The sequence below is a fragment of the Rhizobium sp. NFR12 genome (genome assembly GCF_900108545.1).
In the GTDB taxonomy this organism is placed as follows: Bacteria; Pseudomonadota; Alphaproteobacteria; order Rhizobiales; family Rhizobiaceae; genus Neorhizobium; species Neorhizobium soli.
This window is the reverse complement of record NZ_FNWM01000002.1, coordinates 115344-173014: the sequence shown is the minus strand read 5'-3', so window position 1 is coordinate 173014 and position 57671 is coordinate 115344. Positions and strand designations below refer to the sequence as shown.

48 protein-coding genes, 2 tRNA genes and 1 pseudogene (2 of these 51 cut by a window edge) are annotated in these 57671 nt (G+C 58.3%); 22 read left to right on the top strand and 29 right to left on the bottom strand.

What is annotated here, in order from left to right; all coding sequences use genetic code 11:
- Positions 1-245 carry the 5' end (the start) of a restriction endonuclease subunit S gene (locus BLW69_RS08110; RefSeq protein ID WP_092661305.1) on the bottom strand. Its footprint begins 997 nt before the window's first position, so only the first 245 of its 1242 coding nucleotides appear in the window; the start codon lies at positions 243-245; its stop codon lies beyond the left edge, outside the window.
- Positions 235-1725, bottom strand: coding sequence for a type I restriction-modification system subunit M (locus tag BLW69_RS08105; RefSeq protein ID WP_092661303.1), 1491 nt, complete (start codon positions 1723-1725; stop codon positions 235-237). Before BLW69_RS08105 ends, BLW69_RS08110 begins: the two co-directional genes overlap by 11 nt.
- Before the next feature lie 131 nt (positions 1726-1856).
- Here BLW69_RS08105 and BLW69_RS08100 point away from each other — a divergent pair, with 131 nt between their 5' ends.
- The 3 genes from BLW69_RS08100 to BLW69_RS08090 all read left to right on the top strand — a co-directional run bounded on the left by BLW69_RS08100 (position 1857) and on the right by BLW69_RS08090 (position 3832).
- Positions 1857-2816, top strand: a complete 960-nt coding sequence (locus BLW69_RS08100) for a DUF5655 domain-containing protein (RefSeq protein ID WP_092661301.1) — start codon at positions 1857-1859, stop codon at positions 2814-2816.
- Positions 2813-3637, top strand: coding sequence for a DUF429 domain-containing protein (locus BLW69_RS08095; RefSeq protein WP_092661299.1), 825 nt, complete (start codon positions 2813-2815; stop codon positions 3635-3637). Before BLW69_RS08100 ends, BLW69_RS08095 begins: the two co-directional genes overlap by 4 nt.
- A 105-nt stretch (positions 3638-3742) precedes the next feature.
- Positions 3743-3832, top strand: a tRNA-Ser gene (locus BLW69_RS08090).
- Between the two features lie 16 nt (positions 3833-3848).
- On the opposite strand, the gene BLW69_RS08085 is transcribed toward BLW69_RS08090, so the two are convergent.
- The 8 genes from BLW69_RS08085 to BLW69_RS08045 form a co-directional block, all read right to left on the bottom strand.
- Positions 3849-4505, bottom strand: a complete 657-nt coding sequence (locus BLW69_RS08085; protein WP_092661297.1) for a hypothetical protein — start codon at positions 4503-4505, stop codon at positions 3849-3851.
- Positions 4506-4581: 76 nt separating this feature from the next.
- Positions 4582-5100 (bottom strand): hypothetical protein, encoded by a 519-nt coding sequence (locus BLW69_RS08080; RefSeq protein WP_092661295.1) that lies wholly within the window; start codon positions 5098-5100, stop codon positions 4582-4584.
- The gene (locus BLW69_RS08075) at positions 5087-5521 is read right to left on the bottom strand and encodes a hypothetical protein (protein ID WP_092661293.1); all 435 of its coding nucleotides are present in this window, start codon (positions 5519-5521) and stop codon (positions 5087-5089) included. Before BLW69_RS08075 ends, BLW69_RS08080 begins: the two co-directional genes overlap by 14 nt.
- A 550-nt stretch (positions 5522-6071) precedes the next feature.
- Positions 6072-6587 (bottom strand): hypothetical protein, encoded by a 516-nt coding sequence (locus tag BLW69_RS08065; RefSeq protein WP_092661290.1) that lies wholly within the window; start codon positions 6585-6587, stop codon positions 6072-6074.
- Positions 6588-6876: 289 nt separating this feature from the next.
- Positions 6877-7161: a hypothetical protein gene (locus tag BLW69_RS22915; RefSeq protein WP_210184909.1), complete on the bottom strand. Its 285-nt coding sequence runs from the start codon at positions 7159-7161 to the stop codon at positions 6877-6879.
- 166 nt (positions 7162-7327) lie between these two features.
- Positions 7328-8098 (bottom strand): LEM-3-like GIY-YIG domain-containing protein, encoded by a 771-nt coding sequence (locus tag BLW69_RS08055; RefSeq protein ID WP_175487256.1) that lies wholly within the window; start codon positions 8096-8098, stop codon positions 7328-7330.
- A gap of 94 nt (positions 8099-8192) precedes the next feature.
- Complete coding sequence (locus tag BLW69_RS08050) at positions 8193-10073, bottom strand: NERD domain-containing protein (protein WP_092661288.1); 1881 nt, start codon at positions 10071-10073, stop codon at positions 8193-8195.
- Positions 10074-10191: 118 nt separating this feature from the next.
- Complete coding sequence (locus tag BLW69_RS08045; RefSeq protein ID WP_244508780.1) at positions 10192-11448, bottom strand: PAN domain-containing protein; 1257 nt, start codon at positions 11446-11448, stop codon at positions 10192-10194.
- A gap of 180 nt (positions 11449-11628) precedes the next feature.
- On the opposite strand from BLW69_RS08045, the gene BLW69_RS08040 reads away from it, so the two are divergent.
- The 8 genes and pseudogenes from BLW69_RS08040 to BLW69_RS08010 all read left to right on the top strand — a co-directional run bounded on the left by BLW69_RS08040 (position 11629) and on the right by BLW69_RS08010 (position 22821).
- Entirely contained in the window at positions 11629-12621 is a 993-nt protein-coding gene (locus BLW69_RS08040; protein ID WP_092661286.1) for a site-specific integrase, read from the top strand.
- Between the two features lie 851 nt (positions 12622-13472).
- A pseudogene (locus tag BLW69_RS22965) lies at positions 13473-13807 on the top strand (site-specific integrase); the annotation flags it as partial.
- A gap of 298 nt (positions 13808-14105) precedes the next feature.
- Positions 14106-14363 (top strand): hypothetical protein, encoded by a 258-nt coding sequence (locus BLW69_RS22520; protein WP_139283823.1) that lies wholly within the window; start codon positions 14106-14108, stop codon positions 14361-14363.
- 48 nt (positions 14364-14411) lie between these two features.
- Positions 14412-16571 (top strand): anti-phage ZorAB system protein ZorA, encoded by a 2160-nt coding sequence (gene zorA / locus BLW69_RS08030; RefSeq protein ID WP_139283822.1) that lies wholly within the window; start codon positions 14412-14414, stop codon positions 16569-16571.
- A gap of 7 nt (positions 16572-16578) precedes the next feature.
- The gene (locus tag BLW69_RS08025) at positions 16579-17523 is read left to right on the top strand and encodes an OmpA family protein (protein ID WP_092661282.1); all 945 of its coding nucleotides are present in this window, start codon (positions 16579-16581) and stop codon (positions 17521-17523) included.
- Positions 17520-18932 (top strand): EH signature domain-containing protein, encoded by a 1413-nt coding sequence (locus BLW69_RS08020; protein ID WP_092661280.1) that lies wholly within the window; start codon positions 17520-17522, stop codon positions 18930-18932. The genes BLW69_RS08025 and BLW69_RS08020 overlap by 4 nt, the downstream gene beginning before the upstream one ends.
- Positions 18933-19001: 69 nt before the next feature.
- The gene (locus BLW69_RS08015) at positions 19002-21902 is read left to right on the top strand and encodes a DEAD/DEAH box helicase (RefSeq protein WP_175487255.1); all 2901 of its coding nucleotides are present in this window, start codon (positions 19002-19004) and stop codon (positions 21900-21902) included.
- Between the two features lie 19 nt (positions 21903-21921).
- Positions 21922-22821 (top strand): protein NO VEIN domain-containing protein, encoded by a 900-nt coding sequence (locus tag BLW69_RS08010; RefSeq protein WP_244508779.1) that lies wholly within the window; start codon positions 21922-21924, stop codon positions 22819-22821.
- A gap of 278 nt (positions 22822-23099) precedes the next feature.
- On the opposite strand, the gene BLW69_RS22515 is transcribed toward BLW69_RS08010, so the two are convergent.
- Entirely contained in the window at positions 23100-23279 is a 180-nt protein-coding gene (locus tag BLW69_RS22515; protein WP_139283820.1) for a hypothetical protein, read from the bottom strand.
- Positions 23280-23636: 357 nt separating this feature from the next.
- Complete coding sequence (locus BLW69_RS08000) at positions 23637-23939, bottom strand: hypothetical protein (protein WP_244508778.1); 303 nt, start codon at positions 23937-23939, stop codon at positions 23637-23639.
- Positions 23940-24133: 194 nt separating this feature from the next.
- Between BLW69_RS08000 and BLW69_RS07995 the strand changes: the two genes are divergently transcribed.
- Positions 24134-24508 (top strand): helix-turn-helix domain-containing protein, encoded by a 375-nt coding sequence (locus BLW69_RS07995; RefSeq protein WP_092661272.1) that lies wholly within the window; start codon positions 24134-24136, stop codon positions 24506-24508.
- A gap of 41 nt (positions 24509-24549) precedes the next feature.
- Positions 24550-24933 (top strand): hypothetical protein, encoded by a 384-nt coding sequence (locus BLW69_RS07990; RefSeq protein ID WP_139283818.1) that lies wholly within the window; start codon positions 24550-24552, stop codon positions 24931-24933.
- 2 nt (positions 24934-24935) lie between these two features.
- Here the strand turns inward: BLW69_RS07990 and BLW69_RS07985 are convergent, their stop codons facing one another.
- Positions 24936-26750, bottom strand: coding sequence for a site-specific integrase (locus tag BLW69_RS07985; protein ID WP_092661268.1), 1815 nt, complete (start codon positions 26748-26750; stop codon positions 24936-24938).
- A gap of 634 nt (positions 26751-27384) precedes the next feature.
- Between BLW69_RS07985 and BLW69_RS07980 the strand changes: the two genes are divergently transcribed.
- The gene (locus BLW69_RS07980) at positions 27385-28014 is read left to right on the top strand and encodes a GGDEF domain-containing protein (protein WP_244476072.1); all 630 of its coding nucleotides are present in this window, start codon (positions 27385-27387) and stop codon (positions 28012-28014) included.
- A 48-nt stretch (positions 28015-28062) separates the two neighbouring features.
- A complete protein-coding gene (locus tag BLW69_RS07975) occupies positions 28063-29829 on the top strand; it encodes a putative bifunctional diguanylate cyclase/phosphodiesterase (RefSeq protein ID WP_092661266.1) in 1767 nt (588 codons plus the stop codon).
- Between the two features lie 84 nt (positions 29830-29913).
- Here the strand turns inward: BLW69_RS07975 and BLW69_RS07970 are convergent, their stop codons facing one another.
- From BLW69_RS07970 to BLW69_RS07945, 6 genes are all read right to left on the bottom strand, one after another.
- Entirely contained in the window at positions 29914-30219 is a 306-nt protein-coding gene (locus BLW69_RS07970) for a hypothetical protein (RefSeq protein WP_062453746.1), read from the bottom strand.
- A 246-nt stretch (positions 30220-30465) separates the two neighbouring features.
- Complete coding sequence (locus tag BLW69_RS07965; RefSeq protein ID WP_092661264.1) at positions 30466-33726, bottom strand: error-prone DNA polymerase; 3261 nt, start codon at positions 33724-33726, stop codon at positions 30466-30468.
- Between the two features lie 10 nt (positions 33727-33736).
- The gene (locus tag BLW69_RS07960; RefSeq protein ID WP_175487254.1) at positions 33737-35251 is read right to left on the bottom strand and encodes a Y-family DNA polymerase; all 1515 of its coding nucleotides are present in this window, start codon (positions 35249-35251) and stop codon (positions 33737-33739) included.
- On the bottom strand, positions 35169-35927 hold the full coding sequence (locus tag BLW69_RS07955) for an ImuA family protein (RefSeq protein ID WP_062579172.1): 759 nt from the start codon (positions 35925-35927) through the stop codon (positions 35169-35171). Before BLW69_RS07955 ends, BLW69_RS07960 begins: the two co-directional genes overlap by 83 nt.
- A 608-nt stretch (positions 35928-36535) precedes the next feature.
- A complete protein-coding gene (locus BLW69_RS07950) occupies positions 36536-36826 on the bottom strand; it encodes a hypothetical protein (protein ID WP_062579170.1) in 291 nt (96 codons plus the stop codon).
- 94 nt (positions 36827-36920) lie between these two features.
- Positions 36921-38387 (bottom strand): MDR family MFS transporter, encoded by a 1467-nt coding sequence (locus BLW69_RS07945; RefSeq protein WP_092661261.1) that lies wholly within the window; start codon positions 38385-38387, stop codon positions 36921-36923.
- 287 nt (positions 38388-38674) lie between these two features.
- Between BLW69_RS07945 and BLW69_RS07940 the strand changes: the two genes are divergently transcribed.
- Genes BLW69_RS07940 through BLW69_RS07930 form a run of 3 tightly spaced genes read left to right on the top strand, consistent with a single transcriptional unit; the run spans position 38675 to position 42636 of the window.
- The gene (locus BLW69_RS07940) at positions 38675-39922 is read left to right on the top strand and encodes an NAD(P)/FAD-dependent oxidoreductase (RefSeq protein ID WP_092661259.1); all 1248 of its coding nucleotides are present in this window, start codon (positions 38675-38677) and stop codon (positions 39920-39922) included.
- A 55-nt stretch (positions 39923-39977) separates the two neighbouring features.
- On the top strand, positions 39978-41336 hold the full coding sequence (locus BLW69_RS07935; RefSeq protein WP_092661257.1) for a glutamine synthetase family protein: 1359 nt from the start codon (positions 39978-39980) through the stop codon (positions 41334-41336).
- 1 nt (position 41337) lies between these two features.
- Positions 41338-42636 carry an NAD(P)/FAD-dependent oxidoreductase gene (locus BLW69_RS07930; RefSeq protein ID WP_062453754.1) on the top strand — a complete coding sequence of 433 codons (1299 nt, stop codon included), beginning with the start codon at positions 41338-41340 and terminating at the stop codon, positions 42634-42636.
- 1 nt (position 42637) lies between these two features.
- On the opposite strand, the gene BLW69_RS07925 is transcribed toward BLW69_RS07930, so the two are convergent.
- The 6 genes from BLW69_RS07925 to BLW69_RS07905 form a co-directional block, all read right to left on the bottom strand.
- Positions 42638-43294 carry a TetR/AcrR family transcriptional regulator gene (locus BLW69_RS07925; protein ID WP_062453755.1) on the bottom strand — a complete coding sequence of 219 codons (657 nt, stop codon included), beginning with the start codon at positions 43292-43294 and terminating at the stop codon, positions 42638-42640.
- Positions 43295-43478: 184 nt separating this feature from the next.
- Complete coding sequence (locus BLW69_RS07920) at positions 43479-44000, bottom strand: gluconokinase (protein ID WP_062453756.1); 522 nt, start codon at positions 43998-44000, stop codon at positions 43479-43481.
- A 57-nt stretch (positions 44001-44057) separates the two neighbouring features.
- Positions 44058-45128 carry an AbrB family transcriptional regulator gene (locus BLW69_RS07915; protein WP_092661255.1) on the bottom strand — a complete coding sequence of 357 codons (1071 nt, stop codon included), beginning with the start codon at positions 45126-45128 and terminating at the stop codon, positions 44058-44060.
- A gap of 143 nt (positions 45129-45271) precedes the next feature.
- Positions 45272-45748, bottom strand: coding sequence for an iron-responsive transcriptional regulator RirA (gene rirA, locus BLW69_RS07910; RefSeq protein WP_062453758.1), 477 nt, complete (start codon positions 45746-45748; stop codon positions 45272-45274).
- 122 nt (positions 45749-45870) lie between these two features.
- Positions 45871-46002, bottom strand: a complete 132-nt coding sequence (locus BLW69_RS23120) for a hypothetical protein (RefSeq protein ID WP_256413688.1) — start codon at positions 46000-46002, stop codon at positions 45871-45873.
- A 108-nt stretch (positions 46003-46110) separates the two neighbouring features.
- Positions 46111-47607, bottom strand: coding sequence for a CoA-acylating methylmalonate-semialdehyde dehydrogenase (locus tag BLW69_RS07905; RefSeq protein WP_092661253.1), 1497 nt, complete (start codon positions 47605-47607; stop codon positions 46111-46113).
- A 122-nt stretch (positions 47608-47729) separates the two neighbouring features.
- Here BLW69_RS07905 and BLW69_RS07900 point away from each other — a divergent pair, with 122 nt between their 5' ends.
- Positions 47730-48635, top strand: coding sequence for a LysR family transcriptional regulator (locus tag BLW69_RS07900; RefSeq protein ID WP_092661251.1), 906 nt, complete (start codon positions 47730-47732; stop codon positions 48633-48635).
- Between the two features lie 63 nt (positions 48636-48698).
- Here BLW69_RS07900 and BLW69_RS07895 read toward each other — a convergent pair whose 3' ends face one another.
- On the bottom strand, positions 48699-48944 hold the full coding sequence (locus BLW69_RS07895; RefSeq protein WP_062579161.1) for a helix-turn-helix domain-containing protein: 246 nt from the start codon (positions 48942-48944) through the stop codon (positions 48699-48701).
- A 244-nt stretch (positions 48945-49188) separates the two neighbouring features.
- Here BLW69_RS07895 and BLW69_RS07890 point away from each other — a divergent pair, with 244 nt between their 5' ends.
- A complete protein-coding gene (locus BLW69_RS07890) occupies positions 49189-49653 on the top strand; it encodes a hypothetical protein (RefSeq protein WP_092661249.1) in 465 nt (154 codons plus the stop codon).
- A gap of 22 nt (positions 49654-49675) precedes the next feature.
- Here BLW69_RS07890 and BLW69_RS07885 read toward each other — a convergent pair.
- Positions 49676-49752, bottom strand: a tRNA-His gene (locus tag BLW69_RS07885).
- A 141-nt stretch (positions 49753-49893) separates the two neighbouring features.
- Entirely contained in the window at positions 49894-50340 is a 447-nt protein-coding gene (locus BLW69_RS07880; protein WP_092661247.1) for a phasin, read from the bottom strand.
- Between the two features lie 238 nt (positions 50341-50578).
- On the opposite strand from BLW69_RS07880, the gene BLW69_RS07875 reads away from it, so the two are divergent.
- Complete coding sequence (locus BLW69_RS07875) at positions 50579-54610, top strand: PAS domain S-box protein (protein WP_092661245.1); 4032 nt, start codon at positions 50579-50581, stop codon at positions 54608-54610.
- Positions 54611-54840: 230 nt separating this feature from the next.
- On the opposite strand, the gene BLW69_RS07870 is transcribed toward BLW69_RS07875, so the two are convergent.
- A complete protein-coding gene (locus tag BLW69_RS07870) occupies positions 54841-56817 on the bottom strand; it encodes an acetoacetate--CoA ligase (protein WP_092661243.1) in 1977 nt (658 codons plus the stop codon).
- Positions 56818-56951: 134 nt separating this feature from the next.
- Here BLW69_RS07870 and BLW69_RS07865 point away from each other — a divergent pair, with 134 nt between their 5' ends.
- Positions 56952-57671, top strand: partial view of an AsmA family protein gene (locus BLW69_RS07865; protein ID WP_092661241.1) — the start only. It continues 1164 nt past the right edge of the window; only the first 720 of its 1884 coding nucleotides appear in the window; its start codon is at positions 56952-56954; the stop codon falls past the right edge of the window.

Sequence of the window (57671 nt, the reverse complement as noted above, 5' to 3'; positions counted from 1 at the left end):
TCGATTGAGCCCTCATCGAGGTGAATCGTCGCGTAAGCAAATTGACCTTTCCGGACGATTTTGTAGTTCTCGGTGTCTGCGCTAAACACCTTCTTCTGGAAATATTCCTCAGAAGGGACGAAGCCATTGTATTTGGTGACGCTCAGAACCGGGATCTGATCACGACCGCGATTTCTTATCGACACGTCAGATGCGATATTATTGAAGTCGGTAAAATCCCACCCCGCCGACACCTCACGCGACATAGCCAAGCTCCCGCAGAAAGCCCATCATCCGCGCTTCTGCCGCATCCCGCTCAGTCTGAAGCTCGAACAGCTTTCCCACCTCGACAGCGACATCCACTTCAGCCGTCTCTTCACCCAGATGCACATAGCGGCTGATATTGAGGTTGAAGTCATTTCCCTCGATCTCGCTTGCCGGCACCACCCGCGCCAGCCGGTCCACATCGGCAAAATCGCCATAGGCCTTTGCCAGCGTGGCGACATTGCCCTCCGACAGATGGTTCTGGTTCTTGCCATCCACCAACTGTTGGGCGCCGTTGACGATCAGGATCTGGCCCTTGCGCGCGAGCGGCTTCTGTTTGCGCAGGATGAGGATACAGGCCGGAATGCCCGCGCCATAAAACAGGTTGGGCGCAAGGCCGATGACGGCCTCCACCAGATCATCCTTGATCAGACCCTCGCGGATCTTGCCCTCCGCGCCGCCGCGAAACAGCACGCCATGCGGCAGCACCACGCCGCAGATGCCATCTGCCTTCAGGCTCGCCACCATATGCTGCACGAAGGCAAGGTCGCCATAGGACTTCGGCGGGCAGCCATATCGGTCGCGGCCATAGGCATCGCCTTTCCACCAAACATCATGGCCCCAGCTTTTCAGCGAAAACGGCGGGTTGGCCAGCACCCGGTCAAACGTGCGGATGGCTTTGACGCTATCGCCCGTCAGGTGTTTTGGCTCCAGCAGTGTATCGCCACGCGCCACCTGCGCATCGTCGATATCATGCAGAAACAGGTTCATCTGGCAGATGGCCCAGGTGTTGAGGTTGCGCTCCTGGCCAAACAGCGACAGGCTTTTGGGGTTTTTGCCTTGCCGCTCCAAGTGATGCACCGCCTCCAGCAGCATGCCGCCCGAGCCGCAGGTGGGGTCATAGATCGACATACCTTCTTCCGGCTTCAGGCACTCGACAATCAGCCGCACGACCATCTTTGGCGTGTAGAACTCGCCACCCTTCTTGCCGGCATCATCAGCAAACTTCGCGATCAGGTATTCATAGGCCTGGCCCAGCACATCCGGCTCGACATCGGAGTTGCGCAGGCGATAGGTCTCGAAATGCTGCAGCAGCTTTTCCAGCATGGCATCCGGAAAGCGCTCCTTGTTGTTGAAATCGACATCCTGGAAGACGCCGCGCAGCTTCATGTTGGCGTCTTCAATGGCGCGGAAGGCGGCGTTCAGATGCGTGCCGATATCGGTCGTGTGCTTGCGCACATCCTTCCAGAAATGGCCCTTGGGGATGTCGAAGCGATGTTCTTCCGGATCGGCTGCGATCTCACTGTTGCCATAGCGCGCCAGCCGCTCCTCATACTCCTCCTCCCAGACATCCGAGAGGCGTTTGAAGAACAGAAGACCGAAAATGTAGTGCTTGTAATCGCCGGAATCGATCGATCCCCGAAGGATATCCGCCGCCCGCCAGAGATGGTTTTCCAGCTGCGCCAGGCTCAACGTCGTCATCTATGCTTATCCCTCACCACAGCCGCGGGCCGATACATAGCAATCACCGCGCGTCGCCAAATTATCTGGACAAGAGCAACAAAGCGAATAGAAATTTGAAACGCAATCTGCGGTCACACCCGAGGTGAATCTTGAGCGATATCAAACTGTTTCATTTCGGAGATGCTCAGCTGACCGAGCTTCCCGGCAGCGCCATGCAGGTAGAGAAATCTCTCCAAGTCTTGTTCGAGGCCAATCTCGACGCGCTGCTCGGCATCCGTTTCCTGGCGACCGAGCACTCCACCGGTCCCGTGCATGGCGGCCGCATAGACACGCTTGGTCTGGATGAGGACAATTCGCCGGTTATCATCGAATACAAGCGGTCGGTGAATGAGAACGTCATCAACCAGGGCCTGTTCTATCTCGACTGGCTGCTCGACCATCGCAAGGAATTCCAGTGGATGGTGATGGAGAAGCTGGGACCCGAGGCGGCCAATGCCGTCGAGTGGACGGCGCCGCGGCTGATCTGCATTGCCGGTGACTTTACCCGCTATGACGAACATGCGGTGAAGCAGATTGCTCGCAACATCGAACTGATACGCTATCGGCGCTTCGGCGAAGATCTGTTGATGCTGGAGCTGGTGCATGCGCCGAAGACTGCCAGATCGGCGTCAACGAAGACGGTGCCGGAAACGAAAGCCAGCGGGCAGCCCGAGCGAACAGCTGAGTTGGGTCGGGAAGCCGATCCTTATCTAAGTCAGCGGATGAGCTACCGGCTTTCCCAGTCGTCATCAGAGCTGCGCGATATCTACGATGCGGTCTATCAATTCCTCCTCGGCCTGGGGGACGATGTCCAAGTCAAAGAGCTAAAGCTATATACGGCTTTCAAGCGATTGAAGAACTTCGTCTGCATGGAAATTTACCCTCAAGCCCGAACAGTGACGTTATTCCTCAAGTTGAGCCCATTGGGCCTTGATCTGGAGGAGGGCTTTACTCGCGATGTGCGAGGTGTTGGGCACTTCGGAACCGGCGATCTTCAGGTGACGCTTAAATCAATGGCGGATTTCGAAAGAGCGCAGTCGCTCCTGCGCCAAGCCTACGAGGCGGGATGAGCTTGCGGGCAGACTTCGACTCAATTGTCGGCTTCGACTCAGCCTGGACCGACAATCCGAAGGCCCCAGGTGCAATCTGTGTCATTCGCGTAGGCGTCGACGGTCCGCATTTACATCTCGCCCCTCGGCTCGCCTCCTTCGCGGAGGCTCTGAAAGTCATCGAGAACGAGCGCAAGGATGCTCGTAAGTGCCTCGTGGCACTGGATCAGCCGACCATAGTCCCAAACCTCACCGGCTCGCGTCCCGTTGATAAAGTGGCAGGATCGCTGATCTCGTGGATTGGAGGCGGCGTCCAGCCTGCAAGTCGGGCGAAAATAGGTATGTTCGATGACGCTGCGCCAATCTGGACCTTCAAGCAGGCTTTGGGTGCGGCAGAGGATCCCGAGTTGGCACGAGCAGCATCAAGCGGCGTCTTTCTGCTGGAAGTCTTCCCAGCGCTGGCACTTGCAGCGATCGAACGCGTTTTCTGTTCACGGCTTGCGGCCCCAAAATACAATCCCGCCAACCTAAAGCGCTTCAAGCTCAGTGACTGGCAGGCAGTTGTAGAAGCTGCGATGCGCTTTGGCTTGTCGAACTCGCTGCGGCATATGGAAGAATGGTGTTCGGTGTTGGCGAGCCACGAGACTCCAAGGAAGGCGGATCAAGACAGACTTGACGCATTGATCTGCGGGCTGATCGGACTGCATTGGCTGGTGGCTCCGCGAGATCAATCAGTGATGATCGGCGATCTACAAACTGGCTATATGATTTCGCCGGCAATCGGTGGCATTCATGAGCGACTGATTGCTGCTGCAAAGCTTCGAGGTGTTCCTCTCTCTTGAGCAGGCACGCCTCGGCCACACTGCCGTTGTTGGATAGACAAATTGCCAGCCCGATTTTTCGCCGCTATGAGACAGCCGCGCATCAAATGCGCCGACCAGCAAAGCGGAGAGGTGGCTGAGTGGTCGAAAGCACCGCACTCGAAATGCGGCATACGGGCAACCGTATCGTGGGTTCGAATCCCACCCTCTCCGCCATCGTGATCCTTCGGCCCTAAGGCTTTGCCGGCAGCCGCGAGTAATTTCCGATTCCGTCGTCAGTCTCTAGATTGGCTCGGGCCACAACCGCGGCACTGAGGCTTGGCATCAGCCAATATTGCTCGATGGTCCACAAGGCGCCGGACGTCACATAGCGGATGTTGTCGATGGTCCTTTGATAGTCTTCGGAATTGAAATTGGACCATCCTATTCGCAATTGTTTTCGCCAGAACCCTGCCCGCCCGCCGACGTCTCGGACCGCGAGGTTGCCAAGCAAAAAGCGATCTATCGGCGGATGAAGAGCATTCGCCTTCTCCTGCATGCTGGCGTCAGACCAAGCCTCTGGACCGGTTAGGAAGAGACACTTCAAGTATACGTTTATGAGTTTAGCTGCGACGCCATGTGTAAAGCCTTCGCGCGAGGAGCCTAAAACATCCCTCGATGTCTCTAGAACTGCCATCCTTAGTTCGCTGTGAGCGTCGTCAAAATCTTTAGCCAATGGAAGGTCTTGCCAACCGGTGAGCTTCGAAAGTCCCGAGCGCTCAATGATGAAGATACCTTGCTGTCTGGTGAAGCGACAATTCTTAGACGACCGCGCAGCCGTGGCCGCAGTCCAAGCTGCGAAGCGGCGTCTATGCTCATCAACACCATAGTGACGCAATTCAACTTCCATAATCGGCCTTTCGTCTCAGTGGATCGGACTATATGCATGGCGACCTAGCCCCAAAGGAATCCATCAGTAGCCGTAGCTAGCGAAGACCTAGTTGTGCGAAGGCCGCAGCAACCTCTGGCTTCATGGTGAACGTGTTTCCGGGTTCCTGCAGATCCGCTAGAATTCCTGAATAAAATTTGCCATCACGATGCTCAGCGTCAGGTGCCGGCCACAGGTAAGGAGCTCGTTTGGCGCACATCATCCCGAAGTGCAGATGCCAGCTTTGGGCTTTCCAACCAAGCAGCCGCGTTAGCTCGGAGGAGGTTGAGCCTGGGTGATCGAGCAAAACTTTGATCAGGTCCCTCTCGTTCGCCGTCATCGGCTGCACAGCGAAGGCCCTGACAACCCGTTCATCAAGATGAAGGCTGCTCAACTCCACCCTCAAAGCCTCCGTTTCGAGCGTTTCCCGAGCGTCTAAGGCTTCCAAAAGGTGCCGAGCTGCCTTCTGCTGCGAAGGATCGCCCGTTTTTAGCCTCGTGTGCGCGTTCTCCCGCATCTGATCTCGCTTTGCCTTAGTTGCTAAAGGGATCGCGTCCAGCAGCCTATCGATGTTCATGAGCGCCTTTCGTCGGCGAGATCAGCTTAGAAACAGCTGCCTCGTGATAAGCTTCGCCAGCTCCGGTCAACGAGAAGACTAGCTGTGATCCAAGCATGTGGTCGGCTATGAGCTTTTCCTCTAGGAATACCTTGATTATCGCTTTGTCGGGCCTGAGCGATTTACCGCCTTCACAATCAAAACGAGCAGGGAAGGTGGCTGGCGGTAACGATGGCTTCGAGCGCTGCCCAACCTCGCAGTAAAGGATCATTGCCGCAATCTGCCGGTTTGAGTTTGAGCCTTCAGGCTGCGGGTGGCTCTTCCACCAGGCGATGTTAGAAGGATCATCGGTGCTTGCCTCGTCTGCAACAGGTGGGCTTATCCCCTCGTAAAGGATTTGCGCACGCTTCCTAATGTCTTGGGCGCGCATCTCAATCTTCAAGCTCTTCTCCATCTTAAAGCGCTGTCAGCCATATAGGCTTGGTAACTCGCAGGCGAAAAGACAGCAACAAAGTATCGCGTCCACGAGCCTCTTCGCCGGCCGTCTTCACCTCTGCGGCGATAGCGGCCAAGCTGGTCAGGCATTAGAACCGCCCGCACCTTGTTCTCGACGAGTAGGCCTGTTCTGTCGGCGCCAGCATCGAGAATGACCTCAACGTCAGTCTCTCCTAGAGATGTCTCGTGGACGCTTCTCCGGATGCTCGAGACACTTTTGTATTGTTGTAAGTTCAGGTGACGACATAGATCAGCAACGAACTGCGGCTTCGTCCCCAGTAACTCGCAAAGAAGCAAGTCCGTCATCACCTCTTCAACCCGACGGAGCGTCTGGCTTGCTTCAAAAATATTCATGCTCGACTCAACGCCCTTGGTCACCATGCTTGCGGAGCAATTTGTGCGAGAAACTAGTCGGGTGCAACTAGGTCAACTGGAGTTCCTCTGCCCCGTAGGAATTCTCGCTGACTTTCGCCGCCCAGTGCGTGTTCGATCGAAAACTATCTGCCTCTAAGGACTTCACGAGCTTTGGAAAGCGCCTCCAGATCAATTTTATCACCTGGGAGTGGCCGGACGCGCTTACGGTCCGCCCTTTCAACAAGTTTCCTAAGCTCTTCAACGAAATCAAATGGATGTTGCTGCCTTTCTATCTCAAACTTCCAGAACGGCTCCTCTAGAGCTGCGCTGAAAGAAGCTTTCGGTTTCCGAGAGAAGACAATTGTATCATCTTTAGTGAACTCTACCGGGCCAAACCTCAAGAACCACATTTTAAGCGCTGGCTGATGTCTAGCGCACATCTCCTTCGAGAGGAACTTCGCAACTACATTCACATTTCGATGCTTGAGAACATGCTGCAGGCACTCGATGGCCTCTCTATGTATAGCCTCTTTCTCTTCATGAGGTCGATGTCTTCTCTTGACCGGAAGGCGCGGACCTTTGTCATCGGAAGTTGACCGCTCTTTCTTAAGATCGTCGATCAGCTTCAAAACAGATCGCTCGTGGTTGATTACCGTCATCTACTCACCTGCCCCAAATGCTAAACTGCCCGACGGATTGTCTCGGTCTGTCTGATGCATGCTTCGGAGAAGCAGAGCCCGAATCACGTCGGCGCCTAATTGCTCAGTATTCTTCAGTCCGCCCCTCGGATTCAGCAGGTCCACGCCAACTTCGGTCGCAACCAACCGAAGCACCTCCTTAACAACCACTGGCTGCTCCTCACCATTTCGGCAGATCCGAATGGCGCCGCTTTCATATCTGACAATCTCGAAATCAGCGTAAGTAGCCTTGTCAGTTATCTCTAGCGACTCAACCGCTCGTGTTTCGCGAGATCCCCGGTTTACCGGATAGACGAACTTTCCACTCTTCTCGCATCAGCTCTGCAGCGTCTGCTGCCGGTGCGTCGAAAAGCTCTTCGACTGATACACCCTTGTCATCATCGATGTTCACGCGGAAAATCATCACTCGGTCTACGTGGTGAAATGTGCTCTGGCTGAACGCGGCATGGGTGGATGATGTGATGGTCTTGACGGAAATTCGCTCATTGGACGCGGACACGACATCGTAACCTTGTTGAATTGTGTCCAAAGCCATCTGTCCCCGGGTGATCATCGCCGCGTAAAGCTCGCCGATGCGGGCCGTCAGATGGTTGAGCTCTCCAGGGCTGCCCCCCAGGTGATCTCCTTTTCAAACCAAGTGAGGGCTTCAGCCAGTGACTGGATGATCTGAACTTGGCTTAGCGTTGGTTGATCGGCCATGTTCAGCAGTTCCAGAAACGGATCGGGTTTTGCACGTGCTTGAGGTCCGGTGAAGTGATCCGCTTCCCTCTGGCGCCAACATATAGATCCCAGATCTCTAGTGGCGCATCCTGCCCGACAAAGCCCAACCTATGTGCTTCCGATCCATCTGCATACGGTATATCAGGGAAGTTTTCTCTCGTAGCCGGCATCCAGCGCCCGGCCTCGAATGCTCCAACGACCACACCCCGAACAACAGCGAGCACGTAGTCAGCATCCTCGGCACGTGACCTGGAAATGCGCCAGCAGTAGCGCACAAGATTGTAGATCGTTCGCCGGTCGAACCGGTCCTCCAGCTTGTTGATGTTGATCAGGACCAGCTTGTGCTCGGGGTTCTGAGGGAACGCCGGAAGGCTATATTTGTCCAGCAGCTCGATGTGGTTCATCGGGCCGCGGTCGCTGCTCGCGTGACCACCTTGGATATTGGTGAGGCCAGGATAGGCGTCGATGAGCGCTGCTTCGACCTCGAAGACTGCTGCGTCTGGTATCTCGTGACGATGGATGACGTGCAGCACTTCAAGCCCGGCGTTCTTTATTGCGCGTATGCGATCTAGCTTTGAGCCAAGCGTCTGATTTTCATCGTCAGCCACGTCAGGAACACCGGCCGCATGATCAAAGACGCGATTGTTCCGGCCTTTGCCGACATAGAAGGTTTCGCCATTTCGCGGATCAATGAGCCGGTAGACGTAATTCCCTAGCCGCTCACAGACTTCCTCAGTGAATGTTTCTATCATTGATCCCGACTCATGGCTTTAGCAGGCGTGAATTTCCGAACTTCTTCGGCCTCCACACATGCTCTTGCCGGATATGGGGCTGACGATCGCTCCCTCATTCAACATGTCTTCTTCGGCCTGGCTCAACGAGTTGAGGCGCCGAAAGGTTGGAGTAGTCGGGGAATTTCCTGCCGAAGGTCTCAAGTTGGGGAGCAGAGCAAATGACGGTCAGCGAGCTTCCTTCTGGACTTCGCTTGATACGAGTTAACCCTGCATAAACTAGCGCTAGGCTCTCCAAGTGTGAGGCTTCGGTGATGTATAGAATAAGAAGACGCGCTTCCCATCCTTTGAAACTGTGGAGGGTTGTGGCTTTTACCCGACTGTCTCCCATATAGAAGCCCATCTTCCGCCGCCGATGATCTGCACCAAAAGTGTCGATCGCTTTGACTCGATATTTCCGAAGACGCTCCACAACACGTGCTCCAGCCTTCTTGTCGCTAGCCAGCATTGTAATATCTGCATTTGCTAAGCCGTTGATTCCCGTATGGCGCATCAAAGCGACAGCTTCGTCGGAGCACACCTGCGAGGCGTTGTGTGGACCGCACTGCACCCACCGAAGACTGCAGGGGTAGAGGTCGAGAGACACTTGCTCGAGTTCGGGCAGGTCGATGCTTTCTTTTGGAAGGAAGGTTTGAGCAAAGCTTCGCGCAATCGCCATTGCGTCCGGGGGCATTCGGTAGCTGACGCTTAACTGGGCCCAACGACCGCCGGTGAAGCCTGCACCTGTCATGACATCATCAGTCCAGCTTTTTGCGGTGCCATAAACGTCTTGTGTTGCGTCAGCAACTAGAAGCATTTCACCATCTGGCTCACATGCTTGTCGCAGCACATTCCACCAAAGTGGGTGGTAGTCTTGCCCTTCATCTACGAAGATGGCGTCATACCTCGCAGCACCTGGCTGATTAATCGCCTCCCCGGCGAGTTGCGGAAGGTCAAGGTCGAGGATGCTACTCTGAAGCCCCTCCTTCCAGAGATCGTCATATCTTTTCGCCCAGCCGACGTCATAGCAAGCGTGCTTGCACCAGAGATGAAAGTGGGTGAACCTAATGTTTCGGATGCTGGAGGGATGAGTCAGCCCGCGAACGATCAGATCGCGCAGATAGTGCCAAAGTGTGATATTGAAGGTAGCGACGAGAACCGACTTCCCTTCGTTCGCTAAGCGGGCGGCACGGGCAGCGAGCACCAGCGATTTTCCAGATCCAGCTGGTCCCTTGATCCGGCGATAGCCTGTCTCCGTCCGGCTTTCTGCTAACGAGCGCTGGTTACGGTCCAACATGAGCGGTATTCTATGAGTTGAAGCGAAATCTGGTTCTACTAGCCAACCGCGCAAGTCACTTGCGTGTTCTTCCGACATTATTCTAGATGAGATGCGCTTCGCTTCCGGAAATACTGAATGAATATCTCCAGAGGACAACTCTTCTATTCCGCTCAGCGGTTGATACTTAGCGTAGCTATCACCTGAGGATGACTTCAGAAATGGCTCTAAGAGCTGCCGAATTCGATCAGAACGAGCGAAAGGGAATATTACACCAGCAGTTATCACTGCCCAACCATTTCCGGTTTGGAGACGTGGACAATAGAGATCAAAAATCTCCTTTTTGTAGAGATTCACCTTTGTTACTGGTTCGTTTCCTTGAATGCAAAACTGCTTTCCCTCACGTTCAGCCCAGAGTTCGATACAAGAGCTTCCGGGTTTTGTGAAATAGCGCATGGCGTTGAGATCCCAGTCTTTGACTTCAAAGACTCCTATTCCACCGTTCGGGTTCAACAACACAAAATCCGGACGCAAACCGTTCAGATGCGGCTGGATATAGATCTCCCATCCGCTGGGTAGATGCTGATCGAAGAAATGGAAAACCTTTTCCTCCCCCGCGGTCAAGGGCTGCCTTAGATGCGATAATGCCGTCCGGGTTGGGTAGATCACCCTCTCATTCATTCGGCGCACCCTCTCCCAGCAGGACGACCGTCTACCCCACTCGCAGTAGTGGAGGGACCTCTCCTACGCCTGAAGCCCAGGTGACCATGCTTAGGTCCCGTTATTGTGACGCTCTGTGTCATTGCTCCAAGCTTATGACTTTTGCTGGAGCGAACGTCTCAAACTTCTTCAGCCCTGACACCATGCCCTTCCCAAACATCGGAGTGCCGATCGCCCCCTTCAGCCAGCATTCCTTCTTTGGCTTGATGTAGGTGAACGCCACACAACGCTTCTCGTCGATGCAGGCGAGCCGACAATCCAATGGGCTCTTCGCCGCATCAGGTCGACGTGAGAGATCGCCACCCGGTAGATCGATGTCATCAAGGAGGGCTGTTAGTGGATCGATCGTCGCTAGCGACAAAGGAGAAGGGTCTGCATCGGATCCACTAAGGAAGCGACCTGAGAAGGCAACGCTGTTCCCGTCAGCACGACCAGCGCTCGACTTCAGGAAGCAGTTCGGTCCGCGCTTGATCTTCGGGTTCGAATTAAACGTGAAGGCCTTGCACTGCCCGTTCATCGCTAGGCAGCTTTTCGCACACTCGCCAGCCTCCTCGACTCTGATCAACGAAATATCGTCGCCGAATAGATCCAGGCCGGTGTAAATTGCGATGCGGTTGGGCCTTCGGGTGAATTCCTCGAGAGGCGATAGTTTAGCCTGCGGTGTCGCCGAGGCAACCTCAGTCCCGACAGGCGCTGCTTGAGCAGTCGGCTTGGTATCTGCACCAGATGCCGGCACCGGCACATCAACGACGGTTGGCGACGATGATTGCTCTCCGCCTGCACGGTTAAGTTTGTATCTTTCAACCTCGTCCTGGCTGAAGACGTGCATGTCGTTCGGCGGCGTCTTGAACATGACCTGCATCACGTCCATCGGCGTCCCAAATCGGTTGAGCACCTCGATAATGTCAGAAATAGCGAGCTGTGCGCCGACCAGGTCAGGAGAGTCAGACGAAATTTGATGGACGCCGAGCGCGCCGTCGACTTTCCGCTCGTTACCAGCGAGGAACACGAACGAACACGCCGAGAAGCACTTGCTCTCCTTCGGTATGTAGGTCGCCAGCTTCCGTTGGTGGATATCGTCGGCAATCAGCAAGCCCATCTGCACATTGCCGCCTGGGCTGTTGAGAGTGACAAGTTTTGCGTTCGGTGCTGCTTGAAGCGATCGGCGAAAGGCCAGGCCGGAGTTGACGTCGATCTCGCCATTGAGCGCGATGATATCCGGCTTGGCGTCGTCCACCGTAAACGGGCCGAACGCCTTCTCAGCAGCGCTCGCGCTACAGATCCAAGCAGACGATAGCAAAATGCTCGCGAACAAAGTTCTAAGCCAGTCATCCATGACACGATACCCTTACCCGAGCCCATCAGACTACATCGGCTTCGAAGGAACAAGGGCTGATGATGGCTGGAAATCAACTTTGAAGTGCGGTCAGTCACGGACACAGGGCGTGCCGGAATTATCCTTGGCCCCCTCAAGGGGGCATCCTACGCATTGTTTCGATCACAAACGGAGATTGAGATGGCAACGATCAGAAAACTCAGAGGACGCTGGCAAGCACAGGTTCGACGTCGTGGTATGAAACGGCGGGCGAAGAGCTTCGACAGCAAAGCTGACGCGGAGAAATGGGCGCGTGATCTTGAGAGCCAGGTTGACCGCTTCGGCGCGGCACCCTGCACGAAGATCCTCGAAAGCACTACGCTCGGCGTCCTCTTGGAGCGCTACCAGCGCGAGATTACACCCGCAAAGCGCGGCGCCGTTCAGGAGGACCAGCGAATCGACGTGCTTCGTCGCCACGATCTATCTCACCGAACCTTAATTGGTCTGAGCCAGCAAGACATCGCGACCTTTCGTGATGAGCGTCTCGCAAGCGTAGCTCCATCTACGGCAGTTCGCGAGTTGGCGATCCTCAGCCACGTCCTGGAGGTCGCTACACGCGATTGGGGACTGCCTCTCGCCAGGAACGTCGTGAAGCTCGTGCGCCGTCCAGTGATCCGCAACGAACGCTGCCGAAGACTCAAGGGCGACGAGGAGCAGCGTCTGCTGGAGGGCTGTGATGTTGGTCAGATCCCTTATCTGCGGACGCTGATGATCGTTGCAATTGAGACAGGGATGCGCCGTGGGGAGATCTTAGGTTTGCAATGGAGCGACATCTCGCATAATCGCCGGGTGATCACGTTGACAATGACGAAGAACGGATCTGGACGCGAGGTTCCGCTAAGCCCGCGTGCATTCGAATCTCTGATGGAGTGGAAGTCGCGCTCCGAGGCGGATCAATCTCCCGTATTTCCGATGTCGCCTGGAGCACTTGAGCAAGCTTGGCGCCGTCTGCTGATCCGGGTCGATATCAAAGGGCTTCGTTTCCACGATCTCCGACACGAAGGTGTCAGCCGTCTGTTCGAGCGTGGCTTGAACGTCATTGAGGTCAGCAGCATCTCCGGGCACAGGGAACTCCGGATGTTGAAGCGCTACACGCACCTCAGTGCGGACGATCTCGTTGCTCGCTTAAGCTGACCATTCCAACCGCCCTACCCGACCTTTACCTAAATCGCTCCCAAGCGCCATCTAGGTAAAGGTCGGGGCGCCTAGACCTTGACAAATACCTATTTAAAGTTGTGCTCGACATTGACGCGCAAGCCGAAAATCGCTCAAAACAATGCCCGACCTTGACGCTAAGTTTACATTAACTTGACAGCATGATCGAAAAACATCGTTTTTGTCGTCAATGTAAAGGTCGCTCAACTCTCCTGAGTTGTATTCGGCGTTCTACACGGTGCCAATAAGGGCAACCACAACCGCTCACCCGAAATTGTCTTAAATAGGCAGAGCTCGATTCCATTGTCACCGCTGGAATGCTTTGGTTACCACTGCCGAAAACATATCCGAGCTCATCAGATGACGTGCTTGATGAGTGAAGCGACGGCGAATTGTGAGGCCTTGGGCAAACGATTTGATTTCCTTTTCGATCTAGTGGCATTCAGATCTCAATAGCCCGTGCAATAGATGGACGATGGGCGGAAGCGCGCTGTCTTTCTGTCCGCGTCAAACCGGTGCCGGGTAGCCTCCTACGCCTGGATGAAGAGAACAATGGGGCCCGGATCGCAAGCTCGCACAGCGCACATCGAGGTCCTAGAAAAAATCAAACGACTTGATGGGGATGCTCTCCGTGCTGGCGACGATCCGGTCGCTCTAACCTCCTGAGCCAAAATCGACGCAGGAGCTTACTGGCGAGCATTCAGGCCAATTGCACTCAATCAGTCGTTCCAAGCGACGGAGCGCGCCCCGGTGAAACCTTGAGTCAAACAAGCGCTAACAGAATAAAGGTGGGGCGTGTTGATCGCGAGTCTGATGCATTCGCGCCAGCCGGGTCCATGCAGGAGATCCAGCGGATCGACGTGCTACGTCGTCATGATAGCCTACCGGACTCTGTTCGGACTGAGCCAGCAAAGACATCGCGACCTTTCGTGATTAGCGTCTAGCAAGCGTGGCTCCATCTACGGCAGTTCGCGAGATGACGGTCCTCAGCCACGTCCTGGAGGTCGCTACACGCGATTGGGGACTGCCTCTCGCCAGGAACGTCGTGAAGCTCGTGCGCCGTCCAGTGATCCGCAACGAACGCTGCCGAAGACTCAAGGGCGACGAGGAGCAGCGTCTGCTGGAGGGCTGTGATGTTGGTCAGATCCCTTATCTGCGGACGCTGGCGACTTTTTCCAGAGAAACTAAGGCGTTTGCCCCAGTGCCACCGCTGAGTTCCCCTGCAGCACTGAATGCCACGACTTTCCGGGCGAGCTTAACTAACTGTAGAGATTTTGATACCCGCGGACTCGGTGCAGCTTTACATTTTGGGGCTCCGGACCTTGCATAGGTAAAGTTAAGCGACCCATACAGCCGGAAAATACCAATCCAGGGTTGCTTTCAACCTTGACATAAAATCCGAAATCATTGCGGAAATGCCCTAGCGCCGCTTGATATCTGCTGCCTCACCTCAGATGGTTTTCTTGCTGGTCAAGCTCAATCCCGTCAACGGCGTGCATCCCGCCACGCTTCGCGCCTACGGCCCAGATAAGCGCGTATCGGCAATGTGTCTAGACAACGTCGGCAGGGCTGAAAAAGGCTTAAGCACTTCGGGACTTACTTCCGCATTATCCATTTCGCTGAAGTTATCAAATCGCCTTCTGGACAATCCCTGCAATTATAAGAGAATAAAAACAACCGGTGCGTTGCGCCGGCCGGGGATTCTTGGGGGACGTCAATGAATTGCATCGTGATTGCACGCGATGACTTGGCGCGGTTGCAGGTAGGGCATGGGGCGTTTTGCTGATTTGAGCTTACACGGGCTGACAAGGCTGGTGGCTTTCTGGTTTCTGACGATCGGGATGGTTTTCGCGCTGAACCTCGCGCTGCCGCCTCTTGACATCGGTTTGATTGTCGAGCGCGTGGGCAATGGCCTGGCGTTGCTCAATGGCCAGACGGGTAAGCAAGAAGCAAAGGCTGCGCTGGACGCGCTGAGCCAGATTGACTTCATATTCAGCCTCGCGTCGCTGATCTTCGCCGTAGCGGTTTCCTTGATGGTGACTTTCGGCCTCCTGCATGTCGCGGTGATCATCGGTTCACTCCATGGGCTACGCAAAGTTGTTGCCCGACAGAAAACACGCGCCGATTTTGCCAGCCAATATGACCAGTCTGTTTATCATCGGCTCGAAGGCAGCAAGCTGCTTGGTCATACCTGGCGCGAATTCGACGAGACACTGATAAAGCCGATGCCCGGCGAACCTTCGCTGATCAAGAATACCGTGCGGCCGCAAAGCTTCATCCATTTCGGAGCCATTCGGGACCAATTCTTCGGTCTCAAGATGATGGCGAGCATTCCCGGTTACTTCGTTGCGGTGGGACTGTTGCTGACATTTGCGGGGATAGTCCTGGCACTTTATAAGGCAGGAAGTGCTTCAAGCGCGGGCAACGTCGAGCAGATGCAGTCTGCGATGACTGAGCTGCTGCAGATCGCGTCCTTCAAGTTTGCCACATCCATCGCCGGGCTTGGTTGCTCACTTCTTCTGTCCATCGTATTCAAAGTTTACACGATCTGGCTCGAGGCCAGCGTGCACAAATTTTGCGAGGCTGCGGAGAGCAAGCTCAAATACGTCCCACCGCAATCTGTCGCCATCGAGATCGCCGAAGCGGCTAAAGAACAGCGGGATCAGCTGAAGGAGATCAACAGCGACAAGTTCTTTGCCCAGATGGGCCGTCAACTTGAGCCGCAGATCCAATCCGCCTTTGCGTCGGCAATGGCGCCGATCAATGACAGCATTACCGGTGTGCTCGGCAAAATTACGGAGAGCAGCCAGAGCGGCATCAACGACATGCTCGCGCAGTTTTCGTCGAGCGTCCAGGGCAGCGCCGGCACGGAACTGCGCCAGCTGGCGGAAACATTGGGCGCCATGCAGGCGACGCTCGCCGACATGCAAACCGGCGTCCGGGGATCCGGCGAGGATTTCGCGCGCCGCATGAGCGATGCGGCAGAAAACCTCAACCGCCTAGTCAGCGACGCCGCCCGCTCGATGGACGACGGCGCCAACCGCAACCGCGATGGGCTTGCAGAGATTCTCGCCGCCATGAAGGCCACATTTGACAAGGCGAGCGAGCAGGTCGACACGGAGCTCGGGCGCGCCGCGGGCGGTGCATCGGAGCGGATCGAGGCGGCCATGGGCCGGGTAATGGAGAAGCTGGAAAGTCAGGTCAGCACCCTGACGGGCAGCATGCTATCGCTTGACGGCGATCTGCGGGATGGCGTGACGAAGACGCAGGAGCAAATCAGGACGGCGCAGGAAAGCGCTGTCTCCACCGTCAGCGCGGTCGCGGCCGGAGCGGCCGAGGCTATCAAGACAGGCCTTTCCGACGCAATCGCAACAATACGCCAGGAAGTGGACCGCTTCGAAAGTGCGCTGCGCGGATCCAATTCTGCACTTTCGTCACAGGCCAATGCGCTTGGCGAAGCAACGTCACAAACGCGCATCGTCTCCGATGCATTTTCGAAGACGGCAACCGATATTCGCTCGGCAGCGGCACCATTGTTGCAGTCTGGAGAAAGGATCGCTTCCGCAACGTCCAGCTTCGAAGATTCGCTGCGCCTGGCCGTCGATGCACTCGCTGCAAGCCAGGCTGCCTCGCAGCAGCTGAATGGATCTCTGCGCGAGCAATCCGAGAGCATGGCAGCGATCTGGAGCAACTATGAAGCACGGTTCGCCCGCATAGACGAAGCGCTGGCGAAATCGGTCAGCGACCTTGCGACGGCAACCGAGCGGCAGGGCGACACGTTGAGCCGATACGCTACCGATATCGACCGTGGACTCGCCAATGCGGTCAATACGCTTTCTTCGTCGGTCAAGGAAATGAGCGATTCATTTGACGATTTCTCTGGCTCGATCTCCGAGCTGCGATCGTCTGTCCGGCCTGCGGCGGAATAGGTGAGCTATGCTGGCATTTGACCATGCTGCCGGTAAGCCGGCGGTTGAGGAGGAGGAGGAAAATTACTTTGTGTCGATGACCGACATGATGGTTGGCATCCTTTTCATCTTCATCATCATGTTGATGGTTTTCGCGCTGCAGTTTCAGAACCAGACCGACGAATCCGAGAAGCAAGCCGACAAATCGAAGGTCCAGATCGAAGAAGTCCTCGAGAAGGTCAGGCAGGTCAGCGAGCAGCTCCATAGCTTGCGATCCGAGATCAACGAAGAACTCGAGGATCTGAGCCAATCGCAGCAAGAGCGGACCGCCTTGCTGAACGATCTTGAGCGCGAGTTGAAAGACACAGGCCTCGACGTTCAGATCGATCGCGAAAACGGTGTTCTGCGTCTGACGGAAAACGCAATTCGCTTTGCCACGGACAAGTCAAACTTAAGCCCTCAGGCTGTAGACAATGTTCGAAAGCTCGCTGCTGTGCTTGCGCGGGTGTTGCCGCGATACACAAGTTGTGTCGTTTCAAGTAGTGCCACGGATTGCAAACAGCTTGCGCCTGGCGCAGCAATCGAAACCGTTTTCATTGAGGGGCACACAGACAGACAGGGATCGGACACTGCGGCCGGTGATAGCCGGAATTGGCAGCTATCGACCGAACGGGCTGTCGAGACCTACCGAACGCTGACTGGCTTCGAGCCATCGCTAAGAGCGCTTAGAAACCCGGAGAAGAAAGAAATCCTCTCTGTCTCAGGCTACTCCTCGACGCGCCCGATACCGGGGACAGAAATTCTTGAACAAGGCGCTGAAATTAACCAACAGGCCTGGGAGAAGAACCGGCGTATCGACATGCGCTTTGTTATGCAGCTTGATCCTTCCGATCGACTAAAAGACGTGCTCCGTCTTACTGATGATATGGAAGGACAGATCCAGAAACTGCGGGACGCGGCGACACTCAGATGATTGGGCTCTTCCGCGAAGCTTGCACAGGAATGTCAGCCCGCGCGTCCGGGCTGACCGGTCATGACGTGATACCCAAAAACACTTACGTGCATGAAGCGGCGCGATCAATTGGCGCAACCGGCATTGATGATCGTGCAAAGCGTGACCTGGCATCCATCAATGAAATTGCAGCGCGACTTCTACCGATGTTGCTGGCAGGCGATGCCTTGTCGACCAAGGAATTTCGCGACGCCATCTGGTGCCTGTGGGAGGCTAGCACGCCGCTGGCCGACCAGCCCGCAGTGCTGAGGCGAATTGTCGAAGAAGTGGATCGGAGCGACAAGCGCAAGCTGTTCAGGACGCTCGCTACAGTCTATTTGATACAGTTTCGTCCAGGCCGACCGGGACTTGAGGCAATCAGCTCCATCTTGCAACAGGGCAGTGTTCGCTGGGGCGAGCCGTTCGCATCATATCAAAACGACTACGCACTCTACGATCCGGTCCTTGGCCCCAAGAATATCGCAGCCTTGGCATTGCGGCAGGCTACGTCGCCCTCCGACGCGATGCGATCTCTCGGGTTTGGTGCGCTCGACGCGCAGTCCGGCTTCACAGAGGCGATTACCCGAAACCTATTGGTGCAACTCGGTGACGGGGCGGAACCCAACCATATGAGGCGCCTGGAGATGGTCAGATCCTACGCGCTCGACAGCCGGAACGAGCTGGTCTTCAAGGGACTTGATCTTGAGATAGCCGAAGCGTTGATCAAACCGTTTCTCGTCAATTCGCCTGAGAAGGCGATTAAAGATCTCTTTTTGAATTTCATTGTCTCGATTTTTAAAGATCCGCGAACCTATCCTGGCCGCTGGGAGCGCTTCCCGCAAATCAAGGCATTGATCGTCTCGTGGCTAACAGAGCAGTCGCTTAGGCAGTTCCTTGATATCGTGGGGCTCACCGTAAAGGATCCGAACGATGCTCAGATGTGGCGATATAGACGTGCGTTCTGGGAAGCCGCGCACCGGAAAGGCATCATCAGGGGCGCATGGGTGGTCTTCGCGGAGGATGGCGCCCGATTAGCGCGTAGTCGTTTTGGCAAGAATGTGGACTTCGCCACATTTGTCAGTGCTGGCTCCAAACAGATCCAGCGCACACACGCAGTGCTTCTCCTCGAGGTCGGTCAAGGAATTGTCGCCGACTGGAGCCACAATGGCAAGGTGAACATTTGGTCCGATGCGTCCGAGCGAGGCGCGCCGAAGCTCTATCAGAGAAGCTATAGTTCGGACGATGTGACAATTTCAAAAGACGATATCGAAACCTCGCGCTATCTCGTTAAAACACATAGCTCGCCCAAAACCTACAGCTGGCAGCGTGTCGTCGCCGAACGAATTTACCGGATGACCAATACGAGGTTGCAGCCCAGTGACTACAAATAGGGATCAATCATGAGCTTCAGGTGCATCCCGCAGCATAACGGCGCTCTCATCGAGTTCGAACAGCGAGGCGTGCTCGGCAAGAAAGCAGTTCCCTATCAGCAGTGGAGCGACAAGGGTGTCGCTTCAGATCACGGCTTCCGCTTTCTATCGCATGCCGTCGCAGCCGGTGATCTCGTTCCTTCAGGTGATGGTGTCTTCGCAAAGCCGGAATTCATCTTGTCTTTGTCGGCGACGCAGGCCGATAAGCTGCGCGTGCCCAAACTGGTCGGTCTTTCGGTCAGCCTTTCGATGCGCGGTCGGATCGACAACTCCGACAGCACCCTCCTCCTAAACTGGCAGGACCAGAACTCGCGGCCCATCACCCCGGACTTTCACGGCCCCTTCCTTCGCTTGAGCGGCGACTGGGCCCGATTGTCTCGTCCGCTCTACGATATCCACATCGCGGCCCGCGACTACAACAATTCCGCCGGCCAACCCTTCGCCGAGCGTCTTCCTTTCTGGCAGCATGTTCAGGATAAACTGAAGACCTATCTTGGCAGCGATGTGCAGGCCGACAAGCTGGTGGGTTCTCTGACAATTTATCAGGCCGGCGCATTCGGCCTTGATGTCCGCGAAACCACCCACGGAACCGATTTCCTGCCGGTGCTGATGTCGCGCACGGTCGAGCCTGAGCTTGGCGAGGTCGACGATGGCAATGATGCGCCGGAAACCGATGGCGACGATGCCGCAGCTTGGGCTTCGGAAACCGACAGACGTAGCAACGATGCCGATGCGCTTCTTCCACCAATCCTCCAGGACACGTTTTACGAACAGGCGCTGTCACGGCCCGGCAGGACCGAAGCGGCGTATGTTGTTGGTCGAAACACATATCTTCTGCTCGAGCCCCCATTGCGCACGGCGCTCGATGTGGTCAAGCAGATGCGCGGAGCACCCGCCGAGGCCCGCAGAGAGTTCTTAAAGAACCCGCGCACCCGTATCGCAGCGGCTCTGGGCGATGATTCTCTCGCCTCCGGTCTGTTCGTCGAGACGGCGCAATATTCCGATCGGATCGAAGGTCTGGGGCTGTGGCAAAAACCAAGCCTGCCGTGGATCAAGAAAAAGTCCAACCAGTGGCTGCCGGAAAACTTCGTCGTTCGAATCGGCAGCAGGAGTCTCAATGCCACTCCGGACAAGATCGAAGAGCTGCAGGTCCTCTGTAACCAGGCGGAGCAGGACCGCTCTGACGAGATCAATTTCGAGCAGGAGCTTTATCCAACCACAGATGTTCGCAGGATGCTCACAAGCCTTGATGAAGACGGCGTGCCCTACTCCGGCGAGCCGCAAGGCGAGAGACCGCCTCGTGAGGTTACGGACAATGACGTCCTGATCATAAGGCAGAACCTGGAGGAGCTCGACTTCCAGTCAAGACTGGAGAAACGAAGCAACCTCATCCCCGGAGGCTTTCCAACGCAGAGCATAAACGGCACACAGCCCAAGCAGCATCAGCTTCAGGGCTTCGAATGGCTTCGCAATTGCTGGACGCAAGGCTGGCCCGGTGCGCTGCTGGCCGACGACATGGGGCTTGGCAAGACATTTCAGGCGCTCGCGTTTCTTGCCTGGATCAGGGACAACATGGCGGCAAGGCGTGGCGCCTATCGGGCGCTGCAGGGTCCGATCCTGATCGTTGCTCCTACATCCCTTCTCGACAACTGGAAAAAAGAGGCAGGCATTCATCTCAAGCCGGGCAAGCTTGGTTCCTGTGCGGAGGCATTTGGCTCTGGCTTGAAGGCACTCAAGACCCGTAAGAGCGCCGGATGGACCGAAGAGGACGCGCTTGACGTCGACTATATGAGACAGGCCGAGTGGATCCTCACGACTTATGAAACGTTGGCCCTTTATCACCGAAGCTTTGCGCGCATCGCCTATTCGATCGCAATCTTCGACGAGATGCAGAAAGTAAAGTCGCCGGATTCGATCAACAGCCACACCGCCAAGACAATGAACATCGACTTCGTTCTCGGGATGACCGGAACGCCGATCGAAAACCGGCTGGAGGATCTATGGTGCATTATGGATCGGATCGCGCCCGGCTATTTGGGAGATCTCAAGAGCTTTTCCAGCACGTATGGCGATGAAGATCCGCAGGCCCTTGCCGAGCTGAAGGCGAAGATGGATCGGCCGCAGGGCAATGCGCCAGCCATCATGTTGCGGCGTATGAAGGACGACGTCGCAAAGGATCTGCCAGCCAAGCATATCATGCCATACTCGGTCGCGATGCCGGCGAGCCAGGCAAAGGCCTATGATGAAGCCGTCGCAGCGGCAAAAGCGAGCTCGAAAACCCGCAAAAGCATGCTGGAGACCCTCCATCTGCTCCGCGGCATATCCTTGCATCCCGATCGCGCGGGCGAGGCCAATGCTTATGATGCGGCTTGGCGCATGTCGTGGATCAACAGTTCTGCTCGGGTGCAGAAGGCCATCACTCTTCTTGAAGACATCCGCGGCCGGTCGGAGAAGGCGCTTGTGTTTCTCGAGGATCGGGCCATGCAACAGACGTTTGCTGCAGCGATCGCGGAGCATTTGAGTCTTCCTGCGCGGCCACCCATCATTAATGGAACGATGGTCGGGCGACAGCGCCAGGAGATCGTCGACGCCTTCCAAAAAGCACCCACAGGTTTTGATCTCCTCATCCTCTCACCGAAAGCTGCGGGAATCGGCCTCACGATCACGGCGGCCAATCATGTAATCCACCTCAGTCGATGGTGGAATCCCGCGGTCGAGGATCAGTGCAACGACCGGGCCTTTCGCATTGGTCAAACCAAAGATGTTACCATTCATCTGCCCATGGCGATCCACCCCACCCATGGGGCGGGGTCGTTCGACCAGAAACTGCACGATTTGCTAGAGCGCAAGCGATCATTGTCGCGAGACATGCTGGCCCCGCCAACTTCGGAAAAAGATGTCGATGGACTATTTGCAGACGTAATCGGGTAGAGGCGAGATCTGTTTATTCGTGAAAGTTTTTGCATATCCGCTCAATGACCAGAACTATCCACATCCGTTGATATTGGGCGCAAGCATGCCGGAAGGTCCATGGACTGACACAGAAAACGATCTGATCGTCGAGGACTATTTCGCGATGCTCGCAGCGGATGTTGCCGGCAGCAGATATAACAAGGCGGAACGGAACCGTGGTGTCCAAGCTCAACTCGGCCGATCCCGCACATCAATCGAATTTAAGCACCAGAACATCAGCGCCGTTTTGAAGGGCCTCGGAGAGGATTGGATCCCTGGCTACAAGCCGGCTTTCAATTTCCAGGCGTCGCTCGTAGATGCCGTCATGCGGTGGTTCATGCGTAACCCCGCCTACCTCGAGCGAAAGCCGAGCGCGTCTTCAGCATATCAATTCCGCGAGACAGAGCCTTTGTGGATTGGGCCTCCTCCAACTCTTTCAAATGAACCGCAGCCACAAGAGTTCGAGCAGATGCTGCGGATCGCCGCGAAATTCGATGTGGCAGGCAGAGATGAGCGGAACCGCGCGCTCGGAAGAGCAGGAGAAGAGCTCGTCCTTGCACATGAGCGCGCCACGCTTAGCGTGGTAGGTCGCGGCGACTTGGCTCGAAAAGTGCGGTGGATTTCAGATGAAGAGGGCGATGGCGCCGGCTACGATATCGAGAGCTATACCCCTAGCGGAAAGCCGCGATTGCTTGAAATAAAAACGACAAATGGATGGGAGCGAACACCATTCTACATTAGCCGCAATGAGCTTGCGGTAGCCGAGGAGCGTCGCGAAACCTGGCGCCTTCTTCGTCTCTGGAATTTTTCCAGGGAACCAAAAGCGTTCGAGCTGGCCCCACCGCTGAGTTCCCATGTAACGTTGACTGCGACCACCTTCCAGGCGAGCTTCCAGTAATGGCAGACATAAAAATACTCGCGGACACGGCGCACCTTTACATTTTAGGCTTCTCAACCTTGCATATTTAAAGGTAAGCGCTCCAAACCGCACGAAATACCAATCTATGGTTGCCGTCTACCTTGTCATAAAATCCGAAATCATTGCGGAAATGGGCTCAGACTTTGACAGAGGTTTACGGAAAGTTGACAGAAATCCCGAAATCAAGGTTTTTGGGTTCAAGTGTAAAGGTCTGAAGACACCTTCTAGGTGTATTGACCTCGTGCCAAACCGATTGTTCATCCACTGCCAATAGTGCTGATTAAATTGTCGTCCGCGATGTGTGGAATCGACTGCTCGATCGGCTTGGAAAGCTTACGGGCCAGCGCCGAAATCATATTTTTCATACCAGTGACGCTCGCAGTAATCAGCTTTGAATGACAGCCGCTACGGCTTCGAGAAACATCATCGAGCGCCATCGAACAGCCATCCCCGAAAAGTGTCAGCAAACTCGGTGTCGCTACCGGACGATCAGTGAAAGCGAACACCGGTTCTGTTTGCCATGAATCGGTGGCCGCGGACCTCCTCTTGCCGTTGGTCAAGCCGTGACGACCAGACGCGAAGTCTTAGAATGAAGGTGTAGTCGCCACGGGGATGCCTTCCGCGCCCGAGACGTATCGGAGACTGGAACCTCCCATGCCTCGGCATAGCGAGCTGTGCGGATGAGGTTCGAGCCGTAACTAGCTCGGCATGCTCACCAGTAATCGAAGACGGCGCCGCAGCTGAGGGGTCAATTCAGGAATGTTTCCGGAATAGAATTCCCGCAAAAAGTCGATTCAGCTGTGCTCCACTGATGAGGCAGAGCCATTTGCAAATACCTCTTCGAGCATCGTAACAAAATCCGTATCGAACCAACTGTTGAGGACGAGCAGGAAAAGCTGGCGTCTATCGCAACCCAAGGCCTCAGCCAACGCGTTTACCTTATCCAGCGGAACCTTTCGATCTCCGCGACAAAATCCTTCGACTATCTCAGTGTTGTGAAGCCCAAGAAGGAGCGTAATTTCTTCCAAAGTGTAGGCACTCTTCGCGATGTGCACCTGGATGAAACTCGCTACTTCGGCATTGCGTCCTGAACTCATTTTGTGCCTCTCGCATTTTGCTTCTCTCGAAGAAAATATAGCGAGATTCGATCGGGGAAATTCATTTCTTCAACGGCTATGTTTCGGCGAATTGTAAGTAAATAATTACTTACAATTCGCCTATAATTAGACGAAATTTGCGCTAAAGCGATAAATGCGATACAAGTTCGAAAGCAATTCCTCAGGCCAATGCGATGACCCCATATCGAAATCCCCACGCCGCGTTACGCGTCGGCCAGGTCATTGAGGCACACCTCGCCAAATCGGAGGTGTCATATCGAGATCTCGCTGATCGACTGGGAGTGAGAGACACCAAGATCACCTACTTCGTGACAGGCAGACACTACCTCCCGGTGGAATTTGCGAAACCAGCTGCAGAAGCACTCGGCATTGACCAAGGCGAACTCATCTACCTAATTCTGCTGCAGTATTTTCCTGAAGCGGACGCTGATGCCATTTGGGAAGCCATTGCGACCCATGTCGTTGAACGGCAGGAACCAGGTGAGGGCGACGCAGACGATGAAGGTCAAAAAAACAAGAAAAAGAAGAAGCGGAAGAAATCTCGCTAGGACTGCAGCGTTTCAATCAGGGGGCTTAGGCAGCAAGCTTAATGACACAAACGACAGATCAAGTTCAGCCCCCAGCTACATCCCAGGCCGACATTGATACATGGCGCATCCTGAAAAAGGCACTAAAAACGGGACTGTCGGATCGAGGTTTGACCATCGATGCGGTAAACGCATCGCTGATCACGCGTTTCATGCTGGAGCAGATCGAGGCTAGCGGCCTTCGTGTGGTGCCAGTTAAGCCGACAACAGAAATGCAGCAGGCTATCAAACAGTCTCTTGATCAAGGCAAGCGAATGTCTGTTGCTTGGGTCAAGCCGCGCACGAAACAGCGGTGGCGCTATCAGGCCGCGGTTGAAGCGGCTCCAGACTGGCGCCGAGGTTACCTCCAGGACCTCGGACTTGAAAGCGAAAAACCGAAGGCATGAAGCTATGCCGCGCTCTCCAGCGCATCTGACGGCCTAAGGTGATCCAAGATCAATCCCGGATAGGCGATCGAATTCACCAGCTTGACTCGATCCTCAAGCATCCCCTGCGGCAGGGTGCCGTAGCGTTGTGTCATCGTTCCGGAAGTGTGGCCTAGAATGAAGCCAAACTGCTCGTCAAGAAAACCCGCACGACGGAGCGCATCGGCAGCGCCATGCCGGAAGCTATAAAGGGACAAACCGCGGCCATCCTTCAGGCCAATCTTTGTTAGATACCGTGGAAAATCTCGGCTGAAGTCCGCAATCATCTGACCGCGATCATTCCGCTCGGCAAAGGGGAAGAGACGCTTGTCGCCTGTCTCTTTTGTCTTGGCGTGGTAGTCGAGGAAACCCAGCTTTATCAATTCTGGATGCACCGGCACCACGCGCATTGAACCGGCAGTCTTAACGGACTTCTCGCCGTCCCCTTCGGTTGTGATGTGCATTATCCAGTGACCCCAATCCTCACGCACGTCGTCAACACCGAGTTGCGCAATCTCCGCAGGACGCGCACCGGAATAAAGCATCACGAGCGGCACCCAATAGCGGTGGTCGCGAATGAGGACGTTTCCAGGTTTGCTCCAGAACCGTGGCGCCTCATCGTTTTGGCATCCGGTAAAGAACGGCGACTTGAACAGGGCATTCATTTCCGCGACCGTGAACGGCTTCGTGGTCTTCTCCTTGGACTTCTTCAAGAACATGTCAGCCGCAGGGTTTGCAGCGATATAGCCATGGTTCGCCAGCCAAGTGCAAAATGCGCTGAAGCCCGAGAGATAGCGATTGACGGTCGCCGTGCTGATAGTAGGCTTCTTCACCGTCTCGTTGTGCTTCACGATCTGCGCAAGCCTCATGCCCTCGAATGCCTTCGTCTCGCTCGCCTTCACTGGATATTGCAGCAACAGCGCTTTCCACTCGCGGACTGCCTTTTTATCGATACGATGCACCGGGCATGTGCTGCCTACGTATTCAACGAACAGTCCCACGTCCCGTCGAGCTTGTGCCAGCGTGTCCAACTTGATCTGGTTCGGGTTCTCGCGGGCGTATTCCTCGAACACTTCCAGGATCGTCTCGCCCGGCGCGGCCGCCTCGCGGGCGCTAGCGCTCGCCGGCTTGACGACGGGATCTTTCGGAGCGCCCGAGAAATCTCCTGCGTCACGCTCCAGGGTGCGCTGCAGCCCCTCTATCTCCGCCCGTGTCATCAAGCTGCAGAGCTCGCGGTATTCATCGGATCCCGCGTCGACAAGCAGCCGATGCTGGGCAACAAACTTCTTGACGGCAGGTTCGATCAACTTCGCATCGCCGGCTGTAAGCGCGCTCTTCAGCGCCTTCAGCCGCCGCGCACGGAGGTTTGTGTCATCGGTGCGTGCGCGAAGCATGAGTTCATAGTCGGTGTAGGCATTAATCATGCCGAAGAAATTCTCGGACGTGATCTCCCCCATATCGATCTGGCGATAGATCTGGTGTAGCTCGGCGTCCATCTGCTCCGGCGTGGGCATCGACCGCTGCTTGCGATCGTAACCGTCTATCGTAGCCTCGTAGTGCTGCCAGACGGCGATCGCCCTGTCGTCCGAGGTAATTTCCCGGCGCGCGCGAACCTCTTCGAATTCAGCGCGCCAACCTTCTATTACAGGCCAGAGGCGCTTTTTTGCTTCGTTTTCATCCTTCGTGCGCAGCGACTTTTTGCGCGTGGTGGTGCCGTAATGGCCGACGAGATCGAGCGGGACGTCCAGCCTCGCATAGTAGGTAGCGTTTCGCCGTTCGAGATATGTAACTCTTGCCAAAATCACCCATCCGTATCACTATTCCGGAACACCCAACCGGAACAGTCCTAGAAAATAAGCCGATTGTTTGCAATGGTTTGTTTCGCAACATGGGCTTACTGAAAGTTGGATTACTTTCCAGGTTCCCCAGCCAATTCTCCCCGACAACAATCGCGGTCGTTGCAAAACTCTCAGCGCCAATGGTGTCGCGTTTGGTTGCGCGTCATTTCTCGGTATTACTTCGCAGCTTCAACTCGTCCACGCGACGACTGCCCGAGAGACCGTCCGGCAATTGGGAACAATGTCCTAGCGCAACTTCGAAAAGAGCCTATTGCCAGCACACTCCGTGAGCAGTTCAACCGGTCATGACCCGAGCAGATCTCACTGTCGATAATCCGAATTTGCCGCGCATGGAACAAGCCCCACATGTACGGGTATCTACGTACCAAATCGAGACGATTTGAGTGTTTGATATAGCGCTTTTCTTAATAGGCAGATGCTAATTCAGAAGGTCTGAATCTTGGGTACAGCATTGCCGTTCGTCCACCTTATCCGTCAAGAGACTTCGAGACTTCGTGTGTTTGCAGGGACACTGCTTGGCACAGCTCTTTGCGTTGTCGCCGCAGTATTGGCCGACTCGTTTAATTTCGCGGAGATGTCGCAGGATCATTTTCGTCGCGCACTCGCGACAGACATCCTGCTCCCGACCCTGATCGGCGGGCCTTTCTTTTACTTTCTGTTGGAGAAGATCCGGCAACTCGCCGTGGCCAAGGTGGAGCTGCAGCGGCTTGCTTCGACAGACAGTCTTACCGCCGTGCTTAGCCGCGGTGCATTCGAAATGCTGGTCGAAGCCTATCTGGAAAGAGCGCGGGCGGGATCGCTTCCGCAAACGGGATCGTTTCTGATCGTTGATGCGGATCATTTCAAGGCAATCAATGACAGTCACGGGCATCAGGCGGGTGACCAGGCCCTGAAGTTGATTGCTGGGGCTATCAAGGAAACTCTGTCGCCGGCAGATCTTGTCGGACGCGTCGGCGGCGAAGAGTTCGCCGTCTTCCTGCCGGCTGTTGTCGATGACACGGCGTCGCGCACGGCCGAGCTGATAAGACAGAGGATCCGCGCACTGCCCTTCCCCAGGGACGTTGGCGAAGGGCTGCTGTCGGTCAGCATCGGCGGGGCCACCTTCCGCGAAAACACCAGTTACGAAGAACTGTTCAAGACGGCAGATCGCCGTCTGTACGAGGCAAAGGCGTCAGGCCGCAACCTCGTGAGAATGTCAATTTAAACGCCGTCCCAACTTTATCCCGAAAAGACATTACGACTGAGATATTACATGAAAACCAATGAGGAAATCCGTCTCGCCGCTCTGCACTCTTTGAAATTGCTCGATACGCCAGCAAGTGAGAGCTTCGACCGTATCACGCGCATGGCGAGCCAGATATTCGACCTGCCGATCGCGGCCATATCGCTAACCGATTCCGACAGGCAGTGGTTCAAGGCGCGTGTCGGGGTGGAGCACCAGTCTATTCCACGAGACAAGGCGCCCTGTGCGGCAGTGGCCGAGAGTACCGAACTTCTCGTCGTTCCGGACCTGTCCAAGGATGCGCACTACCACGACAGTGTCCTTGCAAAGACAGGCGTGCGTTTTTACGCGGGAGCACCCCTCACGACGCGCGAGGGGCATTGTCTCGGCGCCTTGTGTGTCCTTGGAGCCGAGCCGCGTGAGACCACCGAAAACGAGATTGCCAGTCTCCAGGACCTTGCCGCAATGGTGATGGCCCAGATCGAACTGCAACATGCGTATGGCAGGATCGAGCCGGTCAGCGGGCTTCCCAATCGTACCCAGTTTTCCGAGGACGTGAGCGACCTTCTCAGAGGACCGGCCTGGCGGACGGCCTATACCGGTGTCCTGATCGACCTTGCCGAGACGCGGCAGCTTGACGACCTTTCCCGCGTGATGGGAACAGCCGAAATCGATGCGAAAGTGCGCGATGCCGCACAGCGGCTCAGAGCGATCGTTGGCGGCAAAACAACACTTTATCACGTCTCCACGACGCAGTTTGCGTTCATAAGGGACAGAAATATCGCAGGCCTCGACTGCATGGTTTACCTCAGACAGCTGCTGGGTGACCTGGACGACGAGTCGGACCTCAGATTTCTGATGACGCCGGCAATCGGCGTCGCGCCGCTCAAACCCGACACCACGCCGTCGGATTTCCTGCGTGCCATGAGCAGCGCAGCGCAGGACGCTCGTCTGACAGCGACACATGTCGCGGTCTTTTCACAGGCCAGTGACGATCGCTACCAGCGGAGTTTCCGTCTGCTGCAGGATTTCGACAACGCCCTTCAAGGCAGCGATCAGCTATCGATCGTGTTCCAGCCGCGTGTCAGTTTGCCGGATGGCCATTGCGTCGGAGCAGAAGTCCTCCTGCGCTGGCTCCATCCGGAACTGGGAGCCATATCCCCCGGCGAATTCGCTCCCATCATCGAGCAGTCTCCACATATAGGCAAGATGACCGCGTGGGTTCTGGATGCCGCTCTGCGCGAAGCCGGCAACCTGAAATCCAGGGGGGTAATCGTTCCGGTATCGGTCAATATCTCGGCGGCAAACCTCGATGAACCGGACTTTGTTCAACGGGTGCAACTGTCCCTCTTGAGACATGGTATCCGGCCGGCGATGCTGGAGCTGGAGGTCACCGAAAGCGCGATCATGAAGGACGCGGCAAACGCGCTGGCGAAGTTGCAGGCGCTTTCCGATGGCGGGGTCCGACTATCGATCGACGACTTCGGCACGGGCTACAGCAGCCTGTCCTATCTCCAGACCTTGCCGACCACCGTGGTCAAGATCGATCAATCCTTTATCCGCAGCATGGATGATGGCTTTCGCGAAACCAATCTCGTCAGATCGATGATCCAGCTGTCGCACGACCTGGGCTACCAGGTCGTGGCGGAAGGGGTGGAGACGACCGAGGCGGCCGAGGCTTTGAGCAAGATGGGTTGTGATGAAGCGCAGGGGTATCTTTTTGCAAAGCCGCTGTCTCCAGCCGCATTCGAAGAATGGTTCTTCGAGAGAAAAATGGAACACCAGATCGCATGCTGATCCGATAGGCTGCCGGCACGAGAAACAGACGATGTCGAAATTCCAACGCGCATCGTGTTTCAAGCGTGTCGGCTCTGCCGGAAGCTAGATCAAGGTCGATGATTTCAAGACGCTGAAACTGTTGTCGTGATGCAATGCTATGACGCCTTCATGTTCCAGGGCGTAGAGCGCGTTCAGAAGTTCGTTTCTTGAATATCCGGTGGTCGCGGGCGTGTTCGCGATCGTCCCGAACTTGACCTGCGATGGCGGCCTGACCCGCAACCGTCTTAAAACATCCGTCACGGCATTGACGACTTCGATACGTGATTTCACGATAGCGGGCCTCCGGAGAACGGTCATCCCATAATCCGTTCTGTCTTCAACAACACCGGAGGGCTGACTTTGATCCATCAAATAGACATATCGTGAGCATGCGCCTTCTCCCGCATGCGCCTGGTCTACGCGTTCAAGCGGGCATAGCGCCGACGCTATCAACGTCCGCAGTCAGTCCTGGAATGGATGACACGGACGAATTCGTGCGGATACGCAACCCGCCGATCCAACCCTGTGAGGGAAGCCGTAACCGGCTGGAGCACAGGCAAAACGGGACAGACTTGAGAGCAATATCAACAACGCTGTCTTTGACATCCTTGCCGGTCAATGGAAGTTTCTCGACTTGACCTTGAGCGTGTCGATGTGGAGATCCGGGATATAGATGTCGCGCGTCGGGATGACAGGCTTCGGATTGTCGCGGGGATCAGGCCCGCTGCCATGTTTGGCTCCGTCGCCACGGCCGTACGGCAAGGGGAAGTCGCCGCCAAGCTCGCCGAGACTGGAGAGATCGCCGGAAAAGTCGAACAGGCGCTGGGCGACCAGATGCACGACCTCGCCTTCGCGCTGTATCCTGCCATGGATCGCCATCATCGAAGCCGACATGACGATCCGGCGCTGCTTCTCGAATAGCGAGGGCCAGACGACGGCATTGACGACGCCCGTCTCATCTTCGAGCGTCAGGAACATCACGCCTTTGGCGCTACCAGGCTTCTGACGCACGAGGACGAGGCCCGCCGTCCAGAGCCAGCGGCCGTCGCGCTCACCCATCGCTTCGGCGCAGGTGACGATCCGCTTTTTCTTCAGTTCCGGACGCAGGAAAGACACAGGATGCGACCTCAAGCTGAGGCCCGTATGGGAATAGTCCTCAACGACTTCCCTGCCCTCTTTCATCGACTTGAGCGACACGTCGGGTTCCTGCATCTCGGCAACGACCCTTGCTTCACGCTTTGCGGCTGCCGCCCATAGTTCCAGCGGCTCGTCGCGCAGCGCCTTGATGTCCCAGAGCGCTTGACGCCGTTCCAGCTTCAACGACGGTAGGAAGGCATCGGCCTCTGCCAGCTTGACCAGCGACGCTGTCGGCACGCCGGATCGCCGCCACATGTCGTCGGCACTCTCGAAAGGCTGGTCAACACGGGCAAGAACAATTCTGGCAGCATTATTCAGCGGCAGCCCCTTTACCATGCGCATACCGAGCCGAACCGCAAAGCGGCCGGGCCTTCCGGTCTCCTCCATCGTGCAGTCCCAGCGAGACCGATTGACACAGACAGGCCGGACCTCCACCCCGTGGTTGCGGGCATCGGTGACGATCTGGGCAACGCTATAGAACCCCATGGGCTGGGAGTTGAGGAGAGCGGCGCAGAAGATATCCGGATGATGGCACTTCATCCAGGAACTGGCATAGGCGATGAGGGCGAACGAAGCTGCATGGCTTTCCGGAAAGCCATAGGAGCCGAAGCCTTCCAGCTGGCTGAACGTCCGCTCCGCGAAGTCTTGAGAGTAGCCGTTCTTGACCATGCCCGTGACGAGCTTCTCCTTGAACCTCGACACGCCGCCCGTAAACTTGAAGGTCGCCATGGCCCGACGCAGCTGGTCCGCCTCGCCTGCACTGAAACCCGCACAGACCATGGCAACCTTCATGGCGCTCTCTTGGAAGAGCGGGACGCCGAGCGTCTTGCCAAGCACCGCCTCGAGCTCCGGCGTTGGATACTCCACCTTCTCCTTGCCCTCCCGCCGACGCAGATAGGGATGCACCATGTCGCCTTGGATCGGGCCAGGGCGGACGATGGCGACCTGAACCACGAGATCATAGAAGGTGCGTGGCTTGAGCCTTGGCAGCATCGCCATCTGGGCGCGGCTTTCGATCTGGAAGGTACCAAGCGTATCCGCCTTGCGGATCATCGCGTAGGTCTTCGGATCCTCCTGCGGAACGTCTGCCAGACCCATCGCTTCGTTCTTGTACTCCGCCAGCAGCTCAAAGGAGCGGGCCATGCAGGACAGCATGCCAAGCGCCAGCACATCCACCTTCATGAACTTCAACGCGTCGATATCGTCCTTGTCCCATTCCACCACCTGGCGGTCATCCATGGCGGCGGGCTCTATGGGGACAAGATCATCCAGCCTGTCCTGCGTCAGCACGAAGCCGCCGGGATGCTGTCCCAAATGGCGCGGCGCTCCCATGAGTTGCGAGGCAAGGTCGAGCGCCAGACGCAGCCGGTAGTCGGACGCGTTCATGTTGTTTTCCCTGAGCTGCTTTTCGCCGATGCCATCCTTCGACCAGCCCCAGACGCCGGAGGTCAGTGGACCGATCAGGTCTTCGGGCAGGCCGAGCGCCTTGCCCACATCGCGCAGCGCACCCTTGGTTCGGTAGCGGGTGACGGTGGAGCAGAGGGCGGAGCGCGAGCGACCATAGGTCTCGTATATCCACTGGATGACCTCCTCGCGCCGGTTATGCTCGAAGTCGACGTCGATATCCGGCGGCTCGTTACGCTCCATCGAAACGAAGCGCTCGAACAGGAGGTCTCCTGTTTCCGGGTTGATGCTGGTGATCCCGAGGCAATAGCAGACGGCGGAGTTGGCAGCTGACCCTCTGCCCTGACAGAGGATGTTCCTGGAGCGGGCAAAGCGGACGATGGAAAAGACGGTGAGGAAGTACGGGGCGTAGTTCATCTTCCGGATGAGGTCGAGTTCGTGCAGGATCGCCTTGCGGACCTTGTCGGGAATGCCTTCCGGATACCGTGCCGCAGCACCTTCCCAGGCGAACTTGGCCAGCGACTGCTGGGCGTCGAGCCCTGGCACAATTGCCTCTTCAGGATACTGGTACTGCAGCTCGCTCATGTCGAAGCGGCAGCGCTCGACGATCTCGCGGCTTCTTGCGAGAGCCTCGGGATAATCGACAAACAGGCGGTGCATCTCCTCCGGCGCCTTGAGGAAGCGATCAGCATGCCGCTCCCGATCAAAGCCGACGCTGTCGATGGTGGTGCGGTTGCGGATGCAGGTGACGATGTCCTGAAGCTGTCGGCGGCCGGGCTCGTGGAAGAGCACATCGTTGGTCACCACCGTCTTCACCTTGTGACGCTGCGCCAAGTTCGACAGATCATGCAACCGCAGCCGGTCGTTCGGACGCCGCCGCAGGCAGAGCGAGACATAGGCGCGGTCACCAAAGACTGCGGCCACCTTGCGGAGCTGACCCGCATAGATATCGTCCGCCTCATCGGGAATGAGGATCGCAATCAGACCCTCGCTATAGGCCTCGACATCAGACAGGTCGAGAATGCACTTGGCCTTGCCGCCCCGACTTTTGCCAAGCGTCAGCAGCCGGGTGAGCCTGGAATAGGCGAGCCGGTCCGTCGGGTAGACGAGCAGCGACATGCCATCCGTGAGGTCGAGATGGCAGCCGACCACCAGGCGCACCCCGGTTGTCTTTGCCGCTTCCCAAGCCCGGACAATGCCGGCAAGCGAGTTGCGGTCGACGACACCAAGGGCGTCGATGCCCAGTGCGGCGGCCGTGGCAAACAGTTCTTCCGCGGAGCTTGCACCCCGCAGGAACGAGAAATGCGTGGTCACCTGGAGTTCGGCATAGCGCATAGTTCAAACCTTACCCGAAGATGCCGTGGAGGAACCATTTGTGTGACCCCGTGCCTGCATCGACGCCGTCGCCGGCGCGGAAGACCCACAGCCGATCGCCGTGCTCATCCTCGACCACGAAGTAATCGCGCACCGCCTGCATTTCGCGCGGCCGGAGCCACCATTCGCCGAAGATGCGCTCGGGCCCATCGGCACGAACGATGCGGCGGCGCTTGCCGCGCCAGGTGACGACGACTGGCGGCTGGTCGGGCAGGACAGCCATGGTTTCGATTTCTTCGGGATAAGCCAGCAGCCGTGACGGCCGCGGCCACCTGGCTGCCCACTCGGCACCCGTCTCGACGGCCGTCGGTCCGATCCGCCGGAGAGATCGTTCCGGAACGTCGGAGGCGACCGGCGTGATGCGGTAAAGGCGCTGGCCCCGGTTGCCGAGAATATCGACAAGTGGTGTCACATCCACCACCGCCTCTTCCACCAGCGCGTTTGCGACCTGCTTTATTTCCAGCGGCTCGGCCATGACCGCCACCAGCACCATCCGCTCGATGCCGAAACCCGGGTCGATCTTTTCGATACGGTCACAGAGAAGCTTTGTCAGGCGGGCAGGATCACGCACGGGCTTGGCAAGTCCTGCTCGAAGACACTGGCGTGTGTTGTCGACGCGATGGATGATCAGATCGGAACGCCGGACGCCCAGCCCCCGCTCCTCCAGCTTTGCCGTCAGTTGCGCCACCAGCCGGCGGACGTATTTTGCAATCGTATCGGGCGCACCGATGGGTTCCTGGAAATTGCGCGCCACCTCGACCAGATCCGGCGTGCGCAACGGATCGATGGGTTCTGCAAGACGGCCGAAGAGCTGATCGAGACGGCGTCCGACCTCCGGACCAAATCGCAGTGTCAACGGCGCACGCGGCAGTGCCGACAGCTCTCCTACCGTGTCGATACCCAGGATGCGCAATGCCTGGATCGTATCTGCCGCAAGCCGCAGACAGTGGATTGGAAGTCCGATCACGGCCTTGGTGACATCACCGCGCGGCACCACCGTCGTTTCGTTCGTCGTCAGTCGCGCCAGTGCATGCGCCGCGCCCCAGGTATCGGCGACAGCGGCACGTGCCGTCAGGCCCTTGCCGCGGAGACCGTTGACAACGCCGGAGATCAGCAGCTCTTCACCACCCTGAAGGTGATCGGCACCTTCGGTATCCATGACGATGCCATCCGTTCCATCCACGGCAACGACGGGGCTGTATTGACGAAGCGCCCATAGCGCCAGGCGCTCGACGGCTGCGGCGTCGGCAACGGGATCGGCGTCCACCATATGAAGGTTGCCAATCATCGCCTGTGCCTTGCTGGCAGCCATGCCGACTTTGAGGCCCAGCTTGCGGGCAGCCGTATCGGCTGCCGATATCCAGCGTTTCGAGCCGCTGCGCGAGACCACGACCAGCGGCTGGTCAACCGACACGGCTTCCTCGCCATGTCGACGTATCCGATCCGTTGCTAGATAGGGGAAGTAAACAGACACGACCCTCGGCATCGCAGGCTCCTAACTCAAACTCGGCACATTGCCCCGCCTTTACCCGCATCAATTCCGCCAGCCACCTCGCCCGCCCCACGCCGGCGACAGGAAGCGGCTCGGACGGCAGGGTGCTGATCCTCCAGCGTGTTGTGGACGCCGTCGGCTGACCGTAGTCGGAGGCCTCCGTCTGCCGTCGCCAGCGCCGGACGACCAGGCCGAGCGTCCCCGTCTTCTCGGCAGCCAGTTGAAGACGCCGCGACGCGGTCATCGGCAGCCTCACCAGTTCCCCGACGACGGCCGCCAATCCCCCGAAGGACAGCCCCTCTTCCATCGAGGCAAGCACGTCCTCCTCCTTATCGGCTTCGCAATAGATGACGCGGTCGGGGTGAAGCCCGGCCTGCGACAGCGCCGGCGCAAAGAGATCCGGCCGGGTCAGGCACCAGAGAACCTTTCCCTTGGCCCGGGCCGCAATACCTGCCGCAAACAGGGCGGCCGCGGCACCATCGATTGTACCCGCCCCGCCGCCTGCAATTTCATGCAATGCGCCATAGGCAAGCCCCCCGCCCGGCAATCGCTCGTCGACGTCAGGCACCCCGAAGGGCAGCACAAGCGCCTTGCGCGACACGCTGCCTTCCAGATGCGCAATCCGGTCTCTCAGTTCCTCGACAAGCCTTGAGGCAGGGGCATGCGACATCGTTCACGGCCCTCCTCAAGGTTCGCGTTGCACAGGACTTCATGTCCCAAAGAATGTTGGTGTTCTGTTTCTGTTCCGCCGCGACAGAAGAGTCAAGCGGGGTCAGAACGGGATAGCTCTCGGCATTTTAGCGCCGGTGAAGATTCATCGTTCTGAATCAGCTTCGTAGGCGGCTTGAGAGGCTCGATGGAGTGCTTGAGATTTTTTGCATGTTCTTGATCTGGGCTAGGGCGACACGAAAACCGTGAGAACTTTCCGTTCTCAAATCGCCCAATCTGCATATCAAGAATGTAACAGAGTGGCTCGGCGATGTGTGGCAGAGCCAAAGGGGATGAACACTCGCGCTCATGCGGGACTATGGCCGTCTGCGGCCATCCGCCCACGAGCCGCCGCCCTTTGGCTCTTTCCCATTCCCGCAGACACCAAGGAGCACAACGCTACCATCTGTGCCATCGCCGAGGAACTCGACGTTGGATTTGCAGGCGTTCAATGTCAGACGTTTTGTATAGGAGACCAGTGAAGGCTTGCCGCATCAGGTGGCGTCTTCTCCGCTGCGAGAGAATGCGGGAGACAGGCAAGGTTGCCCGTCGCCCGCCGTGCCGCCGTCCTCAGTGGATCGCGGTGCTGACGATCCGGTAGGGGTGTTCAGCTTCATATTCGACCATGATCTGGACGGCCTGTTCGAGAACCTGTTCGGCTTCCTCGACGTGATCGCGTGCAAGCTGATCGGCGTTGATGAAGATCGCTTCGGCCATGTTGCCGGAGATCGCAGCGAACTGGCGGTTACCTTCGACCAGGGCTTCTCTGGCAGCGCCTTCAAGCGCGTGCGCCATGGTGATCAGCGCGTCTTCGCGCTCCTCGATCGTCAGGTCCCGAATTGTCTTTGTCATCTGCTGCATCGTGCCACCCACCTTAATAGTCGTTGTGACGATATCGGTCCCGATAGGGCCCCGTTCACAGCGAAATGGGCATGTTGGCGCCAGATTTCAAGGTTCAGGCCGGCGCGGGCTCGTCCTTGTGGACGGCATCGCGGGGCACGAACAGGCAAGCGGGCACGATCAGGACGGCAAACAGGAGCATGGTCAGGAAGGTCGCGTGCAGGCCGTCCTGCAGCGCAAGGCGAACCGCTTCGGCATCGCCACTCACGAGACCGGTTCCGTTCAGGAGAGCACGCAGCTGGTCGGTCGTGATCGCCTGTCCGCTGGTCGTATGGACAAGGCCCCAGCTCAGAACCGCCCCGAGAATCGCCGCGCCCAGCGTGCTGCCGAGGTTGCGGGAAAAGACGTTCGACGCCGTGGCACTGCCACGTTGCGAGGCCGCGACGCTTCCCTGGGTGAGGATCAGTGCGCCGATATTGAGAAGGCCCATGCCGAAGCCCATGACGAGCGAGCCGGCACCCGCAAGCACCGCCGAACTGGATGGCGTCAGCAGGGTCAGGAGGAAGGTTCCCACGGGGACGAACACGGCGCCCACCAGCATGATCGGCCGCAGCCCGAACCGGGTGAAGTTCCGCGAAGCGATCGTTGCGCCGCACGGCCATCCGAGCAGAAGCATGGTCAGTGCAAAGCCCGCCACCAGCGGCGACTGGTTGAGCACGGTCTGCACATACATGGGCAGGAACGTCGTGAGCCCCATGATCGCCATGGAGGCGAAGAAGACAGAGATGTTTGCGGCCGCAATCGGCCGGTAGAGCCAGAGATCCGGCGCGACCATCGGTTCGTCGACGCGACGCTCCTGCCAGATGAACAGCGCAAGCGACACGGCAAACAGGACGAAGGAGACGATCGCGGACGTCGAAAATCCGGTCTCGGAGACCGTGAGGCCAATCATCAGCGCCGAGATGGATACGGCAAACAGCACGGCGCCCAGGATATCGATCGAGACCGTCCGGGTGTGCTTTTCCTCGTGGTAGAACAGGATGAAGGCTGCGGCAGCGGCAAGGCCGACCGGCACGTTGATCCAGAAGATCCAGGCCCAGGGCAGGTTATGGATGATGACGCTGCCGAGCAGCGGGCCAACCACGGCCGAGAGCGCCCAGACGCTGGCCAGATAGCCCTGAACCTTTCCACGCTGGCTGCCCGGAAAGAGATCGGCCACCACCGTCATCGCGACGGGCTGAATGGCGCCAGCGCCGATGCCCTGGAGCAGTCTGAAGGCAATCATGGACGGCATCGACCAGGCAAATCCGCAGAGGATGGAGGCGACCAGGAAGACGGCGATGCCAGCCAGCACGATCGGCTTTCGCCCGTAGATATCGGAAAGCTTGCCGAAGACGACGGTCAGCGCGGTCTGCGACAGAAGGAAAGCGGAAAACACCCAGCTGTAGAGATTGAGCTGCCCGAGCTGGGCTGCGATCTGCGGCATGGCGGTGGAGACGATGGTCGCTTCGATGGCGATCATCGCCATGCTTGCCATGATCGCGGCTACGACGAGCCCGCGATGGGAGACTTTTTCAGACATGCGTGAAATCCGAAGCCCTGACGGAGGGCGCGACAAGAGAGAAATTCGGCGGTCGCGGCAGGATATTGCGTCTGCAAAGCGTGCATCTGCAAGTTCTGGTGGCCGTCAGTGCGTCATCGACTTAGGAGCGCAAACTTGGTTGCGTCAAGCTATATTTGATTTAGATCAAGTTCCACAAGCGCTCCTCACCCCTTGGATATCCAGGCGGCCGCTGCAATTTTCATTTGCGCTGCGCCTGACCCGGCGTCATGGTGACCTGCTCAGTTATCTCATATGGATTCAATATCATGGCAGCGGATGTGATCGTTCTCGGCGCCGGCATCATCGGTGTTTCGACGGCTCTGCAATTGGCGCGACGGGGAAAATCGGTCGCCCTGGTGGACCGCAGGGAGCCCGGGATGGAAACCTCCTACGGCAATGCCGGCCTGATCCAGCGCGAGGGCGTTGTCCCCTACAGCTTTCCCCAGCAGTTCGCCCAGATCCTGCGCTATGCCAGGAACAACCGCATCGACGCGCATTTTCACTGGAGCGCGATGCCGTCGGTCTCCTCGTTTCTGGCAAAATACTGGTGGCATTCCAATGTGCCGAGGCATGAGCTGATCGCCCGCGCCTATGCGCCGCTGATCGAGCATTCGATCGCCACCCATGACGAACTGATCCGCGAGGCGGGCGCCGAGGATCTGATTGCCAAGAACGGCTGGCAGGAAGTGTTCCGCTCGCAGGCCAAGCTCGACGAGACGGTGCGCGAGGCCGACCGACTGAAGCGTGAATACGACCTGTCCTTCAAAGTTCTGACCCCGGCAGAACTCTCGGTTGCGGAACCCAATCTCTCCGACGATTTCATCGGCGCGCTGAAATGGGAAGACCCGTGGGCGGTCAAGGATCCGCTCGCGCTGACGCGTGCCTATGTGGCGCTGTTCGAAAAGCTTGGCGGCAGGGTTCTGACGGGTGACGCAAAGAGCCTTTCGAAGACCGCGACCGGCTGGCGCATCATTGCCGGCGAAGGCGTGGTCGAGGCGAAGGATGTCGTGGTCGCGCTTGGTCCGTGGTCGGACACGGTGACCAAGCCGCTCGGCTACAATTTCCTCGTCGGCGTCAAGCGCGGCTACCACATGCATTATGCGCCAAAGGGCAATGCCAAGCTCAACGGCTGGACGATGGATGCGGAGCGCGGCTATTTCCTGGCCCCGATGAACCAGGGGATCCGGCTGACGACCGGTGCCGAATTTGCGCGCCGCGATGCGCCGAAGACGCCGGTTCAGCTTGCCCGCGCCGAAGCGGTCGCCCGTGAGATCTTTCCGCTTGGCGAGCGGCTGGACAAGGAGCCCTGGATGGGCGCCCGCCCCTGCACGCCGGATATGATGCCTGTCATCGGCAAGGCGCCGCGTCACGACGGATTGTGGTTCGCCTTCGGCCATGCGCATCACGGCCTGACGCTCGGTCCGGTCACGGGTCAGGTCATCGCGGAAGCGATGATGGGCGAAAAGACCCGGATCGACATATCCGCTTACAGGCCGGAGCGGTTTAACGTCTGACCCTCTTCTTCATTTGGTCTAGCGGCAGGAGAAAGTCTGGGCTACCGGTGTTTTCATGGATACGATCGATACAGCCCGGACCTTTCTCGATGACAATCCCGATATCGAGGTTCTCGAAGCCTTCGTGATCGACGTCAACGGCGTGCCGCGGGGTAAGTGGATCCCGCGCGAACGGGCGCTCGACGTGCTCTCAAAGGGCATGGCGATGCCGCGCTCGGTCTACGCGCTCGACGTCTGGGGACGCGACGTCAATGCCGCGGGCCTTGCGGAGGGCACGGGTGATCCGGATGGCATCTGCTTTCCCATCGCCGACACACTGTCGCGTGTGACATGGCTGAAGCGGCCAACGGCGCAGGTTCTACTGGGCATGAACGAGCAGGACGGGACCGGATTTTACGGCGATCCGCGCCAGGTTCTGGCGAATGTTCTCAAAGGTTTCGAGCGGATCGGCCTGACGCCGGTCGTGGCGACGGAGCTGGAATTCTACCTGATCGACCCGATCCGGTCGGCGATCGACCCGGTGCGGCCACCGAATTCACGCGAGGGCCGCTGGCATACGGGCCAGACACAGGTGCTCTCGATTTCCGAGCTGCAGGATTTCGAGAATGTCTTCCACGGCATCGCCTCTGCAGCGAGGGCGCAAGGGATACCGGCCGATACGACACTGCGGGAAAACGGCCCGGGCCAGTATGAGATCAACCTCAACCACGTGCCAGACGCGCTGAAGGCTGCGGATTATGCGGTGCTCCTCAAGCGGATCGTCAAGGGCGTGGCGCGCGCCAACGATCTCGACGCGACGTTCATGGCAAAGCCCTATGGCACGCAGGCCGGAAGCGGCATGCATGTGCATTTCTCGCTGATCGATAGCGACGGCCGCAATGTCTATATGGGCGAGAACGGGCCGTCCGAGGCGCTGTTTCATTCGGTGGGCGGGCTTTTGGAAAACATGGGGGAAAGCATGGCGGTGTTTGCCCCGCATGCCAATTCCTACCGGCGCCTGCGCCCTTCCGAACATGCCCCGACCTATGCCTCCTGGGGCTTCGACAACCGCTCGGCCGCCGTGCGCGTCATCACCGCGTCGAAGCCGGCGACCCGCATCGAGCACCGCGTTGCAGGTTCCGACACCAATCCCTATCTTGTGCTGGCGATGATCCTCAGTGCAGCCCTTGCCGGCATCAAGGAAAAGCGCAATCCGGGCGGGGCGATTACCGGCGACGACCATGCGATCAGCCACGAACCGCTGCCGACCAACTGGGACTATGCGCTGCAGCAGTTTTCCCGCTCCACGTTCGCCTACGCGACGCTCGGGCCGAAATACCGGTCGCTCTACACGGCCTGCAAGCAGCAGGAGCTGTCGGAATTTTCTCTGCGGGTGACCGACGTCGAATACGACGCCTATATCAGGACGGTGTAAGATGGCTTTCAAACCCGCAGACAATCCCCGCCACGCCAATTCCTGGTATGCCGCCTCGGCCAATGACAAGCGTGTGCGCCCTGCCCTCGAGGGCGAGATCGAGGCCGATGTCTGCGTGATCGGCGCGGGCTTTTCCGGCATCTCGGCCGCTCTCGAACTGGCCGAGCGCGGCTATTCCGTCGTGGTGCTGGAGGCGGAGCGGATCGGCTTCGGCGCTTCGGGCCGCAATGGCGGGCAGATCGTCAACGGCTATAGCCGCGATCTGGAAACGATCGCCGGACGCTACGGGCGCGACAAGGCCGTGCAGCTTGGCGCGATGTCGCTCGAAGGCGGCGAGATCATCCGCGCCCGCGTAGCGCAATACGGGATCGACTGCGATCTCGTGCCCGGCGGTTTCTTCGCGGCCTTTACGGACAAGCAGGTGCGCGAGATGGAGCTGCACAAGGCCGTCTGGGAACAGCACGGCCATGACGGGCTGGAGATGGTCTCGAAGGCAGACGTCGGACGCTATGTGAAAAGCGACCGCTATGCCGGCGGCATGATCGACAGGAAGGGTGGCCATATTCACCCGCTCAACCTCGTGCTCGGGGAAGCGGCAGCTGCCGAAAGCCTGGGCGCGCAGATTTTCGAGGGATCGCGGGTGGTGGGTATCGACCAGACGGCAAAGCCCGTGGTCAGAACCGACAAGGGTCGTGTCACGGCATCCTATGTGCTGGTGTGCGGCAACGCATATCTATCGCCGCTGCTGCCGGAGATCCATGGCCGGATGATGCCGGTTTCGAGCCAGGTGATGGCGACGGAGCCGCTGGATGCGGGCCTGATCGAGCGCCTTCTGCCCGCAAATTACTGCGTCGAGGATGCCAATTACATTCTCGATTACTATCGCCGCACCGCCGACAACCGTCTGCTCTACGGTGGCGGCATCGGCTATGGCGGCAGCGACCCGAAGGACCTGACGGGCGTGATCCGCCCGAACATGCTCAAGACCTTCCCGCAGCTGAAGAATGTCAGGATCGACTACGCGTGGAGCGGCAATTTCGCACTGACGCTGACCCGCATTCCGCATGTGGGAAAGCTGTCCGACACCGTGTTCTTCTCGCACGGCGACAGCGGCCACGGCGTGACCACCACGCATCTGCTCGGCAAGATCCTTGGTGAGGCGGTTGCCGGCCATGCGGAGAGGTTCGATACCTGGGCATCCCTGCCCAACCTACCCTTCCCGGGCGGGCGGGCGTTCCGCGTGCCGCTCACCGCGCTTGGGGCCTGGTGGTACGGCATGCGGGACAAACTCGGGCTGTAGCTTACAGCGATGCGGGAAAACTGCCTTTGAAGTAATAGGTCGACTGTGCCCGGACGATCGACTTGAACTGTGCAACGATTTTGGCTGCCTCGTCTTCCGTCACCATCAGCGCCAGACGCAATGTTGCCGCGGCCATGTGGAACATAAGAAACAGTGTGCGGGCGTAGTTCTCCCAAAGCTGTTCGCTGACGAAACGCTTGGTGATCTCGAAGAAGAGGTCGGCCTGGAAGCGGGTCTCGGTAATATCACGGTCTGCCAGCGCCTTGTCGGCCTGGATGGCGTTCAACAGATCCTGCGTCGACGGCTTTTCGCGCATGCGGGTGTAATAGAGGTCGAAAAGAACGTCCGTTGCATCCAGCGCGTCTTCAGCCGTCGAGATCTGTGGAATATGTCCGACGATGATACCGCGGACTTCCTCGACATAGCGCTCATGGAGCATGGCGATGATCGCCGACTTGTTGGGGAAATACTGGTAGACGGAGGCGATGGGACCGCCTGAAAGAGACGCAATCTCCTTCATCGTGACCGCATCGATACCCTTTTCGCCGATCAGCTCCATCGAGACCTTCAGGATATCATCAATGCGTTCGCGGCTTCTTTCCTGTTTCGGTACCCGACGAAGTGAACTCCCGCCTGCACTCTGCATCGAATCTCGCATCCGCAACTCTCTCCGTACGCCCTGTTGCCTATACTGGACGGGGCGATAAGAGAGGCACCTGGCAGCATAGTTACATTATAAGTTTGCGTTGTACGGCAAGTCAGGCATGTCGGATCACCGAAAGCATTAGAATTTTGAAAATAATTCGACACTCAAACAGTTTATCTTGAATTAGGACTGCGTGTCATATCGTATCCTTCAGCCCCGCTACGGCATCTGCCACGATGCGGTCGAGCGTGGCGTCAATGTCGACGGTCACGACGCCTGCTTCACCCTCGGGGCTTTCCAGCGTGGCGAGCTGGCTTTGCAACAGCGACGTCGGCATGAAATGGCCCTTGCGCTCGCCCATCCGGCGGCTCAACAGCTCCTGACTTCCTTTGAGAAACACGAAGGTCAGCTTGCCACCCGCAGCGCTGCGCAGCCGTTCGCGGTAGACGACTTTCAGTGCAGAGCAGGTCACCACGAGGTCTTCTGAACGCGCGAGAGCCTCGGCGATCTTCTCGCCGATCACATCGAGCCAGGGCCAGCGGTCTTCATCGGTAAGCGGTGTTCCCTGCGCCATCTTGTCGACATTGGACTGCGGATGCAGACTGTCGCCTTCCATGAAGCGGCAATTCAGGCTCTCTGCCAAACGCTCAGCGACGGAACTCTTTCCAGCGCCGCTGACGCCCATGACGATGATGGCTCTGCCAGCCTGTTTGCTCATTGGTTGCTCCTCTTTGATATCGACAGCCGGTCTCCTTCAACCGCATTGAGCGACAGATCACAAGTCCCGGCGATCTTCAACGCCAGTCGCGGACTTGCCCGGACCCGTTTCATCGCGCCCGAGCGCAAACGGCATCAGGATCGACAGAAAGATCAGGCGCAGGACGTGATGGGCGCCGACATAGGTCGGGTCGGCATGCAGCATGACCGCCATCGCCGCCATGGTCTCCAACCCGCCGGGCGAAAACGCGATCAGGGCCGCATCGAGCGGTATGTCCAGGACATACGAGACGGTGCCGGCCATGGCCGCTGCCATGACCGAGACGATCACCGTGACCACGAGGCCGGATACGAGGGCTGTGCGCACCTCGAGAAGCGAGATGCCGCAAAAGCGCGTTCCGATGTTGGCGCCGAGAAGGATATAGACGGGGACAATGAGCCAGGAGGGAACGCCACCGGTGGCGAACGATGTCACGTGGGTTGAGATCGAAACCAGTGTGCCGGCGAGCAGAAGGGCTGCGGGAAGCTTCCAGCGCAGGAAGAGCATGCCGATGACGGTCGAGACCGCAAGGATGCCCAACAGCATCGGCAGGTCCATCGCGATGACCTGAGTGACACTATCTCCGCCGCCAAGATCAAATGCTGTGACAATCAGGGGTACGCTGATGGTCAACAGAAGGACGCGCACGCTCTGGGAAATACCGACGGTTCGCTGGTCGCAGCGCATGTCGGCGGCAAGACTGAGCACGTAGCTCAGATGTCCCGGCGAAGCTGCGAGGAAAGCCGTGGTGCGGTCGTAATGGAAGAAACGCTGCATGACCCAGGCCGCGACGTAAAGCAGGGCCGTGACGGTAACCATGACCATCACGAAGCTTAGCGGCCAGCGCTTGATCGCCACCAGGATGTCGGGCGTGACGGTCGCCCCCATCGAGATGCCGATGACGATGAAGCAGCCGTTCCGGACGATTTTCGGGATCGAGAGGGTGAGGCCTGCGATACCCGCAAGCGACACGGCCAGCGCCGGACCGATCAGATAGGGAGCGGGGAAGCCGATCATCGCGGCGATCAGCGCACCGCCGGCACCGACCAGCGCGGTCAGGGCAAATTCACGCAATTGGGAAAAGGGCATAGCAACGAATATCTGGGTGACCACCCGGAGCCAGGCTCAAGGGGCCATCAATAAAGGAAACGTTGTCTACTCCTAAAGAAGACAGCCCGGAGGTCAACCTGCCGGGCCGCTAAACTGATGCTGCGATGAGATCAGTATTGAGATCAGGCGGCGGGTGCCGCGACCATCTTGGCGATTGCCGGCGGCGGATCGATCCCGAGCAGGAAGTTGATCTGCGGGCGCGCCTTGACCAGATCGTCGATCGTATAGTCTGCCAGCACGTCGAAGAAGGCATTCAGCGCCTTGCGAAGTGCCGAGTTGAGACCACAGCTATCGACCAGAGGACATTCGGCGACGCCCTCCTCGAAACATTCGGCCATCGCGAAACTGTCTTCCGTCACGCGGATCACATCAAACAGAGTGATACGGTCGGCAGCGCGACCGAGGCGAACACCGCCGTTTCGGCCGCGAACGGTCTCGACCAGGCCAGCCTTGGTCAAAGGCTGCAGGATCTTGAAGAGAAACAGTTCGGACACGCCATAGGCGCGCGCGATCTCCGGGATGCGGCTGAGCTTCCCCTCGTTCGCAGCACAGTACATGAGCATGCGAACGGCGTAGTTGGTCTGCTTTGTCAGGCGCATATTCGTCTCCCGAGACTCGTCACGGCCCCATACATAGTGGGTTTGCTAGTTTTGAACAATTCCAAAGTTTGCGAAATTGCCCTTGAACGCTGCGTTGCCGATGACGCGCTTTATTGCCGGCATTATCCGGCAAGACCCATGTGTACCGCAAACCAGACTGGAACTGCAAACAGGAAGGTCGCCGCCAGAAACGTTATGCCGATTTTCGCCAGGCGGATGCGGCGCGCGCGCGAAACGTCCCACTCGTAATTCATGATGAACACTCCCCCTCACACGAATGTGTAAATTAGCAGCGCCTAGGAAGAGGTCAATGTCTCCGCCGCACGAGAATGCGGCGGAGCGTGTCTATTCGACAGTCGGGCTTACTTCATGACGGGCATGACGAATTCGGCGCCATCCTTGATGCCTGTGGGCCAGCGGCTGGTTACCGTCTTGGTGCGGGTCCAGAACTTGATCGAATCCGTGCCATGCTGGTTGAGGTCGCCGAAGGACGAGGACTTCCAGCCGCCAAAGGAGTGATAGGCGAGCGGCACCGGGATCGGAACGTTGATGCCGACCATGCCGATATTGATGCGCGAGGCGAAGTCACGGGCGGCATCGCCGTCGCGGGTATAGATCGCAACACCATTGCCGTATTCATGGCGCATCGGCAGGTCGAGCGCTTCCTCATAAGTCTTGGCGCGCACCACTGACAGGACAGGGCCGAAGATTTCGGTCTTGTAGATGTCCATGTCGGGCGTGACGTTGTCGAACAGGCAGCCGCCGACGAAATTGCCGTTTTCATAGCCCTGCAGCTTGAAATCGCGGCCATCGACAACGAGGTTTGCGCCCTCTTCGACACCCTTGTTGATCAGGCCGAGAATGCGCTCCTTGGCTTCCTTGGTGACAACAGGGCCCATGTCGGCCTTTTCGTCCGTGTAGGGACCGATGCGCAGGGATTCGACCATTGGCGTCAGCTTCTCGATCAGACGGTTGGCGGTGTCCTCGCCGACCGGGACCGCAACCGAGATCGCCATGCAGCGCTCGCCGGCCGAGCCATACCCGGCGCCCATCAGGGCGTTGGCGGCCTGGTCGAGATCTGCATCCGGCATGATGATCATGTGGTTCTTCGCGCCGCCGAAGCACTGTGCGCGCTTGCCGTTCATGGCGGCGGTTCCGTAGACGTAGCGGGCGATCGGCGTGGAGCCTACAAACGAGACGGCAGAGATATCCGGATGCGTCAGGATCGCATCGACCGCGGACTTGTCGCCGTTGACGACGTTCAAAATGCCGGCCGGAAGGCCTGCCTCGATCATCAGTTCGGCCAGACGCATCGGCACGGAGGGATCGCGCTCGGAGGGCTTCAGGATGAAGGCATTGCCGCAGGCAATCGCGGGTGCAAACATCCACATCGGGATCATCGCCGGGAAGTTGAACGGCGTGATGCCGGCACCGATCCCGACCGCTTGCCGAATGGAATACATGTCGATGTTCGGACCGGCACCCTCGGTGAACTCGCTCTTGGAAAGATGCGGGATGCCGATGACGAATTCACAGACTTCAAGACCGCGAACGATGTCGCCCTTGGCATCCTCGATCGTCTTGCCATGCTCGCGCGACAGCATCTCGGCAAGTTCATTCATGTTGTCATTCAACAACTGGACGAACTTCATGAAGACGCGGGCGCGGCGCTGCGGGTTGGTGGCGGCCCAGTTCGGCTGGGCAGCCTTGGCATTCTCGACGGCTGCATTCAGATCCGCATCGCTCGCAAGCGCCACGGTCGCCTGGACTTCGCCCGTTGCCGGATTGAAGACATTGGCCGTGCGCCCGCTCGTGCCGGCAAAATGCTTGCCGCCGATGAAATGACCGATCTCGTACATGGTGATCCTCCTTCTTGAAATTGTAAGCGGCGAGGATACGCGTCAATTTGCACAAGGCAACGCCATGGTTTACGCATCCGTTGTGCAAAATTCGACACAACGATACCCACCGTGAGGTGACGATGAACTGGGATGACCTGCGGCTTTTCCTGGCTGTGGCGCGCAGCGGACAGATCCTGGCGGCTTCCCGTCGGCTGGGCATCAACCATGCGACGGTCGGGCGCCGGATATCAGCGCTGGAAGAGGATCTGCGCACGCGGCTGCTGATCCGCCGCACCAATGGCTGCGAGTTGACGCCGGAGGGAGAGGTGTTTCTGCGGGCCGCCGAGCGGATCGAAACGGAAATGCTGGACGCGCAGGCGAGTACCGGTCGGATCGACGCGGCAATTGCCGGTACCGTGCGGGTCGGCGCACCCGACGGGTTCGGCGTGCACTTCCTTGCCTCGCGCCTGGGAATGCTGACGAAGCGGCATCCGCAGCTGAAACTGCAACTCGTGCCGGTGCCACGCTCGTTTTCGCTGTCGCAACGGGAAGCGGATATCGCAATCACGATCGACCGGCCAGAACAGGGGCGCCTGGTCTCATCGCGGCTGACGGATTACACGCTCGGCCTCTACGCCTCGAAAGCCTATCTTAAGGACGCAGGCGTGCCCGACAGTATCGAGGCCCTCAAGGACCATGCGCGGATCGGTTATGTGGAAGACCTGATCTTTTCCCCGTCGCTTAACTTCACCGGCGAGGTGATGCGCAACTGGGATGCCGGGTTCGAGATTTCGAGCGCAATCGGCCAGATCGAAGCGGTGCGGTCCGGCGCCGGGATCGGCATTCTGCACGACTATGTCGCTTCGCAGGACATGAACCTGACCCGCATCCTTCCGGACATCTCCATTCGCCGCGCCTATTGGAGCAGTTATCACGAGACGGCCAGGAACCTGGTGCGGGTTCGAACCGTCGCGGATTTCCTGCGGGAAGTCATTCAGGAGGAAGCGCGGATCTTCGTGTGGAAACCGCCGTCCGGACAAAAATAAAGCCCGCGAGAAGCGGGCCTTAAGCATTCACGGCGTCCAGCCTGATAGGCCGGACGTCTGCGATTACGACGCCTTCAGAACCGACATCGGCATCTTGAGGGCATTTGCGATGCGCTTCAACTTGGCAGGATCGAAATCCGTGCCGTTCTCCATACCCACGATCTCGTCCGTGACCAATCCGGTCGTAACGGCAAGATCGTCGATGCTGTAGCCGGCAGCCTGGCGCGCCTGGGCAATCAACCCAGCCACCTGATCCGGTGCGAGAACCTGTTCTGTCGAGGCACGAAAGTTATTTATGGAAACCGTCATGGTAATCTTCCTTCCGTCAAAATCTGCCGCTAGGCAGTGAAGGGGGCAAGCAGCCCGAAGTTCGACTGCACAATTTTGGTGCCGCCAGAGCCCAATAGATATGCATTGATGCCCCCACGGCAAGGGCATTCGCTGCACTGCAACAAAAAGTGTTGAGCGTCGTCGCAGATCCGAGCCCGTTGTTTGCCGCTTTTTCGAACAAAAACAGTCTTCGCGCGTTCTCTGCTCGAATAGGGACGTCAATATGCATCAGTCGAGTTCGAAACGTTTTGAAAATCTGGGTATACCCGGAAGCACCGATGCTGACATTCTCGAGGCGGCGCATCGCCTTGTGGAGCTTCACCTGACCTATTTGCGCGAACACGAGACGAAGAACGACCTCTTCGACGTGCGCGACCTGCCGGCCTCCAAGGACTCGCTGGTCAATGCTTTCCGGTTGACGCTTGCGACCGAAAACAGGACTCATATGCGCACGCTGTTGCTGAAGGCGGGCATGACATTGGCGCAGTTTCAGGAAAACATCGGTCGCCCGATGATTGTCAAATCGCAGGATGGCCAGAAACCAAACCAGGTCCGGCGGAGCGATATCGATGCTGCCGTAGCGCGGCGGTTCAACAAGGCCCTGGTCCAACTGGGCGAAGAACGCGCCAGGCTCGGCCGTGTGTTTCAGGACGCCATGCGGATTGCCGGCGACAAGCCGCTTCACTGATCTGAAATTCCAGGAAAAGAAGTGGTACGGTTGAGTGGGGTCGAACCACTGACCTCAGGCGCCACAAGCCTGCGCTCTAACCAACTGAGCTACAACCGCACAAGACGCCTAAATCGCGTCGCCGGTGCAGATACTGCCATCGGCAGCGTTTGGCAAGCCCCTTTTGAGAGAACGAAGCCAAAAATGGAATGGCCGCCCAGTCGGCGGCCATGGAATATGGGCGTGATGCGCTGGTCGCTATCACGCGGTTCGGAAATTTGCCATTGCCTTTTTGGCAGCGTCCTTGCCCGGCCGCGACACGTCTTCTGCAAGCTGGCGGGCCATGTCCTGCATGGATTTTGCCTGCTCGACCGTCGCCTCTGCCTGACGGCGGATGAACGAGGTCTGCAATTCGAAGAATTCCGACGCTGATTTGACGCCGAGCAGCGCCTGCATGTGCGAGAGCGACAGATCCGCATTGGACCGGAACGCTTCCATTGCCTTAAGCCCGAGTTCAACGGAACCGGACTGGGCCGTGTGAACTGTGGATTCCACCGCCATGGTGGCTTCCTCTGTCGCGGCTTTCATCCTAGCATAGGCTTCAGGGGACTGGCTTGCGCCCTGCCCGGCAAAGTCGCGAAGGCGTTCGCCAAGCTTCATGGGATCGAAAGCGGAAAACGAAAACATCTCTTCTGTGCCGTGTGCCATCGCGAAAGCTCCTCCAAGGCTCTACCCCGACTTTTAAATGGGCAAAAGCCGGAGTTGGATGCCTGAAATATAATCGCAAACGTTGTGCCGCGCAACGAATTTGTGCGGCGCACAAAAGCGCCGCTGTTAACCCTGACGGAGGTTTAACCGGTCGGCCTGTGGACCCCGGAAGGGGGGCAAGGTATTAACGAAGGATTAAGTCTCTCAGGAATGCCGGTAGTTAACCGACAGGTCGTTCATGTCCTCTGTACAGTACCCTTTCATCGACATCGCCGTCCACGAGCGCGTCAGGGAACGCTTTGCAGCGGGCGACGGTATAGTGCTGTTTTCCTCCGACATGCGCATGCCTCTGTGGGCGAACGGACGCGGTGCAGCGCTCTTCGGATTTGGCTCGATCTACGACCTGATCGATCAGGGGCCGAACCGCGCCGACGTGGCCTTTCGGCAGGTCGAGGCAACCGCCCGCCAGCTTGCCAAGGTCGGCGATACAAGAGGCCTCGCAGTCCGCGTTATTTCCGGTTTCCAACGGGTCGTGCTTCGCGGGGCCTGTGAACTTGTCGAAGTCCATGGCGAGCGGGCCATTCTCTTTTCGGCAGCACCCGAGCGGGAGCTTGCAACGATCGCCGAGCGTGCGGAGCGGATGATCGAGGGCTTCGAGGAAGCAGACACCCATATCGCTATCGTTGACGCGGCAGGCAAGGTTGCCGCTGCCTCCGAGCGTTTTGAAAGTCTCGACATATCGGAAGCGGCGATCACGACGCTTTCGGCGACGGCATCCGCCGATCCCAGCCGGCTTGCCAAACGCCCGATCACGACCGCCAAGGGCAACCTTCCGGCTGCCATCGGCAAGCTTTCGGACGCCCCTGCCCTCTACATTCTGTTCACTGTCGATATGGCGACCGATGACGCGGTTACCCCGCAAACCTTGGTTGATCCCGGCGTCGTTGCGATGGTGCCCGATGACGAGACTGCCGTCATCGACGCCCTTGCCGCGATCGAGGACGACGTTGAGGCTCAGGAAGAGTTCGAGCTTCCTGAAACCGTGACGGCAGCAGAGGCAACCGAGATCAACACGGTCGCGATTGAAGAGACTGCGGCGGACGAAGAAATTTCCGAGCCCGCCGAGCAGCCGGAGCCGGTTGCGGAAATAGAGGCTGCGGTAACCGGGGTTAACGACGCAGCTACGGTTGCTGACGCGCCGGTCGCTGGCGACGTACCAGTTGAAGAAGCTGCGGCGGTAGAGCCGGAGAGTGAAGAAGTCGATCTGGAGCCCGCTCCGGAAGCAGTTGCCGAAGACATCGAGTCGGAGGATGTTGTCGAAGACATTCCGGCGCATGAGATCGCGGAAGACCGCTTTCCGGCACCGGAGGCTGCGGAAGCATCCGAGCCCGCCGAAACACGGAGCGAGCAGGCTCTGACATCGGTCGCCGCTCCCGAAACTACGGTTGCCGAGCCCGATGCATCCGGCGACGTGGAAGGCTTTGTGTTCAGCCGCGATTCACGCGCTGTGCGTTTCGTCTGGAAGATCGATGCCGATGGGCAGTTTACAGAAGTCTCGGGCGAATTCGCCAAGGCCGTGGGACCGCATGCGGCAGATGTTGTCGGCATGGCGTTTTCCGACCTCGCCGCTCTCTTCCATCTCGATCCCGAGGGGCGCATCACCGAACTGCTCGGCAAGCGCGACACCTGGTCGGGCAAAACTATCTGGTGGCCGGTAGAGGGCACGGCACTTGTCGTGCCGGTCGATCTGGCGGCACTGCCCACCTATACCCGCAGTCGCGAATTCGACGGCTTCCGCGGCTTCGGCATCGTGCGGATCGCCGACGCCAAGGATGATCCTGACGCCACCGGCCTGACGCTCTCGCCGACGACGGTCGAGGATGAAGCGGTCAAGGAGACTGACGAACCGGGAATCGAGGACGCGGTAAACGCCGCCGATTTGCCATCCGATGACGCGGAGCAGGTCTCCGACGTTTTTGAAGATCGCCCGCTGGAGACGGAAGCGCAACCGGCGGAGCCGGAAGCAACGTCCCCGTCTGATAGCGCCATCTACGGAACCACCTGTTCCGATAGCGACCGTTCCGACGCTGCCCCGCTCGAGTGGTCGGCCGGTGAGCGTCCTGCGCTGCGGCTGGTCGAGAACCCCGGCCGTCGCCAGTCCGACAAGGTCATCCAGCTCGAAGAACACCGCGCCCGCCTGACGCCGGTCGAACAGGCGGCCTTCCGCGAGATTGGGCGCCAGCTCGACCGCGCAACGGAAGAAACGCCAGCAAACGCCGAGACTGCGCCGGCTGAACCAGCGCCGAGCAAAGCTTCCGCCGCAAGCGAGATTTCCGCAGAGAATACTGACGTTTCAGAGCCAGTGGCAGATGAGACTGGTGTGACCAATGCTTGGCAGGAGCAGCCTGCTTCGCACGTGGCATCAGAAGAAGAGGTGCTTTCCGCCGAAGAGGCACCGGCCGCAGAAGACCACGTGTCGGATGAGGCCGAGATTGTCGCTCAGGCGGAAGACGAAGGCCAGAGCATCGAGACATCCGAAACGGATCTCGACGGCAGCGCTGTTGACGACCACTTCGCCTCGGACTTCCCGCCTGTCGCTGCAAACGAGAACCAGAGCGACAGCGAGGACGACGCTGGCACGGAAATCCCGGCTGCGCCAATGCTTGAGCCCGCAGATGTTGCGCCGGAGCCAGAGCATGTCGAGCCATCCGACGTCCCTCTGCTGAGCATGATCCCGGTGCGCGAGCGCATCGGCCTCTCCGCCGAGATTGTCGACCAGATGCCGGTGGCACTGCTCGTTCACAACGGCGACACGCTAATCCATTGCAATCCGGAATTCCTCAAGCTGACCGGCTATGTATCACTTGAGGAACTGGAAGAGGTCGGCGGTCTGGATGCCCTCTTGCAGCGCCAGGACTTCGATGGCGATGGTGCGAGACCAAGCGGCATGGTGGTGGTGCGTGCCGACGACGAGATCCTGCCGGTGACCGCACGTCTGCAATCGGTTCGCTGGGACGACACGACGGCCCTGATGCTGGCGCTGATGCCGACGACATCCGACGCGTCGGAAGCAAACTCGCTGTCCGATCACCCGGGCGAGGAAATCCGCACGGTTGCCCGCACGGTCCGCCCTGCCGACCAGTTGGTCCGGCTGCAGGTGGAAGTCGAAGAGTTGCGTGCAATCCTGGAAACTGCGACCGATGGCGTCGTGCTGATCGGTGCGGATGGCGAGATCCGTTCGGTGAACAGGGCGGCAAGCGCGCTGTTCAACTACGATCAGGAAGAAATCGACGGCAAACCGTTCGTGATGCTGTTTGCCCATGAAAGCCAGCGGGCGATCGTCGATTATCTTTCCGGACTTGCCGGGCATGGCGTTGCCAGCGTGCTGAACGATGGCCGCGAGGTGATCGGTCGCGAAGCGTCCGGCGGGTTCTTGCCGCTGTTTATGACGATCGGCAAGCTGACCTCGTCGAACGGTTATTGCGCCGTGATCCGCGATATTACCCAGTGGAAGCGCACCGAAGACGAGCTTCGCACGGCAAAGCGCGCCGCCGAGACAGCCAACGCGCACAAGAGCGATTTCCTGGCGCATGTCAGCCACGAGATCCGCACGCCGCTTAACGCCATCATCGGCTTTTCAGACATGATGGCCGGCGAGCGGTTTGGGCCGATCGGCCATCCGCGCTATATCGAATATGCCAACGACATCGGTCGGTCCGGTCGCCACGTACTCGACATCGTCAACGACCTTCTCGACATCTCGAAAATCGAAGCCGGCGAGATGGAACTGGATTTCGTCGCAGTCGGCCTCAACGAGACGATATCGGAAGCCGTGTCGCTGGTGCAGCCGCAGGCAAACGGCCAGCGGGTGATCATCCGCACCGCGCTGTCGCAGGCTGTGCCGCAGGTCGTCGCAGACCTGCGCTCGGTCAAGCAGATCGCACTCAACATTCTGTCGAATGCGATCCGGTTCACACCATCCGGCGGGCAGATCGTGGTGTCGACCGCCTATGAGCCGAATGGCAGCGTGGCGCTGCGTATCCGCGATACAGGGATCGGCATGACCCGGGCGGAACTGGAACTTGCGATGAAGCCTTTCCGGCAGGTTGCCGGTGCTGCCCGCAAGCGTGGCGACGGAACAGGTCTCGGGCTGCCGCTTACCAAGGCGATGGTGGATGCAAACAAGGCAGCCTTCTCGATCAGCTCGGCGCCGAACGAGGGAACGCTGGTGGAAATCACCTTTCCGCCGCAGCGGGTGCTTGCCAACTGAACGCACGTAAAAAGAAGGCAGCCCTGAGGCTGCCTGGAATTGATGCTGTTCGAAAAGTGACGGAAGACTTCCTAATCAGCAAAGCCTGAGCCTTGCTCATCTTCCCTACACGAAAAGTATCATGCCGGATCAGTTTTGGCGGGCGAGGCTTAACACGCCGTTAAAAACCAATACCAGTTCCGGCAATGCAGGAACGGCGACCCGCAATGGCACAGGGCACCTGATGGCCGTCAATTCCGCAACTCCGCGACATTGGCAAACAGCTCCAGCGCGTCCGGGTTGGCAAGCGCCTCCCGATTTCTGACCGGCCGATTGTGAACGATATCGCGCACGGCAAGTTCGACGATCTTGCCGGATTTGGTGCGGGGAATATCGGCGACCTGGATGATCTTTGCCGGCACGTGCCGTGGCGAGGCGCCTGCGCGAATACGCGCCTTGATCTCCCTGGTCAGTCGGTCGTCCAGCGTCAGTCCGGCCGCCAGCCGGACGAACAGCACGACGCGCACATCCTCGTCCCAGTCCTGGCCGATACAGATCGCTTCGGCGATCTCGTCCATCTGCTCGACCTGATTGTAGATCTCAGCCGTGCCGATCCGAACCCCGCCGGGATTAAGCGTTGCATCGGAACGGCCATGGATGACGATGCCGCCATGGGACGTCCATTCGGCGAAATCGCCATGGCACCAGATGTTGTCGAACCGCTCGAAATAGGCGGCGCGGTATTTCTGACCGTCGGGATCGTTCCAGAACATCAGCGGCATGGATGGGAATGCCTTGGTGCAGACCAGTTCGCCCTTTTCGCCACGCACCGGCTGGCCCTCGTCGTTCCAGACATCCACGGCAAGGCCGAGGCCCGGCCCCTGGATCTCGCCGCGCCAGACCGGTTTCAGCGGATTGCCCAGCACGAAGCAGGAGACGATGTCCGTGCCACCGGAGATGGAGGCGAGATGGACGTCGTTCTTGATGCCCTGATAGACGAAGGAAAAGCCTTCCGGTGACAGCGGCGAGCCCGTCGAGGTCACGAGGCGAAGGGTGGACAGATCGTGGCTCTGCGCAGGCACGATGCCGCTTTTGCGCACGGCGTCGATATATTTCGCGGACGTGCCGAAAACGGCGAACCGCTCCTGTTCCGCATAGTCAAACAGGATGTTGCCATCCGGAGCAAAGGGCGAACCGTCATAGAGGCAGAGTGTGGCGCCAACTGCGAGACCGGAGACCAGCCAGTTCCACATCATCCAGCCGCATGTGGTGAAATAGAACAGGTTTTCACCCGGCTCGATGCCGCAATGCAGCCGATGTTCCTTCACATGCTGGAGAAGCGTGCCGCCGGCCGAGTGGACGATGCATTTCGGGACGCCGGTCGTGCCTGACGAAAACAGGATGTAGAGCGGATGCGAGAACGGCAGCGGCTCGAATTCGACGGTCCGTGCCGCAAACGGCGCCAGGAAATCGGCAAGCGCGCGGCCGTCGGAGAGGGTCTTTGCGAGCGGAGCGGCATCCTTGTCCTGCGACCCTGCATAGGGCACGACCAGAACCGGTACGCCGAGCGTCTTTGAAACCGCCTCGACCTTTGCCGACACATCCTGCAGTTTGCCGTTGTACCAGTAGCCATCGCAGGTGATGAACAGCTTTGGGCCGATCTGTCCGAACCGGTCCAGCACGCCCTGTTCACCGAAATCCGGTGAGCAGGAAGACCAGATTGCCCCGATAGAGGCTGCTGCCAGCATGCAGGCGATCGTTTCAGGCATATTCGGCATCATCGCGGCGATGCGATCTCCCCTGCCGATGCCGAGTGCGCGGTATGCCTGCTGAAGCCTTGACACCTCGCCCTGCAACCTTTCCCAGGACCAACGGTCCTTGACCTTGTCCTCGCCCCAGAAGACCAGAGCGTCCGAGGTCTTCGCGTCGGCTCCGCTGCCGGCAAGCAGATTTTCGGCGAAGTTCAGGCGTGCATGGGGAAAGAAGCGGGCGGCGAGCATCTCGCCATCGTCGTCCAGGTAGACGTCGCCTTTGTCGCCCTTGACGCCGCAGAAATCCCAGACGGCGGACCAGAAATCGCCGCGCTGTTCGATCGACCAGCTGTGGAATGCGTCGTAATCCTCAAAACCGATTGAATACCGCTCGCTGCACCAGACGATGAAGCGGGCAAGCGGTGCTGTCCGCAACGTCTCCTCCGATGGCGACCAAAGCGGCTGCTGCTCACTCATGCAATTCTCCTCCTATGCCATTCACAGGCGCGTCCCTGACCGTCTGTATATCATGCGATCGAGGGGGATAAAGCACGGGAGCGCGCGCTTGCTGCATTTGCGCGACGCCGGCATTTCCTATATTCGCGTGAGCCATGCCCAACGAGACAGACGGAAAGCTGCGCAGGACCTTCGGACGCCCCTTAGGGAAGCGGACGCGCATCGCCTTGATCGTCTTGGTTTCGCTGCTGAGCCTCTTCGTCGCCTTCCAGCTCGCGGCACCCTTCCTTGTTTCGACCGTGCTGGTACGGGAACGGATGGAGCGCGCCGTCGAGGAATGGATCGGCCACGACGTGTCGATCGGCGGACAGCCGTCGCTTGCCTTCTGGCCGGAGCCGCGCATCACATTCTCCGATGTAATGGTTCGCAACATCGATCATGGCAAGAAAGGCATGCTTGGCAGCGTCCGTGAACTGTCGGCGTCGTTCGATCTTCTGGGCGCGCTGGTGGGACAGCCGGAATTCAAGGATTTCCACCTCAAGGACCCGCAGCTTTTCGTGCTGCGCAAACCGGATGGGCGACTGGACTGGACCAATGACGGATTGCTCAGCCGCGCCGTTCGCGCTGTCAAAAGCGATGGCACCGGTCAGTTGCTGGACAATTCGAATGATGCGCCGATCGGCGATGTCCTGATCGAGAACGGCACGCTTCAGATTACCAACGAAGAGGATGGCCGCATCGTCCGGGTCGACCGGATCGACAGTGAGATCGACTGGTCCTATCTTTCACGCAGCGCGAGCTTCAAGGGCCAGGCAACGATTGCCGGCCGAAGGGTCACGGCCGATATCACCTCGCGCCAGCCTCTGCTTTTGTTT

What these genes read in the sequence shown, in the direction of transcription:
- BLW69_RS08105 (WP_092661303.1), bottom strand. Translation starts at nt 1,725, where the DNA reads ATGACGACGTTGAGCCTGGCGCAGCTGGAAAACCATCTCTGGCGGGCG.
- BLW69_RS08095 (WP_092661299.1), top strand. Translation starts at nt 2,813, where the DNA reads ATGAGCTTGCGGGCAGACTTCGACTCAATTGTCGGCTTCGACTCAGCC.
- BLW69_RS08085 (WP_092661297.1), bottom strand. Translation starts at nt 4,505, where the DNA reads ATGGAAGTTGAATTGCGTCACTATGGTGTTGATGAGCATAGACGCCGC.
- BLW69_RS08080 (WP_092661295.1), bottom strand. Translation starts at nt 5,100, where the DNA reads ATGAACATCGATAGGCTGCTGGACGCGATCCCTTTAGCAACTAAGGCA.
- BLW69_RS08065 (WP_092661290.1), bottom strand. Translation starts at nt 6,587, where the DNA reads ATGACGGTAATCAACCACGAGCGATCTGTTTTGAAGCTGATCGACGAT.
- BLW69_RS22915 (WP_210184909.1), bottom strand. Translation starts at nt 7,161, where the DNA reads ATGGCTTTGGACACAATTCAACAAGGTTACGATGTCGTGTCCGCGTCC.
- BLW69_RS08055 (WP_175487256.1), bottom strand. Translation starts at nt 8,098, where the DNA reads ATGATAGAAACATTCACTGAGGAAGTCTGTGAGCGGCTAGGGAATTAC.
- BLW69_RS08050 (WP_092661288.1), bottom strand. Translation starts at nt 10,073, where the DNA reads ATGAATGAGAGGGTGATCTACCCAACCCGGACGGCATTATCGCATCTA.
- BLW69_RS08045 (WP_244508780.1), bottom strand. Translation starts at nt 11,448, where the DNA reads ATGGATGACTGGCTTAGAACTTTGTTCGCGAGCATTTTGCTATCGTCT.
- BLW69_RS08040 (WP_092661286.1), top strand. Translation starts at nt 11,629, where the DNA reads ATGGCAACGATCAGAAAACTCAGAGGACGCTGGCAAGCACAGGTTCGA.
- zorA (WP_139283822.1), top strand. Translation starts at nt 14,412, where the DNA reads ATGGGGCGTTTTGCTGATTTGAGCTTACACGGGCTGACAAGGCTGGTG.
- BLW69_RS08025 (WP_092661282.1), top strand. Translation starts at nt 16,579, where the DNA reads ATGCTGGCATTTGACCATGCTGCCGGTAAGCCGGCGGTTGAGGAGGAG.
- BLW69_RS08020 (WP_092661280.1), top strand. Translation starts at nt 17,520, where the DNA reads ATGATTGGGCTCTTCCGCGAAGCTTGCACAGGAATGTCAGCCCGCGCG.
- BLW69_RS22515 (WP_139283820.1), bottom strand. Translation starts at nt 23,279, where the DNA reads ATGGCGCTCGATGATGTTTCTCGAAGCCGTAGCGGCTGTCATTCAAAG.
- BLW69_RS08000 (WP_244508778.1), bottom strand. Translation starts at nt 23,939, where the DNA reads ATGAGTTCAGGACGCAATGCCGAAGTAGCGAGTTTCATCCAGGTGCAC.
- BLW69_RS07995 (WP_092661272.1), top strand. Translation starts at nt 24,134, where the DNA reads ATGACCCCATATCGAAATCCCCACGCCGCGTTACGCGTCGGCCAGGTC.
- BLW69_RS07990 (WP_139283818.1), top strand. Translation starts at nt 24,550, where the DNA reads ATGACACAAACGACAGATCAAGTTCAGCCCCCAGCTACATCCCAGGCC.
- BLW69_RS07980 (WP_244476072.1), top strand. Translation starts at nt 27,385, where the DNA reads ATGTCGCAGGATCATTTTCGTCGCGCACTCGCGACAGACATCCTGCTC.
- BLW69_RS07975 (WP_092661266.1), top strand. Translation starts at nt 28,063, where the DNA reads ATGAAAACCAATGAGGAAATCCGTCTCGCCGCTCTGCACTCTTTGAAA.
- BLW69_RS07970 (WP_062453746.1), bottom strand. Translation starts at nt 30,219, where the DNA reads ATGGATCAAAGTCAGCCCTCCGGTGTTGTTGAAGACAGAACGGATTAT.
- BLW69_RS07965 (WP_092661264.1), bottom strand. Translation starts at nt 33,726, where the DNA reads ATGCGCTATGCCGAACTCCAGGTGACCACGCATTTCTCGTTCCTGCGG.
- BLW69_RS07960 (WP_175487254.1), bottom strand. Translation starts at nt 35,251, where the DNA reads ATGCCGAGGGTCGTGTCTGTTTACTTCCCCTATCTAGCAACGGATCGG.
- BLW69_RS07955 (WP_062579172.1), bottom strand. Translation starts at nt 35,927, where the DNA reads ATGTCGCATGCCCCTGCCTCAAGGCTTGTCGAGGAACTGAGAGACCGG.
- BLW69_RS07950 (WP_062579170.1), bottom strand. Translation starts at nt 36,826, where the DNA reads ATGCAGCAGATGACAAAGACAATTCGGGACCTGACGATCGAGGAGCGC.
- BLW69_RS07945 (WP_092661261.1), bottom strand. Translation starts at nt 38,387, where the DNA reads ATGTCTGAAAAAGTCTCCCATCGCGGGCTCGTCGTAGCCGCGATCATG.
- BLW69_RS07940 (WP_092661259.1), top strand. Translation starts at nt 38,675, where the DNA reads ATGGCAGCGGATGTGATCGTTCTCGGCGCCGGCATCATCGGTGTTTCG.
- BLW69_RS07935 (WP_092661257.1), top strand. Translation starts at nt 39,978, where the DNA reads ATGGATACGATCGATACAGCCCGGACCTTTCTCGATGACAATCCCGAT.
- BLW69_RS07930 (WP_062453754.1), top strand. Translation starts at nt 41,338, where the DNA reads ATGGCTTTCAAACCCGCAGACAATCCCCGCCACGCCAATTCCTGGTAT.
- BLW69_RS07925 (WP_062453755.1), bottom strand. Translation starts at nt 43,294, where the DNA reads ATGCGAGATTCGATGCAGAGTGCAGGCGGGAGTTCACTTCGTCGGGTA.
- BLW69_RS07920 (WP_062453756.1), bottom strand. Translation starts at nt 44,000, where the DNA reads ATGAGCAAACAGGCTGGCAGAGCCATCATCGTCATGGGCGTCAGCGGC.
- BLW69_RS07915 (WP_092661255.1), bottom strand. Translation starts at nt 45,128, where the DNA reads ATGCCCTTTTCCCAATTGCGTGAATTTGCCCTGACCGCGCTGGTCGGT.
- rirA (WP_062453758.1), bottom strand. Translation starts at nt 45,748, where the DNA reads ATGCGCCTGACAAAGCAGACCAACTACGCCGTTCGCATGCTCATGTAC.
- BLW69_RS23120 (WP_256413688.1), bottom strand. Translation starts at nt 46,002, where the DNA reads ATGAATTACGAGTGGGACGTTTCGCGCGCGCGCCGCATCCGCCTGGCG.
- BLW69_RS07905 (WP_092661253.1), bottom strand. Translation starts at nt 47,607, where the DNA reads ATGTACGAGATCGGTCATTTCATCGGCGGCAAGCATTTTGCCGGCACG.
- BLW69_RS07900 (WP_092661251.1), top strand. Translation starts at nt 47,730, where the DNA reads ATGAACTGGGATGACCTGCGGCTTTTCCTGGCTGTGGCGCGCAGCGGA.
- BLW69_RS07895 (WP_062579161.1), bottom strand. Translation starts at nt 48,944, where the DNA reads ATGACGGTTTCCATAAATAACTTTCGTGCCTCGACAGAACAGGTTCTC.
- BLW69_RS07890 (WP_092661249.1), top strand. Translation starts at nt 49,189, where the DNA reads ATGCATCAGTCGAGTTCGAAACGTTTTGAAAATCTGGGTATACCCGGA.
- BLW69_RS07880 (WP_092661247.1), bottom strand. Translation starts at nt 50,340, where the DNA reads ATGGCACACGGCACAGAAGAGATGTTTTCGTTTTCCGCTTTCGATCCC.
- BLW69_RS07875 (WP_092661245.1), top strand. Translation starts at nt 50,579, where the DNA reads ATGTCCTCTGTACAGTACCCTTTCATCGACATCGCCGTCCACGAGCGC.
- BLW69_RS07870 (WP_092661243.1), bottom strand. Translation starts at nt 56,817, where the DNA reads ATGAGTGAGCAGCAGCCGCTTTGGTCGCCATCGGAGGAGACGTTGCGG.